This window comes from Terricaulis silvestris (genome assembly GCF_009792355.1).
GTDB lineage: Bacteria > Pseudomonadota > Alphaproteobacteria > Caulobacterales > Aquidulcibacteraceae > Vitreimonas > Vitreimonas silvestris.
On record NZ_CP047045.1, the window covers coordinates 3,060,836 to 3,117,391 of the forward strand.

55 protein-coding genes and 1 tRNA gene (2 of these 56 only partly in view) are annotated in these 56,556 nt (G+C 62.3%); 19 read left to right on the forward strand and 37 right to left on the reverse strand.

All coding sequences use genetic code 11. The features are described 5' to 3' along the window. Positions 1–757 carry the final stretch of a TonB-dependent receptor plug domain-containing protein gene (locus DSM104635_RS15650; protein WP_158767106.1) on the forward strand. The gene continues 1,418 nt to the left of window position 1, outside the view, so the window shows 757 of its 2,175 coding nt (coding positions 1,419–2,175); the start codon falls outside the window, past its left edge; the stop codon is at positions 755–757. A gap of 77 nt (positions 758–834) precedes the next feature. On the opposite strand, the gene rpoC is transcribed toward DSM104635_RS15650, so the two are convergent. From rpoC to rplJ, 4 genes are all read right to left on the reverse strand, one after another. Continuing rightward, a complete protein-coding gene (gene rpoC / locus DSM104635_RS15655) occupies positions 835–4,992 on the reverse strand; it encodes a DNA-directed RNA polymerase subunit beta' (protein WP_158767107.1) in 4,158 nt (1,385 codons plus the stop codon). A gap of 106 nt (positions 4,993–5,098) precedes the next feature. Continuing rightward, positions 5,099–9,193, reverse strand: a complete 4,095-nt coding sequence (gene rpoB / locus DSM104635_RS15660; protein WP_158767108.1) for a DNA-directed RNA polymerase subunit beta — start codon at positions 9,191–9,193, stop codon at positions 5,099–5,101. A 235-nt stretch (positions 9,194–9,428) separates the two neighbouring features. Beyond that, complete coding sequence (rplL, locus tag DSM104635_RS15665) at positions 9,429–9,797, reverse strand: 50S ribosomal protein L7/L12 (protein ID WP_158767109.1); 369 nt, start codon at positions 9,795–9,797, stop codon at positions 9,429–9,431. A gap of 56 nt (positions 9,798–9,853) precedes the next feature. Further along, complete coding sequence (gene rplJ / locus DSM104635_RS15670; RefSeq protein ID WP_158767110.1) at positions 9,854–10,369, reverse strand: 50S ribosomal protein L10; 516 nt, start codon at positions 10,367–10,369, stop codon at positions 9,854–9,856. Positions 10,370–10,875: 506 nt separating this feature from the next. Between rplJ and DSM104635_RS15675 the strand changes: the two genes are divergently transcribed. Next, positions 10,876–12,117, forward strand: a complete 1,242-nt coding sequence (locus tag DSM104635_RS15675; protein ID WP_158767111.1) for a retroviral-like aspartic protease family protein — start codon at positions 10,876–10,878, stop codon at positions 12,115–12,117. Here DSM104635_RS15675 and DSM104635_RS15680 read toward each other — a convergent pair. From DSM104635_RS15680 to DSM104635_RS15700, 5 genes are all read right to left on the reverse strand, one after another. Beyond that, positions 12,114–12,413, reverse strand: a complete 300-nt coding sequence (locus tag DSM104635_RS15680; RefSeq protein ID WP_158767112.1) for a winged helix-turn-helix domain-containing protein — start codon at positions 12,411–12,413, stop codon at positions 12,114–12,116. The two genes, DSM104635_RS15675 and DSM104635_RS15680, sit on opposite strands and share 4 nt — an antisense overlap. A 3-nt stretch (positions 12,414–12,416) precedes the next feature. Next, positions 12,417–13,040: a hypothetical protein gene (locus DSM104635_RS15685; protein ID WP_158767113.1), complete on the reverse strand. Its 624-nt coding sequence runs from the start codon at positions 13,038–13,040 to the stop codon at positions 12,417–12,419. A 9-nt stretch (positions 13,041–13,049) separates the two neighbouring features. Further along, complete coding sequence (locus DSM104635_RS15690; protein ID WP_158767114.1) at positions 13,050–14,282, reverse strand: acyltransferase family protein; 1,233 nt, start codon at positions 14,280–14,282, stop codon at positions 13,050–13,052. A 134-nt stretch (positions 14,283–14,416) separates the two neighbouring features. After that, on the reverse strand, positions 14,417–14,782 hold the full coding sequence (locus DSM104635_RS15695) for a glyoxalase superfamily protein (protein ID WP_158767115.1): 366 nt from the start codon (positions 14,780–14,782) through the stop codon (positions 14,417–14,419). A 4-nt stretch (positions 14,783–14,786) separates the two neighbouring features. Next, positions 14,787–15,194, reverse strand: coding sequence for a GFA family protein (locus DSM104635_RS15700; RefSeq protein WP_158767116.1), 408 nt, complete (start codon positions 15,192–15,194; stop codon positions 14,787–14,789). Positions 15,195–15,284: 90 nt separating this feature from the next. Between DSM104635_RS15700 and DSM104635_RS15705 the strand changes: the two genes are divergently transcribed. After that, positions 15,285–15,716: an anthrone oxygenase family protein gene (locus DSM104635_RS15705; protein WP_228445721.1), complete on the forward strand. Its 432-nt coding sequence runs from the start codon at positions 15,285–15,287 to the stop codon at positions 15,714–15,716. Positions 15,717–15,753: 37 nt separating this feature from the next. On the opposite strand, the gene DSM104635_RS15710 is transcribed toward DSM104635_RS15705, so the two are convergent. The 3 genes from DSM104635_RS15710 to rplK all read right to left on the reverse strand — a co-directional run bounded on the left by DSM104635_RS15710 (position 15,754) and on the right by rplK (position 18,142). Then, the gene (locus DSM104635_RS15710) at positions 15,754–16,803 is read right to left on the reverse strand and encodes an NAD(P)-dependent alcohol dehydrogenase (protein ID WP_158767117.1); all 1,050 of its coding nucleotides are present in this window, start codon (positions 16,801–16,803) and stop codon (positions 15,754–15,756) included. Positions 16,804–16,953: 150 nt separating this feature from the next. After that, positions 16,954–17,691, reverse strand: coding sequence for a 50S ribosomal protein L1 (gene rplA, locus DSM104635_RS15715; protein WP_158767118.1), 738 nt, complete (start codon positions 17,689–17,691; stop codon positions 16,954–16,956). Positions 17,692–17,695: 4 nt separating this feature from the next. Beyond that, positions 17,696–18,142, reverse strand: coding sequence for a 50S ribosomal protein L11 (rplK, locus tag DSM104635_RS15720; RefSeq protein WP_158767119.1), 447 nt, complete (start codon positions 18,140–18,142; stop codon positions 17,696–17,698). A gap of 198 nt (positions 18,143–18,340) precedes the next feature. Here rplK and DSM104635_RS15725 point away from each other — a divergent pair, with 198 nt between their 5' ends. Beyond that, a complete protein-coding gene (locus DSM104635_RS15725; protein WP_158767120.1) occupies positions 18,341–18,715 on the forward strand; it encodes a hypothetical protein in 375 nt (124 codons plus the stop codon). A gap of 163 nt (positions 18,716–18,878) precedes the next feature. On the opposite strand, the gene DSM104635_RS15730 is transcribed toward DSM104635_RS15725, so the two are convergent. The 5 genes from DSM104635_RS15730 to DSM104635_RS15750 form a co-directional block, all read right to left on the reverse strand. Further along, entirely contained in the window at positions 18,879–20,288 is a 1,410-nt protein-coding gene (locus DSM104635_RS15730; protein WP_158767121.1) for a sensor histidine kinase, read from the reverse strand. Positions 20,289–20,313: 25 nt separating this feature from the next. Next, the gene (locus DSM104635_RS15735; RefSeq protein ID WP_158767122.1) at positions 20,314–20,679 is read right to left on the reverse strand and encodes a response regulator; all 366 of its coding nucleotides are present in this window, start codon (positions 20,677–20,679) and stop codon (positions 20,314–20,316) included. Positions 20,680–20,855: 176 nt separating this feature from the next. Then, positions 20,856–22,508, reverse strand: a complete 1,653-nt coding sequence (locus tag DSM104635_RS15740; RefSeq protein WP_158767123.1) for a GNAT family N-acetyltransferase — start codon at positions 22,506–22,508, stop codon at positions 20,856–20,858. A 33-nt stretch (positions 22,509–22,541) separates the two neighbouring features. Beyond that, complete coding sequence (locus DSM104635_RS15745; protein ID WP_158767124.1) at positions 22,542–22,727, reverse strand: hypothetical protein; 186 nt, start codon at positions 22,725–22,727, stop codon at positions 22,542–22,544. 92 nt (positions 22,728–22,819) lie between these two features. Beyond that, positions 22,820–25,285: a TonB-dependent receptor gene (locus DSM104635_RS15750; RefSeq protein WP_158767125.1), complete on the reverse strand. Its 2,466-nt coding sequence runs from the start codon at positions 25,283–25,285 to the stop codon at positions 22,820–22,822. A gap of 202 nt (positions 25,286–25,487) precedes the next feature. Here DSM104635_RS15750 and DSM104635_RS15755 point away from each other — a divergent pair, with 202 nt between their 5' ends. After that, positions 25,488–26,024: a TetR/AcrR family transcriptional regulator gene (locus tag DSM104635_RS15755; protein WP_158767126.1), complete on the forward strand. Its 537-nt coding sequence runs from the start codon at positions 25,488–25,490 to the stop codon at positions 26,022–26,024. Here the strand turns inward: DSM104635_RS15755 and nusG are convergent. The 5 genes from nusG to DSM104635_RS15780 all read right to left on the reverse strand — a co-directional run bounded on the left by nusG (position 26,021) and on the right by DSM104635_RS15780 (position 28,617). Continuing rightward, positions 26,021–26,608, reverse strand: a complete 588-nt coding sequence (nusG, locus tag DSM104635_RS15760; RefSeq protein ID WP_158767127.1) for a transcription termination/antitermination protein NusG — start codon at positions 26,606–26,608, stop codon at positions 26,021–26,023. The two genes, DSM104635_RS15755 and nusG, sit on opposite strands and share 4 nt — an antisense overlap. A 5-nt stretch (positions 26,609–26,613) precedes the next feature. Beyond that, complete coding sequence (secE, locus tag DSM104635_RS15765) at positions 26,614–26,853, reverse strand: preprotein translocase subunit SecE (protein WP_158767128.1); 240 nt, start codon at positions 26,851–26,853, stop codon at positions 26,614–26,616. Between the two features lie 65 nt (positions 26,854–26,918). Further along, positions 26,919–26,994: transfer RNA gene (locus DSM104635_RS15770), tRNA-Trp, on the reverse strand. Positions 26,995–27,235: 241 nt separating this feature from the next. After that, on the reverse strand, positions 27,236–27,625 hold the full coding sequence (locus DSM104635_RS15775; protein ID WP_158767129.1) for a VOC family protein: 390 nt from the start codon (positions 27,623–27,625) through the stop codon (positions 27,236–27,238). A gap of 80 nt (positions 27,626–27,705) precedes the next feature. Beyond that, a complete protein-coding gene (locus DSM104635_RS15780; RefSeq protein WP_158767130.1) occupies positions 27,706–28,617 on the reverse strand; it encodes a GIN domain-containing protein in 912 nt (303 codons plus the stop codon). Between the two features lie 248 nt (positions 28,618–28,865). On the opposite strand from DSM104635_RS15780, the gene DSM104635_RS15785 reads away from it, so the two are divergent. Then, on the forward strand, positions 28,866–29,591 hold the full coding sequence (locus DSM104635_RS15785) for a porin (protein WP_158767131.1): 726 nt from the start codon (positions 28,866–28,868) through the stop codon (positions 29,589–29,591). Between the two features lie 282 nt (positions 29,592–29,873). After that, positions 29,874–30,620, forward strand: coding sequence for a hypothetical protein (locus DSM104635_RS15790; RefSeq protein WP_158767132.1), 747 nt, complete (start codon positions 29,874–29,876; stop codon positions 30,618–30,620). 72 nt (positions 30,621–30,692) lie between these two features. Here DSM104635_RS15790 and DSM104635_RS15795 read toward each other — a convergent pair whose 3' ends face one another. Further along, complete coding sequence (locus tag DSM104635_RS15795; RefSeq protein WP_158767133.1) at positions 30,693–31,700, reverse strand: GIN domain-containing protein; 1,008 nt, start codon at positions 31,698–31,700, stop codon at positions 30,693–30,695. A 118-nt stretch (positions 31,701–31,818) separates the two neighbouring features. Between DSM104635_RS15795 and DSM104635_RS15800 the strand changes: the two genes are divergently transcribed. The 5 genes from DSM104635_RS15800 to DSM104635_RS15820 all read left to right on the forward strand — a co-directional run bounded on the left by DSM104635_RS15800 (position 31,819) and on the right by DSM104635_RS15820 (position 34,274). Beyond that, positions 31,819–32,169, forward strand: coding sequence for an ArsR/SmtB family transcription factor (locus tag DSM104635_RS15800; RefSeq protein ID WP_158767134.1), 351 nt, complete (start codon positions 31,819–31,821; stop codon positions 32,167–32,169). After that, positions 32,159–32,629 carry an SRPBCC domain-containing protein gene (locus DSM104635_RS15805; protein ID WP_158767135.1) on the forward strand — a complete coding sequence of 157 codons (471 nt, stop codon included), beginning with the start codon at positions 32,159–32,161 and terminating at the stop codon, positions 32,627–32,629. Before DSM104635_RS15800 ends, DSM104635_RS15805 begins: the two co-directional genes overlap by 11 nt. Then, complete coding sequence (locus DSM104635_RS15810; protein WP_158767136.1) at positions 32,626–32,973, forward strand: YciI family protein; 348 nt, start codon at positions 32,626–32,628, stop codon at positions 32,971–32,973. Before DSM104635_RS15805 ends, DSM104635_RS15810 begins: the two co-directional genes overlap by 4 nt. Positions 32,974–32,986: 13 nt before the next feature. Further along, positions 32,987–33,625 carry a glutathione S-transferase family protein gene (locus DSM104635_RS15815; protein WP_158767137.1) on the forward strand — a complete coding sequence of 213 codons (639 nt, stop codon included), beginning with the start codon at positions 32,987–32,989 and terminating at the stop codon, positions 33,623–33,625. 202 nt (positions 33,626–33,827) lie between these two features. Next, positions 33,828–34,274 (forward strand): SRPBCC family protein, encoded by a 447-nt coding sequence (locus tag DSM104635_RS15820; RefSeq protein WP_158767138.1) that lies wholly within the window; start codon positions 33,828–33,830, stop codon positions 34,272–34,274. 45 nt (positions 34,275–34,319) lie between these two features. Here the strand turns inward: DSM104635_RS15820 and DSM104635_RS15825 are convergent, their stop codons facing one another. The 8 genes from DSM104635_RS15825 to DSM104635_RS15860 form a co-directional block, all read right to left on the reverse strand. Next, complete coding sequence (locus DSM104635_RS15825) at positions 34,320–35,027, reverse strand: glutathione S-transferase family protein (RefSeq protein ID WP_158767139.1); 708 nt, start codon at positions 35,025–35,027, stop codon at positions 34,320–34,322. Positions 35,028–35,051: 24 nt separating this feature from the next. After that, on the reverse strand, positions 35,052–35,465 hold the full coding sequence (locus tag DSM104635_RS15830) for a hypothetical protein (protein ID WP_228445722.1): 414 nt from the start codon (positions 35,463–35,465) through the stop codon (positions 35,052–35,054). 141 nt (positions 35,466–35,606) lie between these two features. Beyond that, entirely contained in the window at positions 35,607–37,688 is a 2,082-nt protein-coding gene (gene fusA / locus DSM104635_RS15835) for an elongation factor G (protein WP_158767141.1), read from the reverse strand. A gap of 87 nt (positions 37,689–37,775) precedes the next feature. Continuing rightward, the gene (rpsG, locus tag DSM104635_RS15840; protein WP_158767142.1) at positions 37,776–38,246 is read right to left on the reverse strand and encodes a 30S ribosomal protein S7; all 471 of its coding nucleotides are present in this window, start codon (positions 38,244–38,246) and stop codon (positions 37,776–37,778) included. 12 nt (positions 38,247–38,258) lie between these two features. Continuing rightward, positions 38,259–38,630, reverse strand: a complete 372-nt coding sequence (gene rpsL, locus DSM104635_RS15845; protein ID WP_158767143.1) for a 30S ribosomal protein S12 — start codon at positions 38,628–38,630, stop codon at positions 38,259–38,261. 478 nt (positions 38,631–39,108) lie between these two features. Beyond that, positions 39,109–42,183: a TonB-dependent receptor domain-containing protein gene (locus DSM104635_RS15850; protein WP_158767144.1), complete on the reverse strand. Its 3,075-nt coding sequence runs from the start codon at positions 42,181–42,183 to the stop codon at positions 39,109–39,111. A 534-nt stretch (positions 42,184–42,717) separates the two neighbouring features. Beyond that, positions 42,718–43,113, reverse strand: coding sequence for a DUF6491 family protein (locus DSM104635_RS15855; RefSeq protein ID WP_158767145.1), 396 nt, complete (start codon positions 43,111–43,113; stop codon positions 42,718–42,720). A 204-nt stretch (positions 43,114–43,317) separates the two neighbouring features. Then, positions 43,318–46,536 (reverse strand): TonB-dependent receptor, encoded by a 3,219-nt coding sequence (locus tag DSM104635_RS15860; protein ID WP_228445723.1) that lies wholly within the window; start codon positions 46,534–46,536, stop codon positions 43,318–43,320. 448 nt (positions 46,537–46,984) lie between these two features. Between DSM104635_RS15860 and uvrB the strand changes: the two genes are divergently transcribed. From uvrB to DSM104635_RS15885, 5 genes are all read left to right on the forward strand, one after another. After that, positions 46,985–49,291, forward strand: coding sequence for an excinuclease ABC subunit UvrB (gene uvrB / locus DSM104635_RS15865; protein WP_158767146.1), 2,307 nt, complete (start codon positions 46,985–46,987; stop codon positions 49,289–49,291). Beyond that, complete coding sequence (locus tag DSM104635_RS15870) at positions 49,291–50,013, forward strand: GIY-YIG nuclease family protein (RefSeq protein WP_158767147.1); 723 nt, start codon at positions 49,291–49,293, stop codon at positions 50,011–50,013. Before uvrB ends, DSM104635_RS15870 begins: the two co-directional genes overlap by 1 nt. 120 nt (positions 50,014–50,133) lie before the next feature. Further along, on the forward strand, positions 50,134–50,373 hold the full coding sequence (locus tag DSM104635_RS15875) for a hypothetical protein (RefSeq protein ID WP_158767148.1): 240 nt from the start codon (positions 50,134–50,136) through the stop codon (positions 50,371–50,373). Continuing rightward, complete coding sequence (locus DSM104635_RS15880) at positions 50,370–50,825, forward strand: aspartyl protease family protein (protein ID WP_158767149.1); 456 nt, start codon at positions 50,370–50,372, stop codon at positions 50,823–50,825. The genes DSM104635_RS15875 and DSM104635_RS15880 overlap by 4 nt, the downstream gene beginning before the upstream one ends. Next, entirely contained in the window at positions 50,826–51,410 is a 585-nt protein-coding gene (locus DSM104635_RS15885; protein ID WP_158767150.1) for a carboxymuconolactone decarboxylase family protein, read from the forward strand. Positions 51,411–51,559: 149 nt separating this feature from the next. Here the strand turns inward: DSM104635_RS15885 and DSM104635_RS15890 are convergent, their stop codons facing one another. Next, positions 51,560–51,907: a YciI family protein gene (locus DSM104635_RS15890; RefSeq protein ID WP_158767151.1), complete on the reverse strand. Its 348-nt coding sequence runs from the start codon at positions 51,905–51,907 to the stop codon at positions 51,560–51,562. 248 nt (positions 51,908–52,155) lie between these two features. On the opposite strand from DSM104635_RS15890, the gene DSM104635_RS15895 reads away from it, so the two are divergent. Further along, on the forward strand, positions 52,156–52,800 hold the full coding sequence (locus DSM104635_RS15895; RefSeq protein WP_158767152.1) for a hypothetical protein: 645 nt from the start codon (positions 52,156–52,158) through the stop codon (positions 52,798–52,800). Positions 52,801–52,806: 6 nt separating this feature from the next. On the opposite strand, the gene DSM104635_RS15900 is transcribed toward DSM104635_RS15895, so the two are convergent. The 5 genes from DSM104635_RS15900 to DSM104635_RS15920 all read right to left on the reverse strand — a co-directional run bounded on the left by DSM104635_RS15900 (position 52,807) and on the right by DSM104635_RS15920 (position 55,521). Beyond that, on the reverse strand, positions 52,807–53,076 hold the full coding sequence (locus DSM104635_RS15900; RefSeq protein ID WP_158767153.1) for a hypothetical protein: 270 nt from the start codon (positions 53,074–53,076) through the stop codon (positions 52,807–52,809). Next, complete coding sequence (locus tag DSM104635_RS15905) at positions 53,069–53,269, reverse strand: hypothetical protein (RefSeq protein WP_158767154.1); 201 nt, start codon at positions 53,267–53,269, stop codon at positions 53,069–53,071. Before DSM104635_RS15905 ends, DSM104635_RS15900 begins: the two co-directional genes overlap by 8 nt. A gap of 116 nt (positions 53,270–53,385) precedes the next feature. Then, on the reverse strand, positions 53,386–53,841 hold the full coding sequence (locus DSM104635_RS15910) for an SRPBCC family protein (RefSeq protein ID WP_158767155.1): 456 nt from the start codon (positions 53,839–53,841) through the stop codon (positions 53,386–53,388). Between the two features lie 63 nt (positions 53,842–53,904). Further along, the gene (locus tag DSM104635_RS15915) at positions 53,905–55,146 is read right to left on the reverse strand and encodes an RNA polymerase sigma factor (protein WP_158767156.1); all 1,242 of its coding nucleotides are present in this window, start codon (positions 55,144–55,146) and stop codon (positions 53,905–53,907) included. Between the two features lie 3 nt (positions 55,147–55,149). Further along, positions 55,150–55,521, reverse strand: a complete 372-nt coding sequence (locus tag DSM104635_RS15920) for a YciI family protein (RefSeq protein ID WP_158768125.1) — start codon at positions 55,519–55,521, stop codon at positions 55,150–55,152. A 175-nt stretch (positions 55,522–55,696) separates the two neighbouring features. Between DSM104635_RS15920 and DSM104635_RS15925 the strand changes: the two genes are divergently transcribed. Further along, positions 55,697–56,556: the 5' portion of a toll/interleukin-1 receptor domain-containing protein gene (locus DSM104635_RS15925; protein ID WP_158767157.1), read on the forward strand. Its footprint extends 592 nt past the window's final position; only the first 860 of its 1,452 coding nucleotides appear in the window; the start codon lies at positions 55,697–55,699; its stop codon lies beyond the right edge, outside the window.

Below are 56,556 nucleotides of genomic sequence, written 5' to 3' on the forward strand. Positions count from 1 at the left end.
GCGCCCCGGCTTCCAGCAGCTCGATCCATCGCTGCGCTTCATTGACGTTGATCGCGCGCTGAGCGGCAACCCGGACCTCGAACCTGCGATCACCGACGCCTACGAAGCCAACCTCACGTTCCAGCGCAACGGCGCAAGCTTCGGCCTCACCTTCTACGACCGCATCACGACGGACGTCTTCTCACCATTCGTAGAAGTGAACCCGGACGGCATCATCGTCCAGCGGCCCGTCAACGCCGGCGAAAGCGAACAACGCGGCCTGCAAGCCATCCTGCGTGGGCCGATTGGCGACAACTGGCGCTACTCGCTCACCGCCAATGTGCTTAACCGCGAGTTCGACGTGTTGAATGGCGCGACGCTCTCGTCGCGCAGCGAGTTCGAGTACGACGGCGTCGCCCAGATCGATTATAGCGACGAAGATCAGGTTGAGATCGGCGCCGACCAAGTGCAACTCGAAGTCCGCTTCCAAGGCCCGCGCCACACGCTGCAGAGCGACTTCGACGAATTCATCGTCGCCAACGCCACCTGGCGCCGTCGGCTGACGCCGCAACTGTTCGGCGTCATCGCGGTGCAGGACATCTTCTCAAGCCAGGATCAAATCCAGGAAACGCTCACGCCGAACTATTTCGAGCGCAGCGAAACCCAGAGCCCGGGCGCGCGACTCCGCTTTGCCCTCACCTACCAATTCGGCGCCGCCACCGGCCGCCCGCCGCCGCCCGATCAGCCCATGGGTCCGCAGATTCCAGGTGGCGGTTAGTACGGCGCACAAAGTTAAACGGCCCGGGATTGCTCCCGGGCCGTTTTCGTTTTTTTTTCTTGGACGTTTCCTCTGCCTTACTCGGCCGCTTCCGGCTGACGCAGGCGAGCTGCGTCTTCCGCGCGTTCGATCGCCAGTTGCTCGTCGCGCTCGGCGGCGAGTTTCTGGTAGCGGCGCAATTGGCCGCCCGTGCCCGCCGGGATCAGACGCCCGACGATCACGTTTTCCTTCAAGCCCTCGAGCGTGTCCGACTTGCCGTACGAAGCGGCTTCGGTGAGTACGCGCGTGGTTTCCTGGAACGACGCGGCCGAGATGAACGAACGCGTCTGCAGCGAGGCCTTGGTGATGCCGAGCAGCATCGGCTGAGCCGTCGCACCCGTCAGACCAAGTTCGACGACGCGCTTGTTCTCGTCCTCGAGATCCAACGCTTCGACGGCTTCGCCCTTCAGGAATTCGGTGTCGCCGGATTCCATGATCTCGACCTTCTGCAGCATCTGGCGAACGATCACCTCGATGTGCTTGTCGTTGATGGGCACGCCTTGCAGGCGATAGACCTTCTGAATTTCCTCAACGAGGTAATTCGCCAGCGCTTCGACGCCCAAGATGGAGAGGATGTCCTGCGGCGCGGGGTTGCCGTCGAGCAGGTAATCGCCCTTCTTCACGAAGTCGCCTTCTTGCACCGGAATGTGCTTGCCCTTCGGGATCATGTACTCGAACGGCTCGAGGCTTTCGTCTTCCGACACGACACGCAGACGGCGCTTGTTCTTGTAGTCCTTGCCGAACTCCACGCGGCCATCGCTTTCCGAGATGATGGCGTGATCCTTCGGACGACGGGCTTCGAACAGTTCCGCCACGCGCGGCAGACCGCCGGTGATGTCACGGGTTTTGGCGCCGCCCGTCGGCATACGTGCGAGGTCTTGGCCAGGCGTAACGTCATCGCCGTCGGTGATCGAGAGAATGGCGCCGACCGGGAGCGCGTAGGTTTTCACCACGACGCCTTTGGCGTTAAACACCGAGATCGCTGGCTTCAGATCGCCGCCGCGCGCGGTCGAGCGCCAGTCGATGATCACCTTCGACGAGATGCCGGTGGCTTCGTCGAACTCATCGCGCGCCGAAATTCCATCGACGACGTCTTCGAATTTCGCCTTGCCGGCCGTTTCGGTGAGGATCGGCGTAGCGTAGGGATCCCATTCAGAAATCCGGTCGCCGCGCTTGATCTTCGACTTTTCGTCAACCCGCAGACGCGCGCCGAACGACAGCTTGAAGCTTTGACGCTCCTTGCCTTCTTCGTCGACCACCACGGCTTGCATGCCGCGGCTCATGACGATGAGTTCGCCAGCGGCGTTCTTCACGGTGTTGCGGTTCACGAAGCGGATCGAACCGTCGTGCGCCGATTCCATCACCGATTGCTCGGCGACCTGCGCCGCGCCGCCGATGTGGAACGTGCGCATGGTGAGCTGCGTGCCAGGTTCACCGATCGATTGCGCCGCGATGACGCCGACCGCTTCGCCGATATTGACCTGCGTGTTGCGCGCGAGGTCGCGGCCATAGCAAGCGCCGCAGACGCCCGTGCGGGTTTCGCACGTCAGCACCGAACGCACCTTCACGGCTTGCACGCCGGCCTTCTCAATCGCGACGACAGTATCTTCGTCGAGGAACGAGCCGCCGGGCGCCACGATCTTGCCGTTGCCCGGATCAACCACGTCCACCGCCGCGGTGCGGCCGAGGATGCGGGTGCCGAGCGAAACGACGATGTCGGCGCCGTCGATCACCGGCACCATCTGGATGCCGTCCTGCGTGCCGCAGTCTTCTTCCGTGATGATGCAATCCTGCGCGACATCGACCAGGCGGCGCGTCAGATAGCCCGAGTTCGCGGTCTTCAGCGCCGTATCCGCGAGGCCCTTACGGGCGCCGTGGGTCGAGTTGAAGTATTCGAGAACCGAAAGGCCTTCCTTGAAGTTCGAGATGATCGGAGTCTCGATGATTTCACCCGACGGCTTGGCCATCAGGCCGCGCATGCCGGCGAGCTGCTTCATCTGGTTCTTCGAACCACGTGCGCCCGAGTGCGCCATCATGAAGACGGAGTTGAGTTCGCCCAGGCGGCCATCCTTGAGTTTGGCCGGCTTGGACGCTTCTTCCATCATCGCGTCAGCGACTTTGTCGGTGCACTTCGACCAAGCGTCGACAACCTTGTTGTACTTCTCGCCACGCGTAATGAGACCATCCGCGTATTGCTTCTCGTACTCAGCCGCGCGCTTGCGGGTTTCTTCGACCAGCGTTTCCTTCGCCTTCGGCACAACCATGTCGGCCATACCGAACGAGATGCCGGCCTTGGCCGCTTCCTTGAAGCCGAGCTGCATGATGCGATCGGCGAAGATCACCGTCGCCTTTTGACCGCAGAAACGGTAAACCTGATCGATCAGGTTGCCGACTTCCTTCTTGGTCATGGTCTGATCGAGCAGCTTGTGGCTGATCTTCGGGTGACGCGGCAGCAGTTCCCCAAGCTTCATCCGGCCCGGCGTGGTGTCGATGGTCAGACGCAGCGGCTTGTTGTCGGCGTCGACCGTTTCAAAGCGCGCTTTGATCTTGCTGTGCAGCGTGACAACGCCGGCTTCCAGCGCGGACTCGATTTCACCGATCGTGCCGAACACCTTGCCTTCGCCCGGCTCGCCATCCTTCACGGTCGACAGATAATAGAGACCCAGAACGATATCCTGCGACGGCACGATGATCGCCTTGCCGTTCGCCGGCGAGAGGATGTTGTTCGTGCTCATCATCAGCACGCGCGCTTCCAGCTGCGCTTCGAGCGACAGCGGGACGTGCACGGCCATTTGGTCGCCGTCGAAGTCAGCGTTGAACGCGGCGCAAACCAGCGGATGCAGCTGGATCGCCTTGCCTTCAATCAGCTTCGGCTCGAACGCTTGGATGCCCAAGCGGTGAAGCGTCGGCGCGCGGTTCAGCAGAACCGGGTGCTCGCGGATGACTTCTTCGAGCACGTCCCAAACTTCGGGACGCTCCTTTTCCACCATGCGGCGCGATTGCTTCACGGTGCCCGACAGACCCTTGATGTCGAGGCGCGCGTAAATGAACGGCTTGAACAGCTCGAGCGCCATCTTCTTCGGCAGGCCGCACTGATGCAGCTTCAGATCCGGACCGACGACGATGACCGAACGGCCAGAATAGTCGACGCGCTTGCCGAGCAAGTTCTGGCGGAAGCGGCCTTGCTTGCCCTTCAACATGTCGGCGAGCGACTTTAGGGGCCGTTTGTTGGCGCCCGTGATGACGCGGCCGCGGCGGCCGTTGTCGAACAGCGCGTCGACAGCTTCCTGCAGCATCCGCTTTTCGTTGCGAATGATGATGTCCGGCGCGCGGAGCTCCATCAGACGCTTCAGACGATTGTTGCGGTTGATGACGCGGCGGTAGAGGTCGTTCAGATCCGACGTCGCGAAGCGGCCGCCATCGAGCGGCACCAGCGGACGCAGTTCCGGCGGGATCACCGGCACGACCGTCAGGATCATCCATTCCGGCTTGTTGCCCGAACGAATGAACGCTTCCACCAGCTTCAGACGCTTCGCCAGCTTCTTCGGCTTCAGTTCCGAAGTGGACTCAGCAATTTCCTTGCGCAGCTGCTCCGCCTCTTTTTCGAGGTTGAGCGCCATCAGCAATTCGCGCACGGCTTCGGCGCCGATCGACGCGGTGAAGCTGTCTTCGCCGTATTCGTCTTGCGCGCGGATATAGTCTTCTTCGGTCAGCAATTGCTTGGCTTCGAGCGGCGTCAGGCCAGGCTCGAGCACGATGTACTGTTCGAAGTACAGCACGCGCTCGATGTCCTTCAGCGCCATGTCGAGCATCAGCGCGATGCGGCTCGGCAGCGACTTCAGGAACCAGATGTGCGCGACCGGCGCCGCAAGCTCGATGTGGCCCATGCGCTCACGGCGCACGCGCTGCAACGTCACTTGCACGCCGCACTTTTCGCAGATGATGTCCTTGTACTTCATCCGCTTGTACTTGCCGCACAGGCACTCGTAATCCTTGATCGGACCAAAGATGCGCGCACAGAAGAGGCCGTCGCGTTCCGGCTTGAACGTACGGTAGTTGATGGTCTCAGGCTTCTTGATCTCGCCGAAGCTCCACGAGCGGATCTGCTCGGGGCTCGCGATCGAGATCTTGATCTGATCGAACACCGGCGCCGGCGGCTGATTGCCGAACGTGTTGTTGATCAGGTCTTGGTTCATTGCATTCATCGTTTTGACCTTCCGTCGCTCCGGTGTGCGGCCAGAGCAGCCGTGGGTTCATTCTCGAATTATCCGGCGCGCCTCACCCGAGACGCGCCGGCTATTGCTATTCGGCAGCCTTCAGCTTCACGCCGTCGATAAGTTCCACGTTGAGACCAAGCGAGCGCATTTCCTTCACGAGCACGTTGAACGACTCGGGGATGCCCGCTTCGAACGTGTCGTGGCCGCGCGTGATGGCCTCGTAGACCTTGGTCCGGCCGGCGACGTCGTCGGACTTCACCGTCAGCATTTCCTGGAGCGTGTAGGCCGCGCCGTAAGCTTCGAGCGCCCACACTTCCATTTCGCCGAAGCGTTGACCGCCGAACTGCGCCTTGCCGCCCAGCGGCTGCTGGGTGACGAGCGAATACGGACCGATCGACCGCGCGTGGATCTTGTCGTCCACCAAGTGGTGCAGCTTCAGCATGTAGATATAGCCGACGGTGACGGGACGCTTGAACGTCTCGCCGGTGAGGCCGTCCTTCAGCATGACTTGGCCGGTTTCGGAGAGGCCCGCTTCCTTCAGCATGGCGCGGATGTCGCTATCCTTGGCGCCATCGAACACGGGCGTTGCGATCGGCACGCCCTTTTCGATGTTATGCGCCAGTTCACGGAGCTCTTCCGTGTCCTTCGGCAGCTGTTCCTTTTCGCCGTAGACTTCGCGCAGCTTCTTCTCGAGCGGCTTCTTGTCGCCGTCTCGCTCAAGCACGCGCAGCGCTTCACCGATCTGCTTGCCAATGCCGGCGCAGGCCCAACCCAAGTGCGTTTCCAGAATCTGACCGACGTTCATACGCGATGGCACGCCCAGCGGGTTCAGCACGATGTCGACATGGGTGCCGTCATCCAGGAACGGCATGTCTTCGACAGGCACGATCTTCGAGATGACGCCCTTGTTGCCGTGACGGCCGGCCATCTTGTCGCCCGGCTGCAGCTTGCGCTTCACCGCGACGAACACCTTGACGACCTTCATCACGCCCGGCGGCAGTTCGTCGCCGCGGGTGAGCTTGTCGACCTTGTCGGCGAAGCGCGCATCGAGACGCTTCTTGGCGTCGTCGTATTGCTTCTTCAGCGCTTCGATTTCGGTCATGCCGGCTTCGTCTTCGATGCCGAACTGCCACCATTGGCCGTGGCTGAACTGCTCGAACGCGTCAGCTTCGATCACGCCCTTCTTGAAGCCCTTCGGCCCAGTAGTTGCGGTCTTGCCGAGCAGGATTTCCTGCAGACGGCCGAAGATGTTGCGTTCCAGGATCGAGAGTTCGTCGTCGCGGTCCTTGGCGAGCCGTTCGATTTCTTCCTTCTCGATCTGCAGCGCACGTTGGTCCTTATCGACGCCGTGGCGGTTGAACACGCGCACTTCGACGACGGTACCATTGACGCCCGGCGGCAGACGCAGAGACGTGTCGCGCACGTCCGAGGCCTTTTCACCGAAGATGGCGCGCAGCAGCTTTTCTTCCGGCGTCATCGGGCTCTCGCCCTTCGGCGTCACCTTGCCGACGAGGATGTCACCTGGCTCGAGTTCGGCGCCGATCGCCACGATGCCGGCTTCGTCGAGGTTGCGCAGCGCTTCCTCGCCGACGTTCGGGATGTCGCGGGTGATTTCTTCCGGGCCGAGCTTGGTGTCGCGGGCGGCGACTTCGAACTCTTCGATGTGGATCGAGGTGAACACGTCGTCTTTGACGATGCGCTCAGAGATCAGAATCGAATCTTCGAAGTTGTAGCCATTCCACGGCATGAACGCGACCAGCACGTTGCGGCCGAGCGCCAGTTCGCCGAGGTCAGTCGAAGGCCCGTCAGCGATGATGTCGTCGGCTTTCACCAGATCGCCCACGCGAACGATCGGGCGCTGCGTGATGCAGGTGTTCTGGTTCGAGCGCTGGAACTTCAAGAGACGATAGATATCGACGCCGGGTTTCGCCGGGTCTTTCTCTTCCGTCGCACGCACAACGATACGCTGGCTGTCCACCTGCTCCACGATGCCGGTGCGGCGCGCGGTGATGGCGGCGCCGGAATCGCGTGCGACCGTGCCTTCCATACCCGTGCCGACGATCGGTGCATCTGCCTGCAGCAGCGGCACCGCTTGGCGTTGCATGTTCGAGCCCATGAGCGCGCGGTTGGCGTCGTCGTTCTCGAGGAACGGGATCAGCGCCGCGGCGACCGAAACAACCTGCTTTGGCGACACGTCCATGAGATCGATTTCGTCGCGCGGGATCAGTTGCGCTTCGCCGCTTTCACGGGCTTGCACCAGATCTTCGGTCAGGTTGCCCTTCGCGTCGATCTGCGCGTTGGCCTGTGCGATCTTGTGCTTGGTCTCTTCCATCGCCGAGAGATAGACGATCTCCGACGACGGCTTGCCGTGCGAAACCTTGCGGTACGGGCTCTCGATGAAGCCGTACTTGTTGACGCGCGCGTGCGTCGCCAGCGAGTTGATCAGGCCGATGTTCGGGCCTTCCGGCGTTTCGATCGGGCAGATGCGGCCGTAATGCGTCGGGTGCACGTCGCGGACTTCGAAGCCCGCGCGCTCACGCGTCAGACCCCCCGGACCCAGCGCCGAGAGACGACGCTTGTGCGTGATCTCTGACAAGGGATTGGTTTGGTCCATGAACTGCGAGAGCTGCGACGAACCGAAGAACTCGCGCACGGCGGCGGCCGCCGGCTTCGCATTGATCAGATCGTGCGGCATCACCGTCTCGATATCGACGGACGACATGCGCTCTTTGATCGCGCGTTCCATGCGCAGCAGACCGATGCGGTACTGGTTTTCCATCAGCTCGCCGACCGAACGCACCCGGCGGTTGCCGAGGTTGTCGATGTCGTCGATTTCACCACGGCTGTCGCGCAGATCGCTGAGCGTGCGCAGCACTTCGAGGATGTCTTCCAAGCGCAGCACCCGGATGGTGTCATCCGTGTCGAGGCCCAGGCGCATGTTCATCTTCACACGGCCGACGGCCGAGAGATCGTAACGCTCGCCATCCGAGAACAAGCCGTTGAACAGCACTTCCGCGGTGTCGATCGTCGGCGGTTCGCCGGGACGCATAACGCGGTAAATGTCGAACAGCGCTTGTTCGCGGTTCTCGTTCTTGTCGAGCTTCAGCGTGTTGCGGATGTAGGGGCCGTTGGTCGCCGGCTCGATGTCGAGGATCGGCAGTTCGTCGATGCCCGCTTCGATCAGCGTCGCCAGCACGTTTTCGCTGAGCGCGTCGCCCGCTTCGCAGAAGATTTCGCCGGTTTCGGCGTTGACGATGTCTTCGGCGATGTAGCGGTCGAACAAATCTTCCGACGGCACCTGGATATCGACGACGCCGTCTTCCACCAGCTTGTTGGCCAAGCGGGCGGCGATCTTCTTGCCGGCTTCGGCGACGACCTTGCCGGTCTTCGCGTCGACGAGATCATAGGTCGGCTTCACACCGCGCCAGCGTTCGGCGCGATACTTGGTGGTCCAGCCCGAGCGCGTGCGCTTGTAGACCGACGATTGGTAGAACGTGGAAAGGATCTGCTCGCTCGACATGCCGAGCGCATAAAGCAGCGTCGTCGCCGGCAGCTTACGCTTGCGGTCGATACGCACGAACATCACGTCCTTGGCGTCGAATTCGAAATCGAGCCACGAGCCGCGGTACGGGATCACGCGCGCCGCGAAGAGCAACTTGCCCGAAGCGTGGGTCTTGCCCTTGTCGTGATCGAAGAACACGCCCGGCGAACGGTGCATCTGAGACACGATCACGCGCTCGGTGCCGTTCACAACGAACGTGCCTTTGTCCGTCATCAGCGGAATGTCGCCCAGATAGACGTCTTGTTCTTTGATGTCCTTGACGGACTTCGCGCCGGTTTCTTCGTCCGTTTCAAAGACGATCAGGCGCAGCTTCACCTTCAGCGGCGCGGCATAGGTCATGTCGCGCTGCTGGCATTCTTCGACGTCGAACTTCGGCTCTTCGAATTCGTACGAGACGTATTCGAGAACCGCACGGTCCGAGAAATCACGGATCGGGAATACCGACCGGAACACGGCCTGCAGACCTTCATCGATGCGCTCGTAGGAACGCTCGTCTTTCTGCAGGAATTGATCGTAGGAGCTTCTTTGCACCTCGATCAGGTTCGGCATCCGACCCGCTTCAGGGATCTTGCCGAACGACTTACGGATACGTTTCTTACCGGTGTAGGACAGAACCATTTCGTCTCGATCTTCCCAATGCGCGCTGCGCTTAGTTGCGGACCCCGGCCACTAGGCCCGCCAAGCGCGGCACATGAGCCGCCTAGTCGCCCCTGAATTCGCGTTTCGCGCCGCGAACCCGACCCCTGACGAAGCAACCCCGGGCGGTGGGAGCTCCGGCGCGTCTGTGGTCCAGACACGCAATCGCGGAAGCGGAGCCCGTTTCCGGGCCCGGCTTCCGCTTGCTGTTTGCGAGTTACTTCAGATCGACCTTGGCGCCGGCTTTTTCAAGTTGTGCCTTGAACTTTTCGGCATCGGCCTTGTTCACGCCTTCCTTCACCGGCTTCGGCGCGCCTTCGACCAAGTCCTTGGCTTCTTTCAAGCCCAGGCCAGTGATCGCGCGCACTTCCTTGATGACTTCGATCTTCTTGTCGCCAGCAGCGGTGAGTTGGACCGTGAACTCGGTCTTCTCTTCCACGACGGCGGCGGGACCGGCGGCGGCGGCAACGGCGACCGGCGCAGCAGCGGAAACGCCCCACTTTTCTTCTAGCATCTTGGACAGTTCGGCCGCTTCCAGAACGGTAAGGGCGGAAAGGTCTTCGACGATTTTATCGAGATTTGCCATGATCTTAGTTCCTGACGTTAGTCTGTGTGTTCAATGCGAAAATGCGGAAATGACGGTTAGGCGGCGTCCTTGGTCGCGTAAGCGTTGAGAACGCGGGCCAGCTGACCAGCAGGCGCTGCCAGCACGCCGGCGATCTTGGTCGCGGGCGCCTGCACCAGGCCGATGATCTTGCCACGCAGCTCGTCGAGCGAAGGCAGGGTGGCGATTGCCGTAATGCCTTGCTTGTCGAGCAGCTGGTCGCCGAAAAGGCCGCCAATAATGACGAACTTCTCTTTTTCCTTGGCGTACGCGACAGCGACCTTGGCGGCCGCGATCGGATCCGTGGAATAGGCGACGGCCGTCGGCCCAGTGAACAGGTCAGCGGCGGACGCCTTGGGCGTGCCGTCGATCGCGAGTTTCACGAGCCGGTTCTTCACAACTTTCAGCGAGCCGCCAGCTGCACGCAGCCTGGTACGCAGCACCGTCATGTCCGCAACGGTCAGTCCGGAATAATGGCCAATGACCATCACGCCGGCGCCGGCGAAGACGCCTTTCAGCGATTCCACCGTTTCGGCCTTCTGAGCACGATCCATTGCGGTCTCCTCAGTTGGGCCACCGGACAATCCGATGCGCCCTCGAAGCGCACGCGGACCAGCCGGCCGGCGGAAAGACCCCCGAGCGGCGCGCGGTCCACGCGCTGCCTGTCCCAGGAGCCGGCCTGCGGGAGAGGCCTTGACAGCCACCCCCGAAAAACGTCAGCTTCTGTCTATTGCTGGCTCGAGAAAGCCTGAGCTTTCAACGATTTAAGCCACACACAAAGAGCCCTTTCGGGCATACCATGTGTCTGGCGCCTGCAGTCTCGGACAGGGTCGGTGAGGGGTTAACCCCACCGGATCGCGCGATATGCCTGCTTTATTGCACTGCCGCAAGCCCGGCAGGCACAATTCTCTGCGACTGACAAGTAGGACACAGCCGTTGGTCACGCGCCGCCAGCGCTGTCCATGCACCCACTGCGATGCTTAATCGATAATCGATAAAGTTTGTTTGCGCTCAACATCGATTATCGATAAGTTGTCGGGCTGTGCTCCCGGAGATCGCAATGAAATTGCTGCTCGCCACCTCGATCATCGCCGCCCTCGTACTGACCTCGGCCCCAGCCCGCGCTCAGACAGCTGACCTCGCGACGGCGATCCAAAACAGCGACATCGCGGCGATCGAAGCTGCCGCTGCCAGCTCAACGAGTGAAAGCGCTCTTGGGGGCGGCGTACTCAAAGCGATGCGGCGCCAAGACGAGGCCGCGCTCACTGATCTTCGCGCCGCAGCCGAAGATCAGTCGCTCGCCGCTGCGCTCCGCCGCGACGCCTGGATGACCGCCGCCGGCATCTACGGTCGCCAAAGCCGCTTCCCCGAAGCCGTCGCCGCCATAGAAGCCGCCAACGCCGCTGCGCCCGCACGCGACGAAGAAGCTGCGCGCGATACCGAACAAACGCTCGTCTTCACCCGCGCGCTCGTCACCGTCCCGCCGATGCAAGCCAATGTCGCCGCGAGCGGCCAAACCGAACTCGACTACGATATAGCGCGTCTGCCACGCGCCGACGTCATCATCAACGGCCGCACCCAAGAAGCCGTGCTCGACACGGGCGCCAACTATTCCACCATCACCGAATCCACCGCGCGTCGTCTCGGCCTGCGCATGTTGCCCGACCCCATCACCGTCGGCGCTTCAGGCAACGACGCGGTCGCCGGCCATCTCGCCGTCGCCGACACGCTCACCATCGCCGGTGGGCAATTCCGCGATGTCGTTTTCATCGTGCTGCCCGACAACGCGCTGTCGTTCATGGGCGGCGTCTATCGGATTCCCGCCATCGTCGGCTTCCCCGTGCTCTCGGCTCTCGGCCGCGTCGAGTTCGCTGGCAACACGCTGCGCCACAGCCGCTCCGGTCGAACCTGGAGCGCTGACTCAAACGTGCTCTTTCGCGATCTCGAAGTGCTCGTCTCCGTCACCGCCAACGGCAACCCGGTTCAGCTCTTCATGGACAGCGGCGCGCAAAGCTCGAACCTGACGCCGCTTGCGACACAACAATTCCCGACGCTGCTGCAAGGTGCAGACACCCGCAACGTCCGCATCGGCGGCGCCGGCGGCTCGCGCGTGCACGAGAACGCCGCCGTTCTTCCCAACCTCGCGATCAACGTAGGCGACCGCACCGTGACGATCGAAAACGTCGACGTCATCGGCGACGCCAGCGACGGTCATCACGGCACGCTCGGCCAAGACGTGCTGCGCGCCGGCAGCGGCTACGCCATCGATTTCGACGCGCTGCGGCTAGAGCTATTGCCCTAGCCGTCACCCACGAGCTTCGCGATCGCTTCCAGGTACGCGGCAAACGCCTTCCTGCCCGCCGGCGTCATGCGCACGCGCGTCAGCGGCTTGCGATCGACGAAGCTCTTGTCGATCGAGATATACCCCACCTCTTCCAGCTTCCGTAGGTGCACCGAAAGATTGCCTTGCGTGACCTCGAGCAGCGCCTTCAGCTCGGTGAAATCCGCCGCTTCCGCATCGGCCAGGTACGCCATGATACCCAGGCGCACGCGCCCGTGGATGACGTCGTCCAGCTTGCCGATATCGAACGCGGCCATGTGCTACGCGGCCCGCTTCGCGCCGCGCCAGATAATCCAGCCTGGAATGGCCATCAGCACGGTGAGCCCGATAGCCAGAGTGAGCAGGTACGCTCCGATGCTCTCGTACACCGCTACGCCCAACGCTACCGTCATAATGAACCAGCCGGCCGCCACGAATCCAATCCACGGCTTGCGCAAGATCACCCACGCGACGAACCACGCCACGCCTTGGAACATGGACACGACGATCGGATGATAGAGCCAGAGCCCAAAGCTCTCCGCCTTGTTGGCGCCGTACGCGAACACGAACGCCATCACCAAATTCGCCAACCCCGCCCCTTGAAACACCGCACCCAGCGCGCGCGCTGCGACGCCGGTGACTTTTGTCTTGCGATCCTTCCAGATGATCACGGTGAGAATGGCGCAGAACGCAATCGTCGGCACGAACGCAATCGCCAATGCGCCCAAGCCTTCGGACGGCGCAATCTCCAAAGTCTGCAGCCAGTGCAAGAAGCACTGGCCGCCATAGAGCAATCCCGCCCAGAAAAAGCATTCGCCGATCGTGGCCTGCATCGGTCCCGTGCCGCTGACGAGGCCGCGCATGTACGCGAGATCATCGCGCGCGCTTTGAACATCGGACGCCATCGTCATCTCCTATTCCGCTGCTGCGAGCTGCGGCTCGCGCTTCGCCTTGCCAGGCCGAACCTTTCGGCCATTGAGAATCGCGCCGAGCCAAGAATAGCGCACCAAGAGGTCGTAGCTCACAAACATGATCGCGAACGAGATGCCCACCGTCATCGGGTATCTCGCCGACCACGGCAGATCGAGCGGCTGCACCAGCGCCTGCATCACCAACAGAACCGGGATGTGAACGATGTAGATCCAGTACGACGCATCGGCGACGTAACGCACCGCTTCGCTCTCGCGCTTTAGAAGGCGCACCGCGCCGCCAATGATCCCCAGCGTCCAGCCCCACACGCCGAGCGCATAGAGCGCAGCGTAGAGCATCGTGTCGAAGCCCCGCTCCGCCGGCGCCAGCACCGGCTCAACGCCGAGCATCATCAAACACACGACGGTGCAGAACACGCCAAGGCTCAAGTTCGAGAGCCAGTGCTTGGCCCAGCTCTCCAGGATCGACACCTGCCGGTTCACCAGCCAGCCAAAGCCAAACGCCACGCCGTAGCAGATCAGCGCGGTGGGATTCGGCACAAGGCCTGTGTCCGGTGTCGGAATGCCGAAATACGCCATCCAGCTCGGCGCAAAGTAGAGCGCCGCGAACACCGGCAGCGCGAGGAACATCACAGCCGCCGGCCCAGCGATGAACTTCACCACCGGATCGACAATCCGCGCACGCAGCGCGCCGCTGCGATCAACCAGCACAACAAGACCACGCAACGCCAACGCCACCGCATAGAAGATCAGCAGCACGTACAAGAACCAAAGGTGCGTCAGCGGCCACGCTTCCACCGTCAGCGGTGAAGGCGGCGGCTCACCGGAGGGCGCTTCGCCGCCATTGGCGCGAACGCTCACCCAGATCAACACCGCAACGATAACCGTGAACACGATCGGCCAGAACATCGCCAGCGGCGTCGCGATCCGCGCCAGCCGGTTCTTGATGAAACCGCCAACACCGCGCCGCTCCAGCAGCATGCGCGCGAAGAAGCCCGCGAGCAGAAAGAACACCGTCATCCGAAACACGTGCAGCACGTAGAATGCGACGGTCAGCTCGGTGCTCGCGTCATCGCGCACGATCCAAAGCTGCGGCCCGAGCAAGAACGGCAAACAGGCGTGAAACAGCACGCCCAGCATCAGCGCCCCGCCCCGCACCGCGTCCAAAGCGTGCAGCCGCTCGCCGCCCATTGAATTGGCCCCAACCGAATTGGCCATGACAAACCTCCACCGGCCGGCTCCAAGCCAGCACTCGGCTCGTCTATATATCAACTAGTCTGTTTTGTAAACTAGTCTGACGATGGCAGGAGCGACGCGGCGATTTCTCCTTTGTTTTCAAAGTTTCTGGTCTCTCAGCCCCTAAACTGGGCGTCGTGCGGTCCTGGCCGCGGCTCGCTCCCAAATCGCAAGACATGGCCGTTGGGGTCCTCGACCTGGAATTCGTAGCCCCACTCGAAACTCTTCGGCGGATCGCGGATCAGAGCCCCCTTGGCGACGAACTCGGCGTACAGCGCATCGGCGTCCTCGACCCCGATCCAGAGCCATGTGCCGCGCTGCCCTTGATGGCCGTCGCAAATCAAAAGCGGATGCCCGTCGCGCACGACGGAAAGCATGTACGGGACTTCCCAGTTCACCGCGAAGCCGAGCACGTCGAGATAATAGCGCTTGGTCGCCTCAAGATCGTCGGCGCGCAAGATCGGTGTGATGTTCTCGATCATGCCATCAAAGATAGCTCTTCACCGCGGGCTCGTTCCACCAATTATCGTGACGTCCGTCCTGAAACTGAATCGGCGTGGCGGCAAAGTCTTCCGGCGTCACATCGTCGAGCGTCGACACTTGGATCGAAACAAAATCGCCGCCGAGCTGCTCTAAGTGGCCCTCGCCGTGCGTGATCACGCCGCAATGTTTGCAGAAGCGGTGATGCCCGACCTTCATGCCGAACTGATAATCGCTGGTCTCGCCCTGCCCCGCGATTAACCGAAACTGATCCGGCTTCAGCAGCGCGCCCCACGAGCGCGTCTTGAAGCAATAGGTGCAATTGCAGCGTCCCGTGCCCTTATCAAAGTCCACGTCAGCTTCGTACTTCACCGCGCCGCAATGGCATGAGCCGTGATACGTTTTTTGCGTCATAAGCATTCTCCCAACGGGAAACTGGACTGTCCGACCATAAAGTCAAACTGCCGGCGGGTTCGTCAAGAACCGCACCTCTGGAGACTCCCGATGATCTTTACTGCCTCCGCCCTCGCCGTCGCCGCGGCATTCGCTGGCGCTGCGTTCTATGTCAACGCCGCCGAACAACCCGCGCGTTTGACGCTCGACGATCGCGCGCTCCTAACGGAATGGAAACCGAGTTACGAACGCGGCGCGCTGATGCAGGCAAGTCTCGCGCTGATCGCGTGCGGCCTTGGCGTCGCCGGCTGGTTGATCGAGCGCGAGGCGCTTGCCGCACTGGGCGCTGCTTTGATCCTGGCGCCGTGGCCTGTGACGCTTTTCATAATCATGCCGACGAACAATCGCCTCAAAGCCACGCCAGCAGAGAGCGCCGGCCCGGACACCCGAGCACTGGTGCGCAAATGGGGCCGCTTGCACGCAATCCGCACCGGCCTCGGCATCGCCGCCAGCATCGTGTTCGTGCTTGCGATCGTGCTCTGACAAAACGCCCCGGCTTTCACCGGGGCGCCTGGTGGCTCTAGAGCGTCGCCATGTCGATGACGAAGCGATAGCGAATGTCGCCCTTCACCAGCCGCTCGTAAGCGCCGTTGATGCCGTCCGGCGCAATGATCTCGATCTCGGGCTTCACACCCTTCTCGGCGCAGAAATCCAGCATCTCCTGCGTCTCACGGATGCCGCCGATCGGCGAGCCCGCCACAGAACGCCGGCCCATCAGCATCGTGAACACTTGCGGCCAGACGTGGCTCTCCGTGATTGGCGGCGCGCCGAGCAGGCACAGCGTCCCGTTGCGGCGCAACAGCCCGCTGAACGCCTCCAAATCATGCGGCGCCGAAACCGCATCGATAATCAGGTGAAAGCTATTGGTGTACGCCTTCATCTGCGCCGCGTCCTTCGACAACACGACCTCATCGGCGCCCAACGCCTTCGCGTCCGCAACCTTGCCGGGCGACGTCGTGAATACGACGACATGCGCGCCCATCGCCTTGGCCAGCTTCACCGCCATGTGGCCCAAGCCGCCGAGACCAACGACACCAACCTTCTGCCCCGGCGCCACCTTCCAATGACGCAACGGCGAGTACGTCGTGATGCCAGCGCACAGCAGCGGCGCGGCGTGTTCGGACTTCAGCCCATCCGGAATTCGCAGCACGAAATCTTGTGTCACGATGATCGCTTTGGAATAGCCGCCATACGTCGGCAGTCCAGTTTGCTTCTCGATGCCCATATAGGTGCCGATCTGCTTGGTGCAGAATTGCTCCTCGCCTTCCTGGCACGCCTCGCACGCGCGACAAGAATCCACCATGCAGCCAACGCCGACGCGGTCGCCCGCCTTGTGCTTCGTCACGTTGGCGCCAACAGCACGCACGACGCCCACGATCTCGTGGCCCGGCACCGCCGGTGACGGCTGCTCGCCCCACTCACCGCGGACATAATGCAGATCGGAGTGGCAAATGCCGCAATGCGTAATGTCGATCGCGACATCATCCGCACCCAATTCGCGGCGTTCAATTTTGACAGCTTGCAGCGGCGCGTCCGAACGCACCGCGCCATAGGCGGATACCTGGCTCATGAAGTTCCCTCGAAATGAAAATTGCCGCGCAATCCACGGGCGCGGCGATGATGCAGATGTAGGTGTTGCGCCGCGCTTCTTCGAGAGCCGCAATACAAAAACGCCCCGGCTTTCGCCAGGGCGCCTTGTCTTTGTGCTTTCGCGCGAAGCTTAGCCCTGCGATGCAGCCAGCGCGGCGGCCGGATCGATCCGGACACCCGGACCCATCGTCGTCGACAGCGCAACCTTCTTCACGAAAGTGCCCTTCGCGCCAGTCGGCTTCGCCTTGGAGACCGCGTCCACGAACGCTTTCACGTTCTGCAGGATTTGCTCTTCGGTGAAGCTCGCCTTGCCGACGCCGGCGTGAATAATGCCGGCCTTCTCGACGCGGAACTCGACAGCGCCGCCCTTAGCGTCGGCGATGGCCTTTTTCACGTCCATGGTCACGGTGCCGACCTTCGGGTTCGGCATCATACCGCGCGGGCCCAGCACCTTACCGAGACGGCCAACGAGGGCCATCATGTCCGGCGTTGCAATCAGGCGTTCGAAATCGATCTTGCCGCCATTGATGGTCTCGAACAGATCCTCCGCGCCGACGATGTCGGCGCCGGCGGCCTTGGCTTCTTCAGCCTTGGCGCCCTTGGCGAACACCGCAACGCGCGCGGTGCGGCCCGTGCCGTTCGGCAACGCGCACACGCCGCGCACTTGCTGATCGGGATACTTCGGATCGACGCCGAGGTTCATCGCCACTTCGACGGTTTCATCGAACTTCGCGCTTGCGCGCGACTTGATGATCTTCACGGCTTCATCAAGCGTGTGCAGCTTACGCGAGTCGATGTCCACGTGGCTTTTCTGCTGACGCTTCGACAGCTTGACGCCGCCTTTAGTTTTCTTCGGAGCTTCGGCCATCGTCCTACTCCACCACCTGCACGCCCATGGAGCGTGCAGTGCCTGCGATCATTTTCGCGGCTTGGTCGAGATCAGCGGCGTTCAGATCTTTTTGCTTCGCTTTGGCGATGTCCTTGCACTGCGCCATCGTGATCTTGCCGACCACATCGACGCCCGGCTTCTTCGAGCCGGAGCCCGGCTTCTTCGCCGTGGCCATCTTCGCCGCCTTCTTGATCAGGAACGACGCCGGCGGCGTCTTGATCTCGAAGGTGAAGCTCTTGTCTTGGTAGTAGGTGATGACGACAGGGCACGGATCGCCCTTGTTCATGTCCTGCGTGCGGGCGTTAAAGCCCTTGCAGAATTCCATGATGTTCAAACCGCGCTGACCGAGCGCTGGGCCGATCGGGGGCGAAGGGTTCGCTGCCCCGGCCGGCACTTGGAGCTTAATCTGCCCCAGTACCTTCTTAGCCATGTTGGCCTCTCGCTTAACGCCGGACGATCGCTAAACCGCCCGACCTGAGTGGGTGCGTGGTGCGGGCGGCTAAGCCCCTCCCACGCGGGAAGCGGGGCTTATAGGGGGGCGGTTTCGCCTTGTCGAGCCGCCTCCCTGCCCCGGCCGACTGGCCGCCGACGGCTCTTTGTGTACTATTGGGTGGCTCCAGAGGTGGCCATGTTCGGTAAAAACAGCGCCAAGGCGCCAGACGTCCGCGCCTACGACCAGGCCAAGGAAGCAACGCGCCGCGCCAGCTTCCTCAACGCGGCGTCGCAACTCCCAGAGAGCGATCCTGACCGTCAGGACCTCGCGCTGCTGTTTCGGGTGTGCCGCGCCACGGCGCTCGGGACCGGCGCTGAGCTCGGCAAAACCCAGCCGGAGATCGATGCCGAGATCGCCGCCCTCTGCGATGCCGACATCGCCCGCCTGAAAAAGGCGTCGCCCAGCGCCGTGCAGGATTTCGCGCGCGAGTCCCACAAGATCGCGAAAGCCTTCCTGGCGACGGTAGATCCCAACGCCTTCGGCGCCTCGCGGCCACCCACCACGCACTAATCCGTCCGGAGCTGACTATTTAATGCGATCACCGAGAGCGGACGCCATTTTCGGCAGAGCCGCACGCCTAGGACTTTAAGTCCGCCGAACGTGAATCTCGCCGCTCATGAGGGCGATGCGCCCTTCCGCTCCTGGCCCCGAAGCGGACGTCGGGCGGTTTCCATCAGGCAGCTATAGGTTCCGCGCCGCCCGATGGCGCCAAGAGCAAGGGAAGGCGGACTCTCACGATCGTTCCAGTCGCCTCCACTGCCGATGGGACAATTGTGCCGCCGAGCTGACGCACGAAGATCGCAACGTAGTCGGAGCCGCGTTTCTCCGGCGCCTTTGGCAAGTTCGGATCCTTGTCCTTCATGCCTATGCCGTTGTCGGTGACGCACAGCTCAATCTCATCGCCGACTTGTTCGACACTGAGCACGATGCGGCCCGTCCCGTCGGGAAAGGCGTGCTTTATCGCGTTGGTCGCGAGTTCGTTGACCAGTAGTCCGAACGGCACGGCGCGATCGGGGTCGATTTCCAAAGGCTCTGCCTTGACCTCTATTTTTATGCCCGACTCGTTTCGGAGCAGGCTCGCCGACACGGTCTTGGCGATTTCCTCAAGATAGGCGCCCACGGCAACGGTCCGGCCGCGGCTGGATTGTGATATCAGGTCGTAAAGTTGGGCGATGGCGCCGATGCGCGTCTGCATGGCCTGGTACCCTTGAACGCACGGCGCCGCCGTCCATCGCGACTCGAAGGCGATCAGGCCGACGATGATCTGCAAGTTGTTCTTGATACGATGTGAGATTTCGTTGGTCAGCGTGACCGCATCGCGTTCGCGCTGCTTGCGGTCGGTAATGTCCTCGAACACGAGCAGCATGCGATGGGCGTGGTTGCCCGGCTGAGAGATTTTACGCGCATTCAAGTTGAAGACGCGCCGGCCGAGCCCTGGAAAAACATCCTCGATCTCGAAGCTCTCAATCGGTTTGTTTTCCGGGAGCACCTTCTCCATCAAATGCCGCAACGCCGGAACATCCCATTGATGTTGCAGCAGTTCGGAGACGCGGCGTCCTTTTGTTTCCGCCTGCGTAATCCCGAAAATCGTCAGAAAGGCCTTGCTCGCGGTCACAATCGTCATGTCGGTTTCGAGCACGACTAGGGGATCGCGAATGGTGTCGACGATGCTTTGGGTGAGCTGCCAAGTGCGCTTGCTCTCCTTGCGGGCCTCGCGCTCCTCGCTGACATCCTCGATGGCGAGCAGAATGTAGCCGTCATGTTCACCGCCGCGGAGGATTTTCCGTGCGTTGACCAGCATGGTGCGCCTGCCAATGGTAGGAAAATCATGCTCGACCTCAAAGCCTTCAACTGACGCGCGATGAGGGATCACGCTCTCGAGCAGATTGCGCAGCGCGGGAATGTCCCATTGCCGGTTGCCGAGGTTGTAGATCAGAGACCCCTCAGTTTCCTGCGGGCTGGTTCGGAACGTCTGGTAGAACGCGCGATTGGCGGATTTAATAATCAGATTTTGATCGAGAATGATGAGTGCGCTGGGCACTGTTTCGACAATGTCGCCCGCAGCAATTTCGGAGTCCGCCATTTTGCTCGTCACCTGTTTCGCGGAATCACACCGCAAGCATTTCCACGAAGGAGTCTTGAAGCTGTTGTTCTGTGTACGGCTTTCTCAGAAAGTGCGTGCCAACAACGAACAGCGCCTTCATCTTGTCGGTGAGAGAGTTGCCCGTCGTGTAGAGCACACGCAGTTGCGGTCGAAGCGCGACGGCTTGGCGGGCGAGATCGCACCCGCCGAGGACCGATGCCTTGAGGTAGATATCGGTGAATAGCGCGTCGATGTGCTGAGGCGAGCGCAGAATCGCAAGCGCTTCGTTTTCGTCACCCGCCGACAGTGTTTCGTGGCCCCAATCTTGGATCATCATTTCCGCGACCATGCGGATCAGCGCGTCGTCTTCAACGACGAGTATTACGGCCATTTCCACCCAACTTTCTGGCCAAACGGTTGCCGGCGCGATCGCGCCGTCGGCATTTTGGCATAACTGAGCATAACTCGCCTCCGAAAGAATGGTTCCGCGAAAACGGACTTTCTTTTCGTAGGCCTGCTCTGCGGGCCGATCGCATACCCCCTGCGATCGGCGAAAAGCGGACGGCCCTACTCCGCCCGCGGCCCGTTCGTCAGCACGGCGACTTCCGCCAGAACGATCGGCAGCGTCCACGCGCCGGGCGCTGCGATGTATCGCGGCTCCCAGCGCGGATGGAATTTGTCCTTGAATGCGCGCAAGCCCTGGAAGCCGTAAAACTGCTCGCCACGCTCGTGCACCAGCCGCCCCACGCGCGCGAACAGCGACGCGTACTTTTTCTCCTCCGCCAGCCCCGCCAGCGGCGCCATGCCGAGATCGAACGTCGCCAAGCCATGAGCCTGCGCCCACAGCAGAATCTCCACGAACAGGAAATCCATTAGCCCGTTCGGCGCCGCTTCCGGATCGAACCGCATCAGATCGAGCGCGCCGCGTTTGCCGTCGGCCGTGACCCAGATGTTGGCGAACGCGATCACGCGCCCACCCATCCGCACCGTCGCGATGGCGCAGCGCGAGAGATAAGGCGGATCGAACGCGCCCAGCGAAAACGCCTTCTCGCGCCCGCCATGAGCCGCGAGCCATACATCCGACACCGGCCGCAACTGATCGAACACGTGCGGCTCATGCGGCGGACGCTCCAGCTCGAACACCGCGCCCTCGCGCTCCACGAACCGCCGCCGCGCCGAGCGCAGTTTCGACATCGCCGAACCGGTCAGCGTGAAGCTCGCCAGCTCCACCACCGCGTTCTCGCCAATCTTCTCGACGCGAAACCCAAGCTCGATCAGCTCCGGCAGCAAATCCGGCGGCGCCGCGTACACCACCGGCCGCAGCGACATATCTTCGGCTTTCGCGCGCAGCGCGATCAACGCCGCCCGCCACGCCTCGCGCTTGCCCACCGGCGGCCCCATCGCAATCAAGCTCGAACCACCCCGCGCGCTCATCACAAACGCGCCGTCCGCGAACACAAAGCTCTTGTCGCCCGTGAACGCGAGCTGCGCATCAGGCGGCGCCTGTTCCGCAGTCGCGATCATCGCTTCGGCGCGCGCGAACTCTTCACTTGCTGCCGGCGCGAGCTTTCCGCGCGCGCGGCTCAGCAAATACCACTGCGCCGCGATCACCAGCGCGATCGCGGCGCCCGCAGCAAGCGCTCGCCCTGGCCGCCCCAAGCGGCCATCCGTCAGCAACGCCCACCACGGCGCGCTGGCGAACTCAGCCCGGTCGCCCGCCCACAACAGCGCGCCCATCAGCGCCAGCGAAAACATCACCGCGATGCCCAACGCGACGCGCGAGTCCGGCAGCAAATCCATCAGCCGCGAATGCCGGTAGAACGCGCGCCGCGAGAGCAGCAACAACAGCGTCACCACACCGGACGCCGACGCCGCCAGCACATGCCCGTGCCGCAACGCCGCATAGATGCAGACCACGGCCATCAGCGCCGTCGTCGCCGCCCACGCCGCGTCGACCCGCCGGCGCAATCCAGTCGCCAGCCCCATCAGCACGACACCGGCGACGCTCGCGCTCAGTTCGGGCAGTTCTTCGACCAGACGCTCGAGCGTACCGAGGCCGCGCACGTGCTGCAGCGCTGGCGTGGCGACCGCGATCAACGTGAAGGCGCCCGCGCCAAACGCGAGCGCCGCAAACAAAAGCGGCGCACTCTCAAACAAGCGCGCGCGCCATTCCGGCTCGCCGCGCGCCTCCTCCGCTGGACCGCGAGTCGCTTGCGTCATGCGCGCAAGTCTAGGCGCGCCGCGTCCGCCGCTCTAGCCGCCGAGCAACCCGCCGATCAGCCCAAACACCGCACCCATGGTCGAAACCCAAAGACTGCCGACAAGACGCCCGGCGACCGCGGCCGCACCTGGCACAAGCAGCAGCGCCGCGGCGACCACGAGCGCGATGCCCAACAGCCACAACCCGGTGCTTTTGTGCTTCTTCAGGGCGGACCGCATGCCGAAGCTTCGCATGGCGCGCGGCATCGGGACAAAGAAAAAGCCGCGGGCTAAAGCCCGCGGCTGAAAGTGGCTGGGAGGGATTCCGACGCTTAGTTGTGAACGCGGATAGAAGCACCCAGAACCATACCTTCGTTGAGCGGCGAGAAGGTTGGGTTTGCCGGCCCCCCCGTGCCGTATGGTCCCGTGCCGTCACCACCAAACGGCGCGGCATCCGGCAAGTTGGTGTCGCCGCCCCAAGTCGCTTCGTCGGTGAGGTTCTCGCCGTAGACAGAAAGCGACCAATTTCCGTTCTCCGGGACAAACGTAAGATTGGCGTCAAAGATATCTGCTTCGGCGAGCACGCCGCGGTTGCTGTCGTTGTAGAAAGCTTCATCGCGGTGGTTGTAGCCAACACGGCTTGACAACACGCCCCCGAAGATCGGCAGATCGTACACAAGGTTGGCGCCGTAGGTCCAAGGCGCGAGACGCGGGATTTCCTGATCGAGATCGCACGCGCCAACCGTCTGCGCTGGCGTATCGGTCAGCGCCGAAGGCGTTACGCAATCGATGCGCAAGGCATCAAGGTCCGCAGTGACCTCGTCATACTCGCCATCGGTATAACCGGCCTGCACGCTGACCAGGAAGTTTTCCGTGAAGCTCCAACGCGCCTCAAGCTCGGCGCCCTGGATGATCGCTGTACCCGCGTTCACGATCACCTGCTGCACGCCCGAGCCGCTGGCGTCCGGAACGTTGGTTTCGCGCTGCATGTCGTCGATCGTGTTGTGGAACAGAGCAAGGTTCACGCGACCGCGACGATCGGCAAAGTCCTGCTTCCAACCCACTTCGAACGAGCTTTGTTCTTCAGCGTCGAACGGCGTGGGTGCGCCGGTTATGGCCGTGGTGCCGAGCGTGGTGACGCGGAAGTTCATGCCGCCGGAGCGGAAGCCTTGAGCCCAGAACGCATAGATGTTCGTTTCCTCATTCGGCTCCCATTGGATGCCAACGCGAGGCGATGTGTCGTTCCATGACAGGTCGAAAGGCGTATCTGAGAACGTTAAGAACCCACCGTCGATGCTGCCCCCGACGACGCCCTCACCGGGTACCACGTTCGCGCCGTCAAGGTTGTCGGCGGGAAGGATGAATAGTCCTACGAGAGCCGGTATTGGTGCGACTGTGATCGGCTGCGTGACCGGCGTGACGCCGCGGCGGATCCGCGAAATCTGTCCGCTCTTTTCTTCATGGCTATAACGAACGCCGAAGTTGAGAGTCAGCTCGTCGCTGAGATGCCAATCGGCGTTTGCGAATGCGGCCCAAGTCGAGAACTCACCCTCGCCGCCACCCACGCGCGTGATCCAGAACGGGTCGGCGGCAGCGTACTGCAATGGTCCAACAACCGGCAGCAGTCCGGCAAACAAGAAACGCTCTTCGATGTAGAACAGGTTTTGTTCGAAATGATAGACGCCCGTGGTCAGCTCGACGTTGCCAAAGGTGCCGGCGTAGCGAAGTTCGTTGCTCCATTGATCTTGCTCGTTCACCGCGCGCGCGTGAAAGCCGGTGAAACTCGTCGCATCGATGTCGCTGCTCGAGCGACCGTCGTAGTCGCGCCAGCCGGCGATGTTGGTGACTGTGCCGTCGCCCAACGGAACGTCCCAGTTCACTTCGAACGTGGCTTGATTCCAGTCGCCCGATGCGTAGCCGGGATTGTTGATGGCGAAATCGAATGAGCCGCGCTCATAGAGCCCGTGGTTTTGCGCGGCGGGACCATCGCTATCGGAAAAGCCCTGCTCAAGACGCAGGATCATGTCCAGATTGTTGGTTGGGGTCGCCCGCAAGGCGAAGCGGTAAATGTCCATTTCCGACGCGCCGAATTGCGAGCCGTCGAAATCGTTCTCGAACCAGCCTTCGTCTTCGTTGTGATAGACCGCCAGTTTCGCAGCCAGCAGGCCTTCCGCCAGCGGGCCGGAGATCGAAAAATCGGCCGTGTATTCCGGACCGGTCTCGATCCCGGCGCGGGCGTTGATTTCCAGATCATCGCCGGGCGCCGTTGTGCGGATCAGCACAGCGCCGCCAGTCACATTGCGCCCGTAGAGCGTGCCCTGCGGACCGCGGAGAACTTCCACGCCCGCGAGGTCGAAGTTGTCGACGACGATGCCAGCGTTGATGCCTTGATAGACGCCGTCAACGAACACGCCGACGGTCGGGTCGACTGACGGGATCGAGCTGTTGATTGCCAAGCCGCGGATGCCGAAGTTGGCGACGCCCGGCGCGGTGCCGACGTCTTCCAGCTGCACGTTCGGCATGACGTAGGTCAGGCTCTGCAACGATTGGAAGTTCAACGCTTCCAATTGCTCAGCGCCGAACGCTGTGATCGCACCTGGCACGTCTTGCGCCAGCACATCGCCGCGCTTCGTCGCCGTGACGACGATTTCGTCGGATGCAACCGAGGCCGCGCCGCGCGGGCCTTGTTCGTCCGTTTCCTGCGCCATAGCTGCCGGCGTGAACGCCAACGCGCCGCCCACCAGCCCAAGCGCAAACTTCATGGCCGCGCCCGAGCGCAGCTTGCTCTTTTCCGACATATCAGTTCCTCCCGCGTCGCTCGGAGTCTTCCAACCCGCCGTACACAAGTGTATGGGTACGGCGTTCAGCGCTGTCTTGAAAGTGAAACTGAACATCCTGTAAGTGTAACAACGGTTACGTGTTTTGAGCGCCACACAACCCCTACCTGAGCGGAAGCCAAAAGCCGTCCGCAAATCAGCGAGTTCCGCCACAGCGGAGGCATTGGATGTCCAGGCGTGGGTGGAGGCGGCGTTCGACGCCCTCGCCCTGGGCGGCATCGAGGCTGTTCGCGTTGACCCGTTGGCCAAGAGCCTCGGCGTCACCCGCGGCAGCTTCTACTGGCACTTCAAGGATCGCGCGGCGCTACACGCCGCGATGCTGAAGGACTGGCGCAAGCGCGCGAGCTACCAGATCGGCTCGCGGATCGAGAATAGAGTGTCCGCGCCCGACGAGCGGCTCAGGCAAAACCTGGCGCTGCCGAAATCCGGCCCGCGTGCGCGACGCGCCGCGGCGATCGAGTTTGCGATTCGGCTTTGGTCTTTGCGCGACGAGGAAGCGGCGCAAGCGGTGAAGCACATCGACCACGTGCGCCTGCACTATTACGCCAAGCTCTATGACGAGCTCGGCTTCTCGCCCGAAGAGTCGCGCAAGCGCGCGTTCCTGTTCTACGCCACGCTGATGGGCCAAGCGATCATCGTCACGGACGATCAAACCGATGTGCGCGGCGAACTCGCTGACGCGCTACTCGGCAAGCTCTAACGCAGCTTTTCGACCTGCGCGTATTCGAGATCGACCGGCGTCTCGCGGCCGAAGATCATCACGGCCACCTTCAGGCGGCCGCCGTCTTCGTCCACTTCCGACACCGTGCCTTCGAAGCTCTGGAACGGGCCGTCCGACACCTTCACGCGCTCGCCCACTTCGTAGTGGATCAGATTGCGCGGCTTTTGCGCGCCCACTTCGGCGACGCGGCCCAGGATGCGCTCGACTTCCTTGTCGCTCACCGCCTGCGGCTTGTTCTGCGTGCCGAGGAAGCCCGTCACCTTCGGCGTGTTCTTGACGAGGTGATAAGCCTCGTCCGTCATTTCCATCTTCACCAGGACGTAACCCGGGAAGTGGCGGTGCTGGCGCACTTTCTTCGAGCCGCGGACGATCTCGGTGACTTCCTCGGTCGGCACCTGAATGTCTTCGAATTGCTCTTCGAGACCCTGTCGGCCGGCCTGGTCGCGGATCGCTTCAGCGACCTTCGCTTCAAAGTTCGAATAAGCGTGAACAATGTACCAGCGCGCTTTGCCTGAATAGCGCGGCTTCGGTTGTTCAGTTTGCGGTTCTTGCGCTTCGACCATTGTCGTCAGTTACCTAGAGTCAAATTCAGAATGAAACCCATGACCCAGCGCAGCAGCGTGTCCACGGTGAAGAAGAAAAGCCCCGCGACGACGCCAAAGATCACCACCATGATGGTCGAGACCGTCACTTCCTGACGCGTCGCCCACGTGACCTTGCGCGCCTCGGCGCGCACTTCGCCGAAAAAGCGGAACGGCCCGCCACGGCGCCGCGGTTCAACTTCCGGCTCGGTCTGATCCATCGACATTCGTTCTTCTATTCCTGTCACGCGCACTTCAGATGGGCTGGCCCTGCTCTATCGCCAAGCGGGGATGGCAGGAGTTGAGGGACTCGAACCCACGACCCTCGGTTTTGGAGACCGATGCTCTACCAGCTGAGCTAAACTCCTACATGTCCGCCGTAGCCGAAAGGCGAAGGCGGAAGCCCTGTTTCCCAGGTACCGGTCCGCGTTGCGGGAAGGCCCGCTCGACAATCCGATTTTAGGGAAGGCGGACTTTTATGCTGAGCATTGCCGCAGCGCAATGGGCGCCCACCGGTATTTCAGCGGCGGGCGGCAGGAACACGAGGGATAACCACAAGCGCAAAGAAGCCCGGCGTCGCCGCCGGGCCCTTCTTCGTGTCCGTCAAACTCATTCTGCGTCGAACAAAACTTCCCAGGTATGACCGTCCGGATCGGTGAAGTAGCCGGAGTAGACGCCGTCATCGTCCGACGCTGCGGAGATGGTCGCGCCCGCGCCCTTGGCCTTGTTCATGATCGCATCGACGTCGCCGCGGCTCTCGGCGAAATAGCTGATGATGGTCTCCGACGAGCCCTTGCCCGCTGGACGGAAGCCAACCTTCTCCACGTACGTGCCGAACTCGCTGCGATCGAGCAGCACGAGATAGACGCCATCGACGTCGAACGCCGCGTGTTCTTCGTCCTGCTCTTCAACCGTGAGGCCCAAGCCGTCGCGGTAGAACGCAATCGACTTCCGCAGGTCGTCCACCGGAAACGTCACGCATGAAATCGCTGCGGGCATAGGAACCTCCATCGACGCTTTATGCGTCCCACTGAACGGGCAGATTTGGAGGGATTCTGCCAGGCCCGCAAAGGCTCGTTTCAGCGCCCGATGATGACATCTCCGCTACCAATGGTGCTGCGGCTGATCTCGCCGCTAACCTGGCGCACATGTACATCGCCGCTGCCGAAAATGGCCGCGTCCAGGCTTTGCGCCGTGCCGTTGTGAATAACGTTGCCGGAACCCGCGATGGCTACGCTCAACGTCGTCGCACGGCCGTCACGGACCAGCACGTCGCCCGAACCCTGAAGGGCGATGCTGGTTTCCCCGTCCGCGCGCGCGGCGGCGACTCCACCGCTACCGGCTAACGATACCGTAAGGCCGTCACGCACAACGCCGATCCGCAGATTGCTTGAACCCGCCACCGCAGCCTCCAGCGCGCCGACGTCGAACACGCGCAGCTCGGATGAGCCCGACACTGAAATCTCCGCGCCTTCCGCCACGCGCTCCACGTCGCCGTCGCCGCAGCCATCGAGCCGAAGCACAGCCGATTGCGCCGGCGCCATGCGCAAACGTACCGCGCCATTCACCGCCACCACCGCCGCCTGAGGTACGCGAAGCTCGATTGTCGGGATCTGTGAGCCTTCGACCGTCCCAAACCGCCCGGTGCGCACCTCAAATCCGGCGCCGCCTTCGACCTCACAATTGCGGATTTGTCGGCGCATCCCACCGTCCACGATAAGCCGCCGGCCTGACAGCCGCAGACGTGGCGCAGGCAGTGGGCCATTGTTGATAATCGCAACGGAGACGTCGGACCTGTTCTCCGGCCGCACCCGCACATAGGCCACCACATCCCGAAGTTGAACTTCGGACGCCCGCGCGTAACGGGCATAGCTTGGCGCGGTCAGAACAAAGGTGGGCGCCGCGGGCGCAACCGGAGGCGTGGGCGGGGTCTGCGCCGCGGCCAGGGGCGCCGCCAGCAATGCACAGCTCAAAATGGCGATCAGACGCATCTCGTCGGGCCCTCCTCGGGCCTTGTCCCACACTCATCAAGATGCGCCAAAGCGAGCGCTTGGATGCACCGTTTCTGGATTCTCCAAACAGGAGAAAACCCCAATGAAATTCGCACTCTAGGCTGTGACTTTCGGGCATCGCTCGTTGTTAATCGTTAATAACGGGGCGGTGTTGAATTGCCCGCTACAGCGCCCGCGCTCATGTGTGGCCTCCCCAGAACGGGTGATCACTACAGGGGTTAGACCTTATGCGTAATTGGATCATCGGCGCGGCGGCCATTCTGGCCGTTGCCGTGCCGAGCGTCGCCGCAGCCCAAACGGGCTACGTGGGCGCGGTTTATGGCAACGCCGACAACGGCGCTGTCGATGAAGACTTCTACGGCGTCGAAGGCGCCGTGGCGTTCGCTGGCTCGGGCTCGATCGTGTTCGAAGTCGATGCCTCGATCTCCGACTCTGACGACAGCGACACCGGCTACGGCGTCGTTGGCCACGTCTACAGCCGCAACGACAGCCACCTCTTCGGTGGTTTCGTCGGCATCGCCGGCAGCGACGACAGCGACACTTGGACCGCCGGTCTCGAAGCCGCCAAGTACTTCACGAACTGGACGCTCGCCGGCGCGGTTGCCTACGGCAACAACGACGACGCCGACACCGATGGCTACGGCGCCAACGTCGAAGCCCGCGTGTTCATCAACGACAACTTCCGTCTGAACGGAAACATCGGCCTCGCGTCGATCGATACCGGCGCTGACGATGAAGACGTCACGATCTACGGCGTTGGCGGCGAATACCAGCTCGCCAGCTACCCGGTCAGCTTTACCGCGAACTACAACACCGCCGACTTTGACGGCGGCGACGTGGACGTGTGGACGATCGGCGTTCGCTACAACTTCGGCGGCCAAACCCTGCGCGATCGCGATCGCAACGGCGCCAGCCAAGCCAACGTTGTGAGCGGCCTCGGCGCTGCTCTCTAACCAACACTTCTCAGTATCAACTTCAGCGCCCCGGCTTCGGTCGGGGCGTTTTTCTTTGTGCCGTCACACCTTTAACGGACGTTAACCCATTCGCCGGATAATCGCCCCGATTGGCCTTGTTCCCGCCGTTATCATTATGATTTCGTTTACTTTTTGTGGTTCCCGGGCCACAGGCTAACACCGTCGTCACAGAGCCGGCGCTTGTTCACTAGAGCTGCAATCCCCGCTCCCCTAATTTGCGAGCAGCCGTTGAACGGCGAACCTCAAAGGGGATTTCATTACATGAAGAAGTTTCTCGTCGGCGCGGTCGCGACCGCCGCCCTGCTCATGCCGGCTGTCGCTCAAGCCGACACTAACGCCGTCGTCGGTCTGAACTATTCCAACACCGACGTCGACAGCTTCGATCTGGATGCCTACGGCATCGAAGGCGCGTTCAGCCACGATTTCAGCAACGGCACGGTGTTCCAGTTTGACGGCGCAAGCGATCGTGTCGACGTCGGCGGTTGCTGCTATTCCAGCAGCTATGGCGCTGCCCACTATGGCATTCGCAATGACAATTACGCCATCGGCGGCTTCGCCAGCTTTGACGAGCTGTTCATTTACTCCGGCCTCGGCCTGGGCGTCGAAGGTCAGCTCTATCTGAACAACATCGTCCTCAACGGGTCGATCGCCCACGCCGATTTCGGCGATCTCGATGTCGACACCACAATGGCCGCTGTCGACGCCACCTACTTCTTCTCGCCGAACCTGGGCCTGACCGGCCTGGTCAGCGTTGCGGACGACGAAATCTACGGCGACGACACCACGACCTACGGCATCAGCGGCGAATATCGTCTCGCCAGCTCGCCTCTCAGCTTCGAACTCGGCGTCCGCCAAACGGACATCTTCGACGACGACGCGACGACCTGGACGCTCGGTCTGAACTTCGACTTCGGCACTGGTTCGCTGCATGAGCGCGCCACCGACGGCCCGAGCTTCAACGGCGCTGCGAACCTGCACGACTATCTCTCGCTGCTCCCGACTCCGTAAGGCGGCGCGAAACCAAACGGAAAAGCCCCGGCCTAATAGCCGGGGCTTTTTTTGTTGCCCACGTCTCTCGGCTCAGCGCCCGAGTGAAACGTCGCCAGAGCCATTGTCGATCAGCCGATCGACCTGCCCAGCGTTCGCGATCGCAATGTCGCCCGAGCCGCTCAACTGCACCGATGTATGCGCTGCCGCGCCGTTGAAGCGCACATTGCCGGAGCTCGAATTCTGCACCTGCAACTGGCTCACGCGTCCGCCGCGCACATTGATGTCGCCCGACGACGAAAGCTGCAGCTCAGCGCTTTGCCCTTCGACCGAAGCTACCTCCATCGACCCCGAACCGCGCAACGACGCTTCCAGCGAGCCGCGCACTGCGCCTGCCTCGAAATCACCCGAACCCAGCAACGACAATTCCGTCGCGCCGCCGGTGTTGCCGGCGCGCAGCGAACCCGATCCATGCAGCGCCGCTTCCAGGGGCCCGCCGACATTACCAATCGTCAGATCGCCAGATCCGTTGAGCGAAGCCTCCGCGCCGCCCGTCACATCACGCGTCGTCAAAGAGCCCGAGCCGTTGAGCGAGGCTTCCAGGTCGCCGCCGATACGCGCGGCGTTGATGTCGCCCGAACCATTTAGCGCGAGTTCAAGATCACCGCTCGTGTCAGCCATGGTGACGCGGCCGCAGCCGTTCAGCGCCACGTCGCCGCCGGCGGACGCGCCAATGTTTGCGAACACCGCGCCACCCACGCCAAGATCAAGCGTGCGCGGCGTGCGGATTGTGATGCGTGGCAATTCGTTGTGCCGCAGCGTGCCGACGCCGCGTACGCCAACGCGATCATCCGAGCATTGATGGATGCGGTTGCGCAGCCCGCCGTCAATCACAATGCGCCCGCCTTCAACCCGCGCCACCGGCGCCTCGAGCCGCGCCGACGCGGTCGATGTGACGGCGATGTCGGCGCGATCTTCCGGCGTCACGGTCAGCACTGCCGCCGCGTTGCGAATCTCGATCGATTGGTTGGTGAAGGTCTGGGCCGCGGCCGGCGCAGCCATAAGTCCGAGCAAGGCCGTCGAAGTCAGCAAAACGCGCACGTCATCCTCCCTGGGAAATGGGTTCCGCCTTCGAGGATGCGCCCCTTCCCGGCCTTGGATGCTTTCGAGCTTGACGAATGCGACCGGCGATCGTATTTAACGACTACGTTAAATACAGATGCAGATCACCGATCCCCTCTCCGCGACGCTCAGCGCGCTCGCCGACCCCACCCGCCGCGCCATCCTGCAGCGGCTGGCCGAGGGCGCGGCCACGGTGAACGAGATCGCCGAGCCGTTCGACATCAGCCTCCCCGCCATCTCGCGGCACCTCAAAGTGCTGGAGACCGCCGGCCTCATCTCACGCGGCCGCGAAGCGCAATGGCGCCCGTGCCAGCTCGAACCGCAAACGCTCAAGAGCGTCGACGAATGGCTCGAACACTATCGCCGCTTCTGGACCGGCAGCTTCGACAAGATGGACGCCTACATCGCCGAATTGAAAAAGAAGAAGGAGAAGCGCGATGAGCGCTAAGCTAGCCGACGACGAACTGCTCATCTCGCGCACCTTCGATGCGCCTGCGTCGCTGATGTTCGAACTCTGGACCGATCCAGTGCACTTCAAGAACTGGATGGGTCCGGGCAAGTACGAATGCCGTCACGCCGAGATGGATCTCCGCGTCGGCGGCGCCTATCGCGGCATGATCTACGCCGATGACACCGGCGAAGGCTGGTTCGGCGGCGTGTATCGCGAGATCGAACCCAACACGCGCCTCGTCTTCACCTTCAAATGGGATAGCGGCCCCAGCGGCGAACTCGAAACGCTGGTTACGATCACCTTCCGCGAAGAGCGCGACGGCCGCACCACCATGACCTTCCATCAAACGCCATTCATGAACGTCGAGCGCCGCGACAGCCACATCGGCGGTTGGAATTCCGCCTTCACCAAGTTCGGGGAATACGTAGAAAAACTCGCAAGGGAGACAACACAATGAAACGGTACATGGCGCTCTTCGTCGCCGCGCCCGGCTCGTTCGAAAAGTGGAACGCGCTGGAGGACACGGTTCGCAAGGACCGCGAAGCCAAAGGGATGCAGGCCTGGCACGCATGGCACGAGCAGCATGCGTCGATCATCGTCGATGCTGGCGGCCCGCTCGGCAAGACTAAGCGCACCGACGCCAACGGGGTCAGCGACATGACCAACCCCATCGGTGGTTACGTCATCGTCCAAGCCGAAACGCACGACGCCGCCGCGCGACTGTTCGAAAACCACCCGCACTTCACGATCCTTCCCGGCAACGCCGTGGAAATCATGCCGTGCAACGAAATCCCGATGTGACGGAGCAGAACCAATGATCACGATTTCAGCCTTCGAATGGGTGCCCGATTTCGCGCAGGGTCAAGTGCGCGATCTCCGCGTGCGCTGGGCGCTGGAAGAGGCCGGCATTCCCTACCACACGCGACTCGTCAGCCTCGGCGCGGAGCAAAGCAGCGCGGCCTATCGCGCGCTGCAACCGTTCGGCCAAGTGCCTTACTTTGAAGAAGACGGTTTTGCGCTGTTCGAAAGCGGCGCGATCGTGTTGCACATCAGCGAACGCAGCGAAGCGCTGTTGCCGAAGGACCCCGCCGCACGCGCACGCGCCACACAATGGCTGTTCGCCGCGCTGAACTCGATCGAGCCCTGGATCCAACAAGTCGCGTCGATCGACTATTTCTACAAAGACGAGGACTGGGCCAAGCTCCGCCGCCCCGGCGCGCTTGAGTTTGCGCAACTCCGTTTGACGCAGCTCGCCGATAAACTGGGCGACAAGCCATATCTCGATGGCGACCGCTTCACCGCTGGCGATCTCATGATGGCGACTGTGCTGCGCATCCTGCCGCCGATCATCACCGACCCGCGCCTCGCCGCCTACGTCGAACGCTGCACGTCACGGCCCGCCTTCAAGCGCGCCTACAACGCACAAATGGGCGACTTCAAACAAGCGGCGTGAATACTCCTCGCCCTTGATGGGCGAGGTGGCCGCGAACGCCAGTTCGCGGACGGAGTGGGTGGCGGCTCAACCGCCCTGGCGCTGTCACCCACTCAGTCATCACGCTTCGCGTGCTGACAGCTCGCCCATCAAGGGCGAGCAGGTTTCGAACCAACCACACAGACCGGCCGCTCGCACTGAGCCGCGCCGAACGGAGACTCACATGCCAGACATTCTTCACGCCGTCGGAATCAAGGCCGCACCGAACGCCGTCTTCGACACCCTCACCACACTCAAAGGCCTATCCGGCTGGTGGACATCCGACACGCGCGGCGACGCCAGCGCCGGCGGCACGATTCAATTTCGTTTCGGCGAAAAAGCGCGCGTCGATGCCAAAGTACTCGAGCTCAAGCGTGGCGAACTCGTGCTCTGGGAGATCCTCGACGCGCACGCCGATTGGATCGGCACTCGGGTCCGCTTCGATCTGAAGCAAGACGGCGCGATCACGCTGGTCATGTTCAAGCACGAAGGCTGGAACAGCCCGACAGACTTCATGCATCACTGCAGCACCAAATGGGCGGTCTTCCTGATCAGCCTGAAGGCGTTGCTAGAAGAAGGCGCAGGCTCGCCATTCCCGCACGACGTTCAAATCGTCAGCAAGGCAGCTTAACCGCCTTGCGCGCGCAGCCCGGCCTCGTGTCGGGCTGCGCGCCTGCTACTTCGGCCGCGCGGGACTCTTCAAACCACGCTGAACCGCAGGCCGAGACAGCGCGCGCTCAAGCCAGGCCGGCACGTTTTTCAGCGTGTCGAACTCAACCAAATCGCGCGCGCCATAATACGTGATCAAATTCCGCACCGGCCCGATCATCGCGATGTCGACGATCCCGTACTCATCGCCCATGATCCAGTCGCGCCCCTCAAGCCGCGCATCCATCACATCGAGAAGCTTCCGCGACTCCGAAACGTAACGCTGCAGCGGCCGCTTATCCTCGATCTCGCGGCCTTCGAATTTTAGGAAGTAGCCAACCTGCCCAAACAGCGGCCCCACGCCGGCCATCTGAAAGAAGAGCCACTGGATCGCCTCGTAGCGCAGCGCCGGATCATCCGGCAGCAAGCGCCCCGCTTTCTCCGCCAAGTACAAAAGGATCGCGCCAGACTCGAACAGCGCCAACGGCCGTCCACCCGGCCCATTCGGATCGATGATCGCCGGAATTTTGCCGTACGGATTGAGCGCGAGATACTCCGGCGACTTCTGATCCTTCTTCCCGAAATCGACGTAGTGCGCTTCGTACGGCAGCTCCAATTCCTCCAACGCAATCGACGCCTTCACGCCGTTCGGCGACGTCAGCGAATAAAGCTGAATCCGATCCGGATGCTTCGGCGGCCAACGCGTGGTGATCGGGAAATCGGAGAGGTCAGTCATCAGCCACCGCGTGCATTCCCTTCGCTAGATGTAAATAACGCTGTCTCCAGCGACATCCTTCCGCACGCGTTCCGCGAAACCCTCAAAGTGAAACACAATGTTGTCGGCGTCGTCACCCAACAGGCGCCCTTCGACCTTTGTCCAAGCCATAAGGGCAACGCTTTTATCGGGCTCCCCGACAACTAGGACAGGCTGCTCTGTTTGATCGTGCCAAGCATAACGGCCGCCAAAAGTCCGGCGCGCCACCTCGAGAATGTAACAGCCAAAGCCTTCAATGACACGGCGCTGATCGTCTGCCGACATCTCACCGCGGTTCGCCGCCGCCCACTCCAACATTTCCTCGACGAGTGAGAGACTCGCTTCAGAAAAATCCAATTCATCGCCTCGGGGGACACTGGCCACGAGATCGTTGGCGATTTCTTCGAAAGACTTTCGCAAAACTCGCATCGCCGACACATGCTATCTGCGTTTCGGCAGGAGGCAACAAAAAGGGCCGCTCTTTCGAGCGGCCCTTCAAGCGTTAGCTGTTTCGTTTGTCCGCGTCGGTCAGCTCGGCGAGCACCGCTCCGTGCGCCAATCTTAGGCGCGGAGCTTCGCCAGCACTTCGGCGCTCACCGCCTTGGGGACTTCTTCGTAGTGATCGAACTCCATCACATAGCTCGCGCGGCCCTGTGAGAACGAGCGCAGCGTGTTGACGTAGCCGAACATGTTCGCCAGCGGGACCATCGCGTTGATGATGGTCGCGTTCCCGCGCATGTCTTGGCCTTGGATCATGCCGCGGCGCGAGTTCAGATCGCCGATCACCGAGCCGACATATTCTTCCGGGCTCGTGACTTCGACCTTCATGATCGGCTCGAGCAGGCGCGGATCGCCCTTCTCCTTCAGTTCACGGAACGCAGCCTGCGCCGCGATCTGGAACGTCAGCACGTTTGAGTCGACGTCGTGGTATTTGCCGTCGATCAACCGCGCCGTCACGTCGATCACCGGGAAGCCGGCCAGCAGGCCGTTTTCCTTGGCCATGTTCAGGCCCTTCTCGACGCCGGGAATGTATTCCTTCGGCACGTTTCCGCCGATAATCTTGTTCTCGAATTTGAAGCCCGAGCCTGGTTCGCCCGGCGAGAATTCGATCTTTACTTCCGCGAACTGGCCTGATCCGCCGGTCTGCTTCTTGTGCGTGTAGGTGATCGTTGTCGCGCGGCCGAGCTTTTCGCGATACGCGACTTGCGGCGCCCCGACGCTCGCGTCGACCTTGTAGGTGCGGCGCAGGATATCGATTTTGATGTCCAAGTGCAGTTCGCCCATCCCCTTCAGGATGGTCTGACCAGACTCTTGATCGGTCGATACGCGGAAGGACGGATCTTCGTTGGCGAGCTTCGCAAGTGCTACGCCCAGCTTTTCCTGGTCCGCCTTCGACTTCGGCTCAACCGCGACTTCGATCACCGGCTCCGGGAAGATCATGCGCTCGAGGATCACCGGCTTCTGCGGATCGCAGAGCGTGTCGCCGGTGCGCACTTCCTTCAAGCCAGCGAGCGCCACGATATCGCCGGCGAATGCTTCCTTGATGTCTTCCCGGTTGTTCGCGTGCATCAGCAGCATGCGGCCAGCGCGCTCTTTCTTGTCGCGCGTCGAGTTCAGCAGCGCATCGCCGGCATTCAGGATGCCTGAATAGATGCGGCAGAACGTGATCGTGCCAACAAAGGGATCGTCCATGATCTTGAACGCGAGCAGAGCCATCGGCTCCGTATCGCTCGACGGACGCGTCAGCTCTTTTTCCGGATCGTCCATGTCGACGCCCTTGATCGCCGGGCGATCGAGAGGGTTCGGCAGATAGTCGACGACAGCGTCGAGCAGCGGCTGCACGCCCTTGTTCTTGAATGCCGAGCCCAGCAGCATCGGATACCAAGCGGCCTTCAGCACCGCGAGACGGATCAGACGCTTCAGCGTCGCGATGTCCGGCTCGTTGCCGTCCAGGTACGCGGCCATGACGTCGTCGTCCATTTCGACGGCGGCTTCCACCAAAGCGGCGCGATACTCGATCGCCTTCTCTTTCAGGTCGTCCGGAATCTCGACGATGTCGAACTTCGCGCCGAGCGCTTCATCTTTCCAGATGACCGCGTTCATCTCGACCAGATCGACCAAGCCTCTGAAGCCAGACTCGATGCCGATCGGCAGCTGCAGCGGCACCGGGCGCGCGCCCAGGCGCTTCTTGATGTCTTCGACGCACATGTAAAAGTCGGCGCCGGTCTTATCCATCTTGTTGGCGAAGATGATGCGCGGAACCTTGTACTTGTCGCCTTGGCGCCAAACGGTTTCGGTCTGCGGCTCAACGCCCTGGTTGCCGTCGAGCACGACGACGGCGCCATCGAGCACGCGCAACGAGCGCTCGACTTCGATGGTGAAGTCGACGTGGCCGGGGGTGTCGATGATGTTCAAGCGCTTGCCGTTCCAGAACGTCGTCGTCGCAGCCGACGTAATGGTGATGCCGCGCTCTTGCTCTTGCTCCATCCAGTCCATGGTGGCCGCGCCATCGTGGACTTCGCCGATCTTGTGCGACTTGCCGCTGTAAAACAGAATCCGCTCAGTCGTCGTCGTCTTGCCGGCATCGATGTGAGCCATGATGCCGAAGTTTCGGTAGTCTTCGATTTTGTACTGACGAGGCATGACAATTCTGTCCGTATGTTCGATCGCCCGGCGTCTTTCGAGGCCGGGTTTATGTCCGGCGTCTAAAGCGCCGGCGATCCGTTTGGATTACCAGCGGTAGTGTGAGAATGCGCGGTTGGCTTCGGCCATCCGGTGCGTGTCTTCCCGCTTCTTCACCGCGTTGCCGCGGTTGTTCGATGCATCGATGAGCTCGCCGGCGAGACGCTCTTCCATCGTGTTTTCGTTGCGGGCGCGCGCTGCGCCCACCAGCCAGCGGATCGCCAACGCTTGGCGGCGCTCAGGGCGAACTTCGACCGGAACCTGATAGGTGGCGCCGCCGACGCGGCGTGAACGCACTTCGATCGACGGCGCGACGTTCGACAGCGCGTCGTGAAACGCTTCGATCGACGGGCGCTTCATCTTTGTTTCGACGGTCTCGAGCGCGCCGTAAACGATCTGTTCGGCAGCGGACTTCTTACCTTCGTACATGACGTAGTTCATGAACTTCGTCAGGACGAGATCGCCATAAACGGGATCGGGCAGAACTTGGCGCGGCTCGGCGCGGTGACGGCGAGACATACTGTGCTTTCCTTATTTCGGTCGTTTGGCGCCATAGAGCGAGCGGCGCTTTCTGCGGTCCTTCACGCCTTGCGTGTCGAGCACGCCGCGCAGGATGTGATAGCGAACGCCCGGCAAATCCTTCACGCGGCCGCCACGGATAAGCACAACGCTGTGCTCCTGCAGATTGTGGCCTTCGCCTGGGATGTAGCACACGGCTTCGATACCGGTGGTGAGACGAACTTTCGCGACTTTACGAAGCGCCGAGTTCGGCTTCTTCGGAGTCGTCGTATAAACGCGGGTGCAAACGCCGCGACGTTGCGGGCTCGACTTGAGCGCCGGCGATTTGTTGCGCACCGGCTTCGGGTGACGCGGCTTGCGGATCAGTTGGTTGATCGTCGGCATTTCGCTCGTTTCTTGTCCGTACAGTCCAAAATCAATTAGCGCGCCTCGCGTCCCTGTCGGGGTCCGCTTGGAAGCGCGCCGAATTCAGTGCCAATCGGCGGGGCCGCGCCAAGTGAGAGCGAGCGGCAACCGTTCCGAATGAGGCGGGACAAATACGGGCCGCCCCCCCGAACGTCAAGGGGCGGAACGTCGCCGTTCCGCCCCTCTCGGTCGTTAGCGCACCTCTACCGCCAAGACGGGCCTCTGGAAGTTGGAGGTCTCCCAGAAGCCCCGCCCGGCGGACGATTTCATCGGGGCCACAGAGGCTTGAACCCCGATGAGAGAGGAGCGCCCCCGGGCAAGTCCAACCGCGAAGGTCGTCCCCGCCCCGCTCCGGTCCGGCCCTGGAAGCAGCGCGGGTGAGACGCTGCCCCCAAGGCCGAAACCAGGGTCTTGTTCCACGAGGCGGCGGGCCGGGCAGCCCACCGCCTCGCTTGGCCTAGAACCGGGCCCGGGCGCCGATGGTGAAGAAGCGCCCAAGGATGCCAGGCGTGCCCCAAGACGGGTTGTAGCCAACCGCACCGTACGTCGTCGGATCGTATGCGGGGTCCTCACCCAGCACGTTCTGGACGTTCAGGTAGATCTGAACGGTGTCGTTCAGATCGTACGCGCCGTGGGCGTCGAGGTAGAACGAGTCGTCCACCTCGCAGACGATGATGGTCTCACCGTCCAGATATGTCGCCGGCGCGCCGGTTCCAACGCCGCTTGCGCAAGTGTCGTCATCGGCGTCGCCGCCAATGTCTTCGGCGACTGAGAGGTAGCCCTCGGTCCAATACGCGGTGAGCGAGAGCGAGGCCGGCCCGAACGTGAAGGTGTTCTGCCAGTTCAAGCGCCACTGCGGCGTACCGGAGGCGGCCGTGATGATGTATGGCCCGATCGTGCCGGCATATTCTTGTTCCGGCACGCCCTCGAACGCCTGCGTGAGGCTTTCGAGATAGGTGGCTTCACCAACCGTGCTCCACTCGACACCGCCCAAGTCGAACGAACCGCTCACTTGGAAGTCCCAGCCCGTGACTTGTTGCTCGCCGAGGTTCGCGAACGGCGTCTGCACATAGGCGATGCGCAGCGGGCCGGCCGGATTGTTCGGGTTCGGCGTATCTTCGATGATGGTGATGCCTGGCGGAATCGGATCGCCTGCATAGTAGGCCGCGATCGCCGCCGAAGCGTCGACAGCGCCGATCACGTTCTCCTTTTCTATGCTGAAGTAGTCAGCGGAGAACGCCCAATTGCCGAACGGCCGCACAACCACGCCGAGGTTCATGTTGACGGACTCTTCCGGCTGCAGATCCGGCGTTGCGATCTGGGAGAGACCCAGGCCGTAAATGCCGCAATAAGCCGGATCGCCACCGTGGTTGGCGTTGCACCAGTCGACGTCAGGCTGCGCCGCGATGAAGCCGGTGGTCGGATCCGCCGCCGTTTCGCCGAAGCTCGGGATGCGGAAGCCTTCCGAGTACGTTCCGCGGAATGCGAGGAACTCCAACGGCTCAAAACGGAAGCCAATCTTAGGCGAGAAGTCGCTCGCACCGGTCGAATAGGTGTCATAGCGCCCCGACACGTTGACGTTCAGCTGTTCGAACACCGGCAGATCGAGTTCGAAGCCGACTGCCTGGGTGTCGCGGGAGCCGGAAGCCCCGAACGGGTTGATGGTCTGGAAGTAACGATTGAGCGTGCCGCCTCTGTCGGAGTTCGCACTCGGGTTATCCAGCGACTCATACCGTGCCGAGGCCAGTAAGCCGCCTTCCGCCATGCCGCCTGGAAGCTCGAAGAGCTCCGTGGACACAGAAGCCTGGAGTTGCACCAACTTGGAGTTCGAACGCTGAACGCTCGTTGGCGACACGAAGTCGCGGATCTCATCGGTGTTCTGGCTTGGATCGACAAAGTTGTAGGTGCCCTGCCGAATCGCGGCCATCAAGTTCGGGAAGAACAACGATCCTTCCGCCGTCACCTCGAGGTTTTGCTGCATGCCGGTGGCGCCGATGTCGTAGTGATACTCATGGCCGCCCATCGTGAAGTCGCCGTTGAAGCCGCCAGCCGCGCGGAAAGTTTGCACGAACTGACGGACCGACGCGTCGATGTCGCCGAAGCTGTACCAAATGCCGACTTCTTGCCCCACTCCCGCGAGTGGGTTGTTCGGGTTTAGAGCCGCGCCCACTTCGCTGCCGTCGCAGACATAGTTGAACGAACCTTGAGGGCAGACGAACACCGGCAAGTTGGCCCGAGTTCCTGTCGCAGCATTATCGGTACGCCATTGTGGGCCGAAGATTGGATTGCTCGGCGGAGGCGTACGATTGCGGATGTTCGGCGACGCGCCAGGCGTGAAGACGTCGTTCTGATAGTAGGTGCCCATCAGATAGGCTTCATGACTGCCGGCCAGGTTGAACGTGAGCCGCGCCGACAACGATGCGCGCGTATCCTCTGGCGAAACCACGCCGAATTCGCGCTGCGGATCGAGCGAACAGACATTGGTGTCCGCCGCGAACCCGACCCCGGCGCCGCCTGGGATGACGCCGGGCGTCGTATGCTCGTTGCAGCTCGTATCCAGAAGCGAAAAGTCGCCAACGTACTGCGTCCCGTCCCACGCACGGATCATCGCGTTGGCCGATCCGAAGCCACGCGCGGCGGGCGCCGTGAAGGTGCCGTCGTGCTCAAGGCCCCAGAAGACGCCCGTTGCAATGCAGGTCTCGGTGTCGGCCGGATCCAACGCGTTGACGGTGAGACCGCAAATCGACGTCAGGTCGGACGTAGTGGTCGGGAAGAAGTCTGCGTCCCGCGCCCAATAGATATCCTGCCTTTGATACTCAGCGGAGATGTAGAAGTTATAGCCATCCGTCCCGAGGTCGCCATGACCCCAAATGCCGGATAGGTTGAACTGCTCGGCCCCGTCGCCAGCGCCGCGGAAGGCGATGCTGCTATCGATGCTGGCGCCCTGATACTCTCTGCGCGTGATCATGTTGATGACGCCGGCGATCGCGTCGGCGCCGTAGGTCGACGACGCGCCGTCCTTCAGCGTTTCAACGCGCGCAATCACGTCCTGCGGGATCGTATTCAAGTCCACGAAGTTCCGCGTGCCGTCGTCGGACAGCGGGAAGTAAGAAAGCCGCATGCCGTCGACGAGCGTCAGCGTGTTGCTTGAGAGCAAGCCGCGCAACGAGACCGTGGACGCGCCACCCGCGAACGCGCCGTTTGCGGTGAAGCTGTTCGGCAGCGAACCGCCGGCGTTGCCCGACAGCGTCTGCAGCGCGTCGGCGATCGTGGTTTGGCCACGAGCCGCCATATCGTCAGCGCTCAAAATGCCGATCGGATTGATGGAATTTGCGTTGCCGCGTAGAATCGAACCGGTGACGACGATGGTGTCGCCTTCTTCGACCGTCTCTTCTTCCGGCGGTGGTGGTTGTGCGTCTTGTGCGTAAGCTGCCGGCGCAAGCGCGAATGCGAATGCACTCACTGAAAGCGCCAAAGCGGCAAGGCGTGCAGAAACTGGCGCGCCGTAGCGCGTGCGGTCATCATAGAACATGTGGAGCCCTCCTCTGGCTCCCCCGTTCTCCGCAAGTTCGACGTTTCCCCGCGCCGGCCTTACGCCAATCCCTCAATGCACTGATGCTGCGCGCGTTTCCGATTGCGGCGGAATCAAGAGCCCGTGATGAAGCGCGCCATGCGACGAACGCACCGTCGCCGCGGACGAATGCCGTTCGTCGTGTTGTACAAGATCACGCGCGCGTGAGGAACGCGTCTGATGCGGCGCGCAAACCAAAACGTTCAGTTGACCTCACGCGGATGAGAGAACGCATCGCAACGCCGCGCACTCGATCACCGCGCTGTGATTGCCCGGCAGCTCGTCAGCCCCGGCGCCGCGCGCGCACGAGCCCGAACAAGGCGCGGTGACGTAACCGCGTTCAACGCCGCGACAGCGCCCTTAGGATGAGCTGGAATGGCGCGTCGCGCACGGAAGGGCTGCGCGGCACACAAAGACAAGCCCGGCGTTCTGCAACGCCGGGCTTACCTACCGCCAATCCTTTGGCGGCTACATGCTTAGGACTTGCGCCGACGGCTAGGTCTCGCGCCGCTGAACGCGGTCAATCTCTGTCACCTGGCAGCTCACGCCGCGCACGACGATGTGGCTGAAGGTGTCGAAGTGGCCCGATCCGCCCGGCAGGAACGTAAGCGCGCTCGCATTGCGAAGGTCGCGCGCGCAATCGGAGCCGAGTTTGACGCGGTACCGGCGGTTGGCGCCGAACGTCACCAAGAGGCTGTCGTCCTCCAGGATCTCATACCGGGTGATGTTCGTCGGGAACGAGACACGGGCGTTCTCCTCCACGACGGTAAACTGCCCATCTACCGCCGCGGCGAGTTCGGGATTGAGGCTGCGTTGCTGGCCGGCTGCCGCCGGCGCACCCGCCAATAACGCGGCGAAGACCAATGATGGGACCAAGAACTTCAGACGCATAACAACATCTCCAGAAGTGCCTCAAAGCTAATGTAGCGCGGATCGCCCGTCGGTTGAATCAAGTCGCCGTGAGCGAGCCAAAACAGCCTGCCTAAGCATCCCCGGGGCCGCCGTGACCGCAGTCATCCAGTGCGCCGCAAGCAAAGAAAAAGCGGCGGACCATGAGGTCCGCCGCTAGTTCCGCTCGCAAGGAGCAGTAGTTGTTTAGAACGTCCAGTCGAAGCCGAAGCGAACCGACCGCGGCGTTTGGTAAGCGATCGGGGACCCGTAGTTGGGGTTGACACCGGTCGGGCCCACGCCGAACTCGCCGACTTCGTCCGCTTCCTGCACACCTTGCTCGTTGAACACGTTGAAGAGGTCTGCACGGAGCGAGAGGTTGCCAAACGGATTGATCGCTTCCGGCAGTTCGTAACGGAACGACAGGTCGACGTTGTAGAGCCAATCGCTCTCGAACACCGAACCGCGATCCACAACAACGCCGTTGCAGATACGTGCGTCTGAGCCCGCGCCATAAGAGTCGTCCGCGATCAGGCCGTCCGCGAACCCAGTTGCCGCGCCGATGCAGCCATAGTGCCGCGGCGAGGTCACGCTCACGTTGCCGCCGACCAGAAGGTCCTCGGTGATCGCGTAGCTGCCACGAACCTTCAGCACGTGCGCCCGGTGGTTCGGGAGCAGGCCGTAGTGACCCGGGATGAACGCCAAGAAGTCAAAGTCCTCCGTAATGCCCGGATCGACCTGACCGACGTCGGACTGCAGCGCGCCTTCAAAGTTACCTTCGGATTTCGACAGCGTGTACGAGGCGTTCATGCCCCAGGTGCCATCGAACGGCCGCTCCAGTGAGAACACCAGGCCGAGGTACTCACGGCGAACTTCGGGGAACCCGAGTTGTTCTGCCGTCAACGTCACGTCGGTGATCGCGTTGCCGGGGCCAATGCCGTGAGGAAGGATCACGTGCGAATCTTCACCCGGATTGAGGATGAAGTAGGTGAAGCTCGCGTCCGAGTAGGGTTGGACACCCGCCGTGGCCGAGACGTCACCGCATTCGGTGGCAAGGTTGTAACCCTGGTCTGCGCAGTAAGCGAGGATACCACGGTCGATCTTCGCGTCTTCCGACACGCGGCCGAGGTCGCGGTAGGTCAGCGACACGCCGGCGGTCCAGTCCGAGCCGAGGTTAGTCTCGTACCCGATCAGGAACTCGTCTTCGTACGTCGAGCCCAGGTTCAGAGAACGAACCGACTCGATGTCCGGCGCGAGACCGTTGTTGCGCACGGTGCACGCCGCTGTGCCGGCCGCGCCGCCGTTCTGGAGCCAAACCGACAGCACGCCGCTTGGGCACACCGTTTGCGAGGCGCCCCCAGTGGCTTGCGGGAACAGGCCCCAATTGCCCGCGAGAATGGCGTCGACGTCCGCCTGCGTGATTGATGTACCCGCGCCGCCAAGCGGGTAGAAGTTTTCGTCGATGTCGATTGCGGGCGCCGCCGCACGGAACGCCGTGTTTGACGGGACCGGCAGGTAGTAGCGGCCGTAGAAGCCGTACAGTCTGCCCGAACGATCGCCGAAGACGTCGTACGAGAAGCCGGCGCGGATCGCCTGTTCGTCATTGAAATCGATGAAGGTTCCGCCAGCGCCGTTGTCGACGGAATACTGGTCACGACGCCAGCCCAAAGACAGGTTCAAGCGATCGGTAACATCCCACGCATCCTGGATGTAAACCGCCTCGGTAATGCCCTCGAAGCCGCCACCCGAGATGAACATCCGGCGACGGATGTAGTCTTGGTTGGCCTGCGCGATGCCCACGCCTGTCGCCGCCTGGAGGGCGGTGTTGCGCAGCGTGACGCTGCCGCCGTCGAGGAACGCATTGCCGGCCGTTCCGCCGTTGCGAACCGACAATTGGTTCATGGTCGTGTCTTCGTGGTCGTACCCGAAGCGAACATGGTGTTCGCCCAACAGGTTGAAGAACACGTCGATGTCAGCCCGGTAGAACGTACGCTCGCTGTTGAACGGGAATGTCGTCGCGGAAACTGGATTGGCGCCAGAGACGAAGCACGGCGCGCTCGGGTCGCAACCCGCCTCGCCCATGACTTCGCCTTGATTGAACACCTGCGGCACGGTCTGCAAGTTGTTGAGGGCAGCAGCGTCTGTTTGGCTGTTGCCGTACGCAGCCGAAACCGTCAGCCAATCCGTGAACGCGCCGGTGTAGCGCCCAACCCAGTTTTCGCCGCCTTGGAACGTCTCCGTCAGCAAGATCGGGTTCGGATCCAGAAGTTGGTTCGTGTTCGGATCGAACTCGAATTGCTGTCCGTTGATCGTCGCGGTCGTATCCCAGAACGTGTACTCGAGGTGGTGATCGTCGGTGACGAACGCGTCGATCTTATAGCCCCAGAACGGGTCGTCTTGAGTCGTCCGATTCACGACGCCGCCGGTCGAGGCAGTCTGTTGCTCGATGTCGCGGTGCTCATAGAGGCCATAGAAGAACAGGTGGTCACGAAGGATCGGACCGCCGAGTTCCACCGTCGCGGTAGTCTGCTCCGAGTCATACATCGAGTACTGACGGAACTCAGCGTTCGGGCGATCTTCGAGCAGGTCATTCGGCGCAAAGTTGACGTGCACGCCGCCGCTGAAATCGTTCGATCCCGACTTCGTAACCGCGTTCACGACGCCGCCGATGGCGCGGCCGAATTCGGCTTGGTAGCCGCCGGTCTTCACTTCAACGGTCTGATAGAAGTCGAACGGCACCGTGGCGCCGCCGAGACCGTTGATGAAGTTCGTCGTGTTCAGGCCGTTGATGAAGAACGCGTTTTCCGCGCCCGTCGCGCCGTTGATCGAGGCCGGCGCCAAGCTTTGGCCGCTCGCCAGAGAGAACGCCGTGTCAGACGGAACCGCACCCGGGGTGAGCAGGATCAGGCCCGTCACGTTGCGAGCGATTGGCTCGCGTGCGGCCAGTTCGGACACGTCGATCGAGGTGCCGGTGGTCGTTTGCGAGAACTCGACTTGGCGGGTCGCGGTGACGACGATCTCGTCGCCCGTTCCAGCCGCAGCCATCTCGATCTGGTAGGCGTTCGCCGTACCGACCTGGACCCGGATGCCGCGCGACGTCGTGGTCGAATAGCCGTCCGCGGTCACCACAGCCGTGTACGTGCCCTGCGGAATCTGCGGCACGCGCCAGTTGCCGTTTGCGTCCGTGGTCGATGTCCGCGTGAAGCCCTGGGCGTCCGAGGTGATGCTCACCGTCGCGCCCGAGACCGGCGATCCGTTTTCGTCAACGATCGTGCCCGTCAGGTTGGCGTTGGTGTAGTCCTGCGCAAGCGCATCAGTGCTGGTCGCCATAAAGGCGGCGCCACCGACGGCGAGCGGCACGCCCAGGCTGGCGACGCCAGCAAGCAGCGTCGAAGCAAATAGACGCTCTCTATTTGTTTTTCTCACGGCGAAATCCCTCCAAAGCGCCCCCGCCTCGCTCGAAGCGAAGACCGACCGCTCACCCTAGCCAAACGAACGATTTCGCCTGGCGCAACAACTCGGAGGCATCGAATCCCCAAGACGAGATCGCCAACAGCCTCTGCTGGCAGCGATCGCCTCCGAACTTAGGGGCGACGCTAACCACGCCGATTTTGCACTGTCAAACGATGGACACTTTTCGTCCGCAATTGGTGCGCGCAGTGTGGCGAACAGAGCGGCAACATAAGGAGGCCGTTTCCCCTCATTCGACGCGTGGGATCACACTCAACTCATTGATTCCCATGCGTCATGTCCCGCGTCATGACCTCGGAGTCACCGAGAGGACACAACTGCGGCGAATGATCGGTTGAGTACGACGAAATGCGACCAATGACGGCAACTGGCGCAATGTCGTCACGGCGCCTACCTTGCGCCCATGCCTCGCACGCCTCCGCCCCATTCCGTGGCCGAATCAGCCGCCGTTTTCGACGCTAACGCTGCGGCATGGACGCCGCATCGGCCTCAGCGCGCGTGGGAAAAACTCGAGGGCGGCCAGCGCTTCAACCTGGTTTCCGACTACGAACCCGCCGGCGATCAGCCCACCGCGATCGCGGAACTGGTCGATGGGATCCAGCGCAAGGAACAAGACCAAGTTCTGCTCGGCGTCACCGGCTCGGGCAAGACCTTCACGATGGCGCAGATCATCAGCAAGGTGCAGCGCCCGGCTCTCATCCTCGCGCCGAACAAAACGCTCGCCGCCCAGCTCTACGGCGAGTTCAGGCAGTTCTTCCCGGAGAACGCCGTCGAGTACTTCGTTTCGTACTACGACTACTACCAGCCCGAAGCGTACGTGCCGCGCACGGACACCTACATCGAAAAAGAATCCAACATCAACGAGCAGATCGACCGCATGCGCCACGCCGCAACGCGCGCGATCCTCGAACGCGACGACGTCATCATCGTCGCCTCGGTCAGCTGCATCTACGGTATCGGCTCCGTCGAGACCTACACCTCGATGACCTTCACCGTGAAGGTCGGCGAGGAGTATGGCGCGCAAGAACTGATCCGCTCCCTCGTCGCACTCCAGTACAAGCGCAACGAAGCCGGCTTCGCCCGCGGCATGTTCCGCGTTCGCGGCGACACCATTGAGCTTTGGCCCGCGCACTTGGAGGACCGCTGCTGGCGCTTCAGCTTCTTCGGCGACACCATCGAGAGCATCACCGAGTTCGACCCGCTCACCGGCCGCAAGACCGCGACCATGGACGTGGTGAAAGTCTATTCCAACTCGCACTACGTCACGCCCAAGCTCACGCTCGAACAAGCCGTCAGCTCCATCAAAGACGAACTCGCGCACCGCCTCGCGTTCTTCCGCGAGAACGGCAAGCTCTTAGAAGCGCAGCGCCTAGAGCAGCGCGTCAACTTCGACATGGAGATGATGCTGGCCACCGGTTCCTGCGCCGGCATCGAGAATTACAGCCGCTACCTCACCGGCCGCAAACCCGGCGAGCCGCCGCCGACCATGTTCGAATATCTCCCCGACAACGCCCTCGTCTTCACCGATGAAAGCCACGTCACCGTCCCGCAAATCGGCGGAATGTACAAAGGCGACTTCAGCCGCAAATCCACGCTCAGCGAGTACGGCTTCCGCCTGCCCTCGTGCATGGACAACCGCCCGCTCAAGTTCGAGGAATGGGACCGCATGCGGCCCGAGACCGTGCACGTCTCCGCTACGCCTGGCCCGTGGGAGCTCGACCGCACCGGCGGCGTCTTCGCCGAACAAGTCATCCGCCCCACCGGCCTGATCGACCCGCCGGTCGAAGTGCGCCCCGTGCAAGCGCACGGCCACAGCCAGGTCGACGACGTCATCGCCGAGGTGAAAGAGGTCGCCAAGCGCGGCTATCGCAGCCTCGTCACCGTGCTCACCAAGCGCATGGCCGAGGACCTCACAGAGTACATGCACGAGCAAGGCGTGCGCGTGCGCTACATGCACTCCGACATCGACACCATCGAGCGCATCGAAATCATCCGCGACCTCCGCCTCGGCGCCTTCGACGTCCTCGTCGGCATCAACCTCCTCCGCGAAGGCCTCGACATCCCCGAATGCGGCCTCGTCGCCATCCTCGACGCCGACAAGGAAGGCTTCCTGCGCAGCGAGACCAGCCTGGTGCAAACCATCGGCCGCGCCGCGAGAAACGTGGACGGCAAGGTCATCCTCTACGCTGACCGCGTCACCGGCTCGATGGAGCGCGCCATGGCCGAGACATCGCGCCGGCGCGAGAAGCAGCACGCCTACAATCTCGAACACGGCATCACGCCGCAATCGATCAAGTCGCACATCAAGGACATCCTCGACAGCGTCTACGAAAAAGACAGCCTCACCATCGACCCGCGCGACCCGATGGCCTGGAAACGCGGCGCCGGCGGCGACAAGCGCGGCCGCGGCGTCGGCGAAGACACCACCCCGTTCATCGGCCACAACATCAAAGGCTACATCGCCGACCTAGAACGCCAAATGAAAGACGCCGCCGCCGATCTGGAGTTCGAAACAGCCGCGCGGCTGCGCGACGAGATCAAACGCCTACAAGAAACCGAACTGCTCATCGCCGACGATCCGCTAGCCCGCCAAGAAACGCTGCGCGAAAACGTGGAGCAAGCCGTGGCGACGAGCCGGGCGACGCTGACGGGGGCGACGGTGAAGCCGAAGCGCAACGCGTATCGCGGACGACGGCGGAAAGGGCCGTGATGTCCGGCGAGTTCACTAAATCGCACATAGTTTCCGAGCTGCAGCGAACGGCGTCGGAAAATGAAGGCGCGTCGTTAGGAGCGAAGCGCTTTGAACAAGAAACCGGCATTCGCCCACACGAATGGCAAAGGTATTGGCCGCGATTTTCCGACGCGCAGAAAGAAGCTGGGCTCATGCCAAATGAGCGCAATGCAGCGATTTCAGATGAGACGATGCTTGAACAGCTCGCTCGCCTGACGCGAATGCTGGGTCATCGTCCGACTGTGAGCGAGTTGCGTGTCGCGAAACGAAGCAATGCTGCGATACCTGGCGTCGAGGCTTTCCTGCGAATGGGAGACTTCGACGCGATCACGGAGCGACTGCGCCAGTTTGCGTTGGAGCGCTCGGAATACTCCGACATCACCGCCCTATTGCCTTTGCTCCCCGAAAAGCTCTGCGAGGCAACGGACGTGCAGAGCGATGCGCCCTTCGGGTTTGTGTATCTGCTGAGAAGCGGTCGGCACTATAAAATTGGAAGATCCAATTCCACGGGAAGGCGAGAGCGCGAGTTGGCGATCCAACTTCCCGAGAAGGCCGCCATCGTCCACGAGATTAAGACGGACGACCCGATCGGAATCGAGAAGTATTGGCATGGTCGCTTCGCCGAGAAACGGCTGAACGGTGAGTGGTTCGCGCTTTCCCAACAGGACGTTTCCGCTTTCCGCCGCCGCAAGTTCATGTAGCTATTTTCGCCCAGCCGATTGGGCTGGCGCCGGAACGGCTCAGACTCTACCTTAAGACTCTGGTATCGCGGCGCATGAGAACAACCGAATCGGTGGGGCTTCTGACACGACGAGGAAGTCATGGCTGAACTGGACATGTCCGAGGCGATCTCCGCGTTTCACGCGCAAAGACCGCGCCTCCTCCAAGACCACGGCCCGAGCTGGGTCGTCTTCGTCGGCGCCGAGTTTAAGGGCTCGTTCAAAGAGTTTGACGACGCAGCAACCTTCGCGTTGGACAAACTCGGCGCCGCAGACTTCCTGATCCGCCACACCGAGGAGCACATTCCGCACATCCCGCTTGTGGTCGTTGAGGCGGCGTGAATCCGCTCTCGCAGGCGCCCGGTCCCGTAATCACGATCGAAGGCATCGTGATCGATGTCATCGTTCACCGCGAGCCCAAGGCGGCGCCGGAACAAGACGTCCCTGACTTTCTCGAACACGGCGCGATGATCGACACGGGCGCCTCGGACACGTGCATCGACTATCGCATCGCACACGCGCTGAAGCTTCGTCAGATCGACCAGCGCACGATCGGCACTGTCGGCGGACCAATCCAAGTCGCGGTCTTCCTAGGCGTCCTCGAAATCCCGCAACTCGGCTTCAAGCGGCTAGACCGTATGTTCGCGCCGAAAATTGAGCGCATCAACTACAGTGTCTTGATCGGGCGCTCGGTGCTGCGGGAGTTTCTCTTCACCTACGATGGTCCCGCGAACGTCTGCCACTTCGCGCGTCCGCACGGCCAGCCCGACCACCACGACGATTTTGCGACCTAAATGCACCTCCCCCACCCCCGCATCGCACCCCTCTCCGACGCAGAGCTCTCCCCCGAGCAACGCGAAGCGCTCGCGCCTGCGTCCTATCCCGGCACGCCGCCGCTCAACATTTTCCGCACGCTCGCGCACGCGCCGGATGCGCTGAAAGCGTTCCTCGCGTGGGGCACGTACATCCTGCGCAACAATTCGCTGACGCCGCGACAGCGCGAGATCGTCATTCTGCGCACCGGCTATCTCTGCCGCTCCGGCTATGAATGGACGCAGCACGTGCGCATCAGCTTGCGCGGCGGCATGAGCGAAGACGAAATCGCCGCGATCAAAGCCGGCGCAAACGCGCCGCTCTGGCAACCCGCCGACGCCGCCCTCCTCGCCGCCTGCGACGAACTCCACGCCAACCAATTCGTCAGCACCGAAACCTGGGCCAAACTCAAAGCCCACTTCACCGACAAACAATGCATGGACGCCGTCTTCACCGCCGGCCAATACACGCAAGTGAGCATGATGCTGAACACCTTCGGCGTGCAGCTGGATGAAGGCCAGAAACTTGATCCGGATTTAGATAAGCGCAAAGCCCCCTCCCCTTGAGGGGAGGGGGTTGGGGGCGGGGTGAATCACCGACACCAAAAGTTCTGCGTAGACGAAATCACAAACAATACGCATCACCCCACCCCCTGCCCCCTCCCCTCAAGGGGAGGTTCAAGTATGAGGAGACGCAGCGCGCTAGCGCCGCATGATCACGATTTCATTTCCGGCGGCGCGTCGGAAATCTCGATGACTTCCGATACGCCATCGCCGGCGACGGCGAGGAATTCCTTGACGTCGGCGACCAACTCTTCGCGCGTTTCCGCTTGCAGTAGCGCCCAACCTGTCGCGCCTGCCCACGCCGCGCCGCCGTTTTCGATCGTCGCCGCGCCGTTCTTCTGCCGAATGCGCAGCCCGTTCTTGTCGCGCAGTTTGAGCCCACCGGTGGAGATAAGCTTGCCGGCCTTCTTCTGCTTGTCGATCAGCGCGCCCATTTTCTTCATGTGTTCGGCGTCGGGCGGACCCATAGAATCGGCGGTGTAGAGCGCTAGGAATTGCATGATGTTCTCCGGGGGGGAAATGCGCGAGATTTCGCGCCTCACTACCCAAGAACGTGCGAGCCGCATCGTTCCCGACACATCGCATGTTCCCTCTCGTCTTCACCGCAAGTCAGCATGATGCTGAGAGGGGGAATGCGCGGATACACACACCTCTATCCACGCCCCAACACCGTTCCCGCCCAACAAAATCAAGCACCCACACAAAATCTATCCGACCCACTTGCGCGCACCCGCACACTGCGCCCCGCATGAACGCCTCAGCAGCCCCCTCCCCACCGCCGACACGCCACGCGCCGATCGCGCTCTGGCGTGTCGCTGAGGCGTTCATGCACACGCTCTACGCCTTGTTCGGCGCGCCCGAGGACGTCGCCGCCGACCACACGCTCACGCGCGCCGCGCACACACTGATGGCGTCCTGGATTCGCTGCGCCGAAGCGATGCTGCGGCGCCTGCTCCTGATCGAAGCGAGCGTCTTCCCCAAACCCAACACCCGCCCGCTGCTGCACGAGAAGCGCAAGCGCACGCGCAAAGCGATAGGCTTCGACGCCGACAAACCGGAAGCTTGGCGCGTGAGTTTTCGGTGCTTCGCTCCTATGGAGCGCCGGCGTCCTCGCTGGCAAATGGTTGGGCCTGACGCAAACATGCCGGCGAGACGCCGGCGCTCCATACGCTTCCGCTCAGCCTGGCCGCTCGCGGAGCGCTACGAAGCCCTGATCCGCGTCTTCAACAATCCCGAGCGCTACGCCCGCCGTCTCGCCCGCGCACTCCACGCGCTGCCGCACCGCATCCGCGAACTCTTCCGCAAACCGGAGGAGGCGCAGCACCGCGTCGATGACTGGGACGTGTTCGACGCCGGCGCGCAAAGGGCGTGGCCGGTAGCCGATACAAGCTGAGCGGCATCACTTCGCCGGCGGCGTCTCTTTCGGAATCGCCGTCGTCTTCACCGAGCGAATAAACGACTCGATGTCGCCCGCTTCGTGCGCGGTCTCGTCGCGATCCTGCACGATCGCGGCCTGGTCGATCAGCAGATCCTGCAGATCGTCCGGCAGTTGGTCCCAATGCAACACCACGGCCTGACCAAGCCGGCGCAGCAGAGCCTCCTGCGCGTCCTTGTACTTCAGCGTCACCGCCATCGCTTGCGGCGGCCGTGGTTCCGGACGGTTAGTCATACTGCACGGATTCCAGCCGCGCTTCGTCGATGATGCGGTCGAAATTCTCGCCCTCACCGCGCACACGATATTGCTGCGGGCCTGAATCGCGCGGCAGCGGCGTCACCACCGAACAAAAACCGCCGGCCGAACCGAAAGAGTTTCCGCGGCTGACGGAAACGCGTTGGCCGACGCTGAACTTAGTCTGCGCCATGGAATGCCCTTTTCTGGAGAGAAAGCGCGACGGAGCGGCGCTGTCTTTCAGGACATATGGGCGCTCGGGGGTCCAAAGGCAAACGGCGGCCCCATTTGGGGTCGCCAAAACCGCGCTCAAATCGTCTTCGCCAGCGCTTCCAATTGCCGAGCCGTTTGCGTCCAACCCGGCTCAAAGCCCATCTCTTCGTGCTGCTTCTTGGTCTCTTCCGACCAATGCCGCGCAACAGCACGATACTTGGTCTTGCCGTTGCCGAGATCCTCGAACGTAATCTCCGCCACCATGAACGGCCCCGACGGCTGGAACTCATCCGGCGTAATCGCATCAGTCGTGACGAGGCGCTTATTCGGTTCAACCGCGAGGAAGAGACCTTTGTTCGGAAACTCCTGGCCCTCCGGCGACGCCATCACGAAATTGAAGCGGCCGCCGGGGCGAACGTCGCTGTCGACGCTTTTGATCGTCCAAGGCTTCGGCGCGAACCATTGCTGCAACAACTTGGGATCGGTGTAGCAGCGATAGAGCTTCTCCGCCGGCGCATCGAGTTCGAGTTCGATCTTCAGTTCATGTGACATCGTCGTCTCCTGTTGTCTGAACCTAGGACGAACCACCTCAGAGAAGACCGACAAGGCGACGAATTATTTGTGCGCCGACAACGAATCCAAATGCTGCCGAATATGCGCAGCCTCCGACGGCGTATTGGCCAAAGCGATCGCGCGATTGAACGCCTCCCGCGCCTCTTTCGAGCGCCCCAGCTCTTTCAAATAAGAACCGCGCACACCGTGAAAATAGAAATACCCGTCCAATCGATCCGCCAAAGGATCGATCAACGCCAGTGCAGCTTCCGGACCCTCAGTCTTCGAAAGTGCAACCGAACGATTCAAAGTCACCACCGGCGAAGGCGTATGCACTTCAAGCGCCCGATACAGCCCCTCGATCTCAACCCAATCCGTTTCGCTTGCCACACTTGCATGCGCATGGACGCCAGCGATCGCCGCCTGAATCTGATACGGCCCAGGTCTGCGCAGCCGCATCCCCTTCTCGATCAGCGCCAAGCCTTCCTGCATCGGCGCCCTCTTCCACTGCGACCGATCCTGGTCCTCCAACAGAATAGCGTTTCCAGCTTTGTCGTACCGCGCCGCGATCCGCGAATGCTGCAACAGCATTAGCGCCAGCAAGCCCATGATCTCCGGCTCCGCCGGATACATCCGCAACAACAACCGCGCGAGTCTGATTGCTTCATCACAAAATGCGGCGCGCTCGTCGTTATCGCTACCGGCGGAGTAGCCCTCGTTGAACACCAGATAGATCATCGCCGCGACCGCAGCCAAGCGCTCGCCTCGCTCCACCGCATCCGGCGCCTCAAACGGCACACCAGCGCCGGCGACCTTGCCTTTGGCCCGCGTGATCCGTTGCTCCATCGCGCTTTCGCCAACCAGAAACGCGCGCGCGATCTGCTTCACGCTCAAACCGGAGACGATGCGGAGCGCCAACGCGATCTGCTGAATCTGCGGCAAGTCCGGATGGCAGCAAATGAACAGCAACCGCAAAACGTCGTCGCGATAGTCCGCTTCATCCAACTTCTGAACGACCTCAGCCTCGGTATCGCTCAAATCCGAAAGCTGATCCTCATCCGGCAGCGGCGCTTGCTTTGCCCGCCGCCGGGTCACATCGATCGCCGCGTTGCGGCCAACCATAATGAGCCAAGCGGCCGGATCGCGCGGCGGGCCGTTGCCAGGCCAGTTCTTCAATGCCCGGAGGCAAGCGTCCTGAAACGCTTCCTCCGCCAAATCCAAATCGCGGAAATACCGCAGCAGCGCCGCGACAGCCTGGGGGCGGGCCGAGACCAGCGCCGCATCGATCCAGGCCATGTCCGCCATTGCCTACCGCTGCTCCACCGGCGAGCCGGGGTTGTAGAGCATGATAGGCCGCAGCTCGTAGGCGCCGCCGGGGTTGGCCACGGTCAACTCACGCGCGAACTCCAGGCCCTCCTCCAGGCTCTCGACATCGATGATGTAGAAGCCAAGCAGCTGCTCCTTTGTCTCCGCGTACGGTCCATCGAGCACCGCATCGTCCTTCTTGCGAAGTGTGGTCGCAGCCGAGGTCGGCAGCAGGCGGAGCGAGGGCTTCAGCTTGCCGCTCTTTTCCCACTTCTGATGCACCACATCGAGCCGCCCCATGACGGCGTCGTCTTCCTCTTTGGACCAGGCAAAGACGGTGGCTTCGTCGTTGTAGCAGAGCAGCGCGTAGAGCATCGGTGTGGGCCTCATCGAACCAAGGACGCAGCCATAAGGCGCATCCCGACACGGCGTCGAGAATTTCCTCAACAGCCAGCTGGTTGCCTTATCAGCTTAAGCCTCAGCAATGTTCAGCGATCCCGCTTGACGATGGCGCGTCCGGCTCTGTTCTACCAGGGCGAGAGGGAGCGGAATGGCGGAGGTCTTTATAGCTGCGGCGCCGGGCGAGGAGGCCCAGGCACGCGGCTTGGCGGAAGCGCTTCAGGCGTTGGGCCTGGACGTCGCCTCCGGCACGCCCGTCGAAGCCGAAATCGCGAAGACGGCGGAGGAGAGCAAAGCCCTAGTGGCGCTGTGGTCTCCGGCGGCGGCCGCGGCGCCTTGGGTGACGGCGCTGGGCGTGATGGCCCAAGAGCGCAAGAAGCTGATCTCGGCCGAGTACAAAAGCGGCGCGACGCCGGAGCTGTTCAAAACGGCGCCCAAAATCGATCTCGCCATCCGCGACCGCAATGCGTTCAAGGAGCGCTTCCAGGCGCTGGTCACCGAGCTCGAAAAGTTCACCACGGCGAAGGCCAAACCCGAAGCGCTCTCCGACGCGTTGATCAAGGCCCGCGCCGCCATCCTCAATCCGCCGATGACGCCAGCGCGCAAGCAAGCGCGAACGCTCGGCGTCTTTGCGCTTGGCGTGGCGGTGCTCTTCGCATTGGGCTTCGGCACGGGCCGGCTGATCCAGGCCGTTCGCTCCGGCACATTCCTGGTCGCGACCACGCAAGCAGACGCTGCGCCCGCGCAAGCACAGACCACATCAGCCACCACTACGCCGACGACGCCGACAATCACAGCGGCGATGTTGGAAGGCGAAACCTGGCAAGCCTCCGCCGCGCGCATCAACGAAACCGTCGCCACCGACATCAAGCGTCGCGCGCAGGATGGCGAAGCCTCGGCGCAAGCTCTCGCGTGCCTGGGTCACATGGCCGGCGCACAGGGTTTCCTGCCGAGCCCAACCGCCGCCCGCGAACAATGCGATGCGTCATCCGAACAGCACAACGCAGCCGG

Coding starts and splice junctions, on each gene's coding strand:
- DSM104635_RS15905 (WP_158767154.1), bottom strand. CDS start 53,269: ATGGCGCAGACTAAGTTCAGCGTCGGCCAACGCGTTTCCGTCAGCCGC.
- rplL (WP_158767109.1), bottom strand. CDS start 9,797: ATGGCAAATCTCGATAAAATCGTCGAAGACCTTTCCGCCCTTACCGTT.
- DSM104635_RS15825 (WP_158767139.1), bottom strand. CDS start 35,027: ATGACTGACCTCTCCGATTTCCCGATCACCACGCGTTGGCCGCCGAAG.
- DSM104635_RS15785 (WP_158767131.1), top strand. CDS start 28,866: ATGCGTAATTGGATCATCGGCGCGGCGGCCATTCTGGCCGTTGCCGTG.
- fusA (WP_158767141.1), bottom strand. CDS start 37,688: ATGCCTCGTCAGTACAAAATCGAAGACTACCGAAACTTCGGCATCATG.
- DSM104635_RS15895 (WP_158767152.1), top strand. CDS start 52,156: ATGAACGCCTCAGCAGCCCCCTCCCCACCGCCGACACGCCACGCGCCG.
- rpoC (WP_158767107.1), bottom strand. CDS start 4,992: ATGAACCAAGACCTGATCAACAACACGTTCGGCAATCAGCCGCCGGCG.
- DSM104635_RS15820 (WP_158767138.1), top strand. CDS start 33,828: ATGCCAGACATTCTTCACGCCGTCGGAATCAAGGCCGCACCGAACGCC.
- DSM104635_RS15750 (WP_158767125.1), bottom strand. CDS start 25,285: ATGTCGGAAAAGAGCAAGCTGCGCTCGGGCGCGGCCATGAAGTTTGCG.
- DSM104635_RS15810 (WP_158767136.1), top strand. CDS start 32,626: ATGAAACGGTACATGGCGCTCTTCGTCGCCGCGCCCGGCTCGTTCGAA.
- DSM104635_RS15740 (WP_158767123.1), bottom strand. CDS start 22,508: ATGACGCAAGCGACTCGCGGTCCAGCGGAGGAGGCGCGCGGCGAGCCG.
- DSM104635_RS15710 (WP_158767117.1), bottom strand. CDS start 16,803: ATGAGCCAGGTATCCGCCTATGGCGCGGTGCGTTCGGACGCGCCGCTG.
- rplA (WP_158767118.1), bottom strand. CDS start 17,691: ATGGCCGAAGCTCCGAAGAAAACTAAAGGCGGCGTCAAGCTGTCGAAG.
- nusG (WP_158767127.1), bottom strand. CDS start 26,608: ATGGTCGAAGCGCAAGAACCGCAAACTGAACAACCGAAGCCGCGCTAT.
- rplJ (WP_158767110.1), bottom strand. CDS start 10,369: ATGGATCGTGCTCAGAAGGCCGAAACGGTGGAATCGCTGAAAGGCGTC.
- secE (WP_158767128.1), bottom strand. CDS start 26,853: ATGTCGATGGATCAGACCGAGCCGGAAGTTGAACCGCGGCGCCGTGGC.
- DSM104635_RS15910 (WP_158767155.1), bottom strand. CDS start 53,841: ATGTCACATGAACTGAAGATCGAACTCGAACTCGATGCGCCGGCGGAG.
- DSM104635_RS15725 (WP_158767120.1), top strand. CDS start 18,341: ATGTTCGGTAAAAACAGCGCCAAGGCGCCAGACGTCCGCGCCTACGAC.
- DSM104635_RS15680 (WP_158767112.1), bottom strand. CDS start 12,413: ATGGCCGCGTTCGATATCGGCAAGCTGGACGACGTCATCCACGGGCGC.
- DSM104635_RS15800 (WP_158767134.1), top strand. CDS start 31,819: ATGCAGATCACCGATCCCCTCTCCGCGACGCTCAGCGCGCTCGCCGAC.
- DSM104635_RS15920 (WP_158768125.1), bottom strand. CDS start 55,521: ATGCTCTACGCGCTGCTCTGCTACAACGACGAAGCCACCGTCTTTGCC.
- DSM104635_RS15705 (WP_228445721.1), top strand. CDS start 15,285: ATGATCTTTACTGCCTCCGCCCTCGCCGTCGCCGCGGCATTCGCTGGC.
- rpoB (WP_158767108.1), bottom strand. CDS start 9,193: ATGGTTCTGTCCTACACCGGTAAGAAACGTATCCGTAAGTCGTTCGGC.
- DSM104635_RS15875 (WP_158767148.1), top strand. CDS start 50,134: ATGGCTGAACTGGACATGTCCGAGGCGATCTCCGCGTTTCACGCGCAA.
- DSM104635_RS15855 (WP_158767145.1), bottom strand. CDS start 43,113: ATGCGTCTGAAGTTCTTGGTCCCATCATTGGTCTTCGCCGCGTTATTG.
- DSM104635_RS15695 (WP_158767115.1), bottom strand. CDS start 14,782: ATGATCGAGAACATCACACCGATCTTGCGCGCCGACGATCTTGAGGCG.
- DSM104635_RS15870 (WP_158767147.1), top strand. CDS start 49,291: ATGTCCGGCGAGTTCACTAAATCGCACATAGTTTCCGAGCTGCAGCGA.
- DSM104635_RS15780 (WP_158767130.1), bottom strand. CDS start 28,617: ATGCGTCTGATCGCCATTTTGAGCTGTGCATTGCTGGCGGCGCCCCTG.
- uvrB (WP_158767146.1), top strand. CDS start 46,985: ATGCCTCGCACGCCTCCGCCCCATTCCGTGGCCGAATCAGCCGCCGTT.
- DSM104635_RS15735 (WP_158767122.1), bottom strand. CDS start 20,679: ATGGCCGTAATACTCGTCGTTGAAGACGACGCGCTGATCCGCATGGTC.
- DSM104635_RS15790 (WP_158767132.1), top strand. CDS start 29,874: ATGAAGAAGTTTCTCGTCGGCGCGGTCGCGACCGCCGCCCTGCTCATG.
- DSM104635_RS15885 (WP_158767150.1), top strand. CDS start 50,826: ATGCACCTCCCCCACCCCCGCATCGCACCCCTCTCCGACGCAGAGCTC.
- DSM104635_RS15700 (WP_158767116.1), bottom strand. CDS start 15,194: ATGACGCAAAAAACGTATCACGGCTCATGCCATTGCGGCGCGGTGAAG.
- DSM104635_RS15745 (WP_158767124.1), bottom strand. CDS start 22,727: ATGCGGTCCGCCCTGAAGAAGCACAAAAGCACCGGGTTGTGGCTGTTG.
- DSM104635_RS15900 (WP_158767153.1), bottom strand. CDS start 53,076: ATGACTAACCGTCCGGAACCACGGCCGCCGCAAGCGATGGCGGTGACG.
- DSM104635_RS15690 (WP_158767114.1), bottom strand. CDS start 14,282: ATGGCCAATTCGGTTGGGGCCAATTCAATGGGCGGCGAGCGGCTGCAC.
- DSM104635_RS15915 (WP_158767156.1), bottom strand. CDS start 55,146: ATGGCGGACATGGCCTGGATCGATGCGGCGCTGGTCTCGGCCCGCCCC.
- DSM104635_RS15685 (WP_158767113.1), bottom strand. CDS start 13,040: ATGGCGTCCGATGTTCAAAGCGCGCGCGATGATCTCGCGTACATGCGC.
- DSM104635_RS15850 (WP_158767144.1), bottom strand. CDS start 42,183: ATGTTCTATGATGACCGCACGCGCTACGGCGCGCCAGTTTCTGCACGC.
- rplK (WP_158767119.1), bottom strand. CDS start 18,142: ATGGCTAAGAAGGTACTGGGGCAGATTAAGCTCCAAGTGCCGGCCGGG.
- DSM104635_RS15730 (WP_158767121.1), bottom strand. CDS start 20,288: ATGGCGGACTCCGAAATTGCTGCGGGCGACATTGTCGAAACAGTGCCC.
- DSM104635_RS15775 (WP_158767129.1), bottom strand. CDS start 27,625: ATGCCCGCAGCGATTTCATGCGTGACGTTTCCGGTGGACGACCTGCGG.
- DSM104635_RS15890 (WP_158767151.1), bottom strand. CDS start 51,907: ATGCAATTCCTAGCGCTCTACACCGCCGATTCTATGGGTCCGCCCGAC.
- DSM104635_RS15675 (WP_158767111.1), top strand. CDS start 10,876: ATGAAATTGCTGCTCGCCACCTCGATCATCGCCGCCCTCGTACTGACC.
- rpsG (WP_158767142.1), bottom strand. CDS start 38,246: ATGTCTCGCCGTCACCGCGCCGAGCCGCGCCAAGTTCTGCCCGATCCC.
- DSM104635_RS15805 (WP_158767135.1), top strand. CDS start 32,159: ATGAGCGCTAAGCTAGCCGACGACGAACTGCTCATCTCGCGCACCTTC.
- DSM104635_RS15815 (WP_158767137.1), top strand. CDS start 32,987: ATGATCACGATTTCAGCCTTCGAATGGGTGCCCGATTTCGCGCAGGGT.
- rpsL (WP_158767143.1), bottom strand. CDS start 38,630: ATGCCGACGATCAACCAACTGATCCGCAAGCCGCGTCACCCGAAGCCG.